Source organism: Enterobacter sp. DSM 30060, from assembly GCF_013375955.1.
In the GTDB taxonomy this organism is placed as follows: Bacteria; Pseudomonadota; Gammaproteobacteria; order Enterobacterales; family Enterobacteriaceae; genus Enterobacter; species Enterobacter intestinihominis.
In genome coordinates, this window is sequence record NZ_CP056118.1 from 456,719 (window position 1) to 514,389 (window position 57,671).

A 57,671-nucleotide genomic window follows, 5' to 3' on the forward strand; every position below is an offset into this window, starting at 1 on the left:
TCGCCAACCGCAATACTGCCCGCGTCTTTACCCAGCAGATAACCGCCGCCCGGGCCACGAACGCTGGACACCAGTCCATTTTTACGCAGTCTGGAGAACAGCTGTTCCAGATAAGAGAGGGAGATCCCCTGTCGTTCAGAAATATCAGCCAACGGAACCGGGCCCGCTTCGGAGTTGAGCGCAACGTCCAGCATCGCGGTCACGGCATAACGCCCTTTAGATGTCAGTCTCATGTCTTACTTAACCTCAAACTCGCCCCTGCCCGGGGTTTTTTATTGTAAAATGGGGGTATTGCATAGCAGGGCCAAGTCTGACATTCCTGACTAAATTGGTCAACTATTTACTTGACTGTTTTAGTCAGGTATTTAACCTTCTGTGCCGTATTTTTTGCCCGGCGGCGCTGCGCTTGCACGGGCCTACGGGCTTTGTAGGCCGGGTAAGCGAAGCGCCACCCGGCGAACACACGGCACTACTCTTTATTCTTCTGCTCAATCGACGCCAGGATCCCGCGCAGGATGTTCAGCTCCTGGCTTTCCGGGCGCGCCCGGGTGAACATACGGCGCAGCTTGTTCATCACCTGCCCTGGATGGCCTTCACGGATAAAGCCGGTCGAGAGCAGCGTCTGCTCCAGGTGGCCGTAGAAGCGCTCAAGATCGTCCACCAGCGGGTAGGCCGTCTCTTCTTTAGGTTCGACCGGTTTCTCCTGCGTCGCCAGCCATGCCATGCGCACTTCGTAGGCAATCACCTGCACCGCCATCGCCAGGTTCAGCGAGCTGTATTCCGGGTTTGCGGCAATCGCCACGTGGTAGTGACACTTCTGTAGTTCCTCGTTGGTCAGGCCAACGCGTTCACGACCAAACACCAGCGCAACCGGCGCCTGTTCCGCTTCTGAGATACTTTTCAGGCCGCATTCGCGCGGGTCCAGCATCGGCCAGGGCAGCGTACGGGAGCGCGCGCTGGTCCCCACCACCAGACTGCAACCGGCCAGGGCTTCGTCCAGGGTGTCCACAATCTGTGCATTCCCGATCACGTCGCTGGCGCCGGCCGCCAGCGCAATAGCCTGAGAGTCTGGTTTCACCAGCGGATTAACCAGCCACAGGTTCGTTAAGCCCATGGTTTTCATAGCGCGGGCCACAGAGCCCATGTTGCCGGTGTGCGATGTTTCGACCAGCACGATTCGAATGTTTTGCAGCATAATTTTTAGATGTCTGGATTCAGTGTCTGAAGAATATTCGGGCATATTATCATAAACGAGAGACATAATCCGATCCCGCTGCTATACTCTGCGCCGATTTTCCTGTTCTTTAACATCCAGTGAGAGAGACCGATGCATCCGATGCTGACCATCGCCGTGCGCGCAGCGCGCAAGGCGGGTAATGTAATTGCCAAACACTACGAAACCCCAGACTCCGTAGAAACCAGCCAGAAAGGCAGCAATGATTTCGTGACTAACGTCGATAAAGCCGCCGAAGCGATTATTATCGAAACGATCCGCAAATCTTACCCGCAGCACACCATCATCACCGAAGAAAGCGGTGAACATGAAGGTACCGATCAGGATGTTCAATGGGTTATCGATCCACTGGATGGCACCACCAACTTCGTTAAGCGCCTGCCACACTTCTCTGTGTCTATCGCAGTACGCATCAAAGGCCGTACTGAAGTCGCCGTTGTTTACGATCCAATGCGTAACGAACTGTTCACCGCGACCCGCGGTCAGGGCGCGCAGCTGAACGGCTACCGTCTGCGCTGCAGCAATGCACGCGATCTGGACGGCACGATTCTGGCGACCGGCTTCCCGTTCAAGGCGAAGCAGCACGCAACCACTTATATGAATATCCTCGGCAAACTGTTCACCGAATGCGCGGACTTCCGTCGCACCGGCTCTGCTGCACTGGATCTGGCCTACGTGGCGACCGGCCGCGTTGACGGTTACTTTGAGCTGTCACTGAAGCCGTGGGACTTCGCGGCGGGCGAGCTGATCGCACGTGAAGCTGGCGCGATTGTTTGTGACTTCACCGGCGGCCATAACTATATGTCTACCGGCAACATCGTTGCAGGTAACCCGCGCGTTGTTAAAGCCATGCTGGCAAACATGCGTGAAGAACTGAGCGATGCGCTGAAGCGTTAATCCAGTCTGTTAAGCCCGGTGGCGCTACGCTTACCGGGCCTACAAACCCCTCAGGTATGGCTAAAAAGGCCGCAACCCCCTTCCCACCGGCACCGCACTTATCCACATCGTGACCGCAGCCACCAGCAGAATCACCCCGCCCGCCAGCGCAAGCGTCGTCCAGCCAACCTGTCGCCACAATGCCGGCGTTTTATTGCCGCTGAGTTTTACCGCCAGCTGACGGAAGCTGTGCACCAGCAAGGCTAACGAAGAGATAGTCAGAGATGTTCCCGCCGCCATCGCCAGCGCCGAGATCATGCCCCAGCCAAATACACCTATCACTTTGCTGAACAACAGCACCATGATTGCGCCCGAGCACGGACGCATCCCCATTGAGAGAACAATCATCAGGCGCGCACGCCAGTCGTCACCATTCTGTAATTGTTCCTGCGTCGGGAGATGCTGATGCCCGCACCCGCAGTTTTCATGGTGAAGGTGATGCGGCGCAAAGATTTTGAATTTTGGTTTTTGCAGCAACGCGCGCAATTTTTTCAGCGCCCGCCAGCAGAGAATCAGCCCCAGCACGCCTACCAGCGCGTAACTTCCCTTCTCCAGCCAGAAGCTGCTCATATGCAGCTGGCGGGCCGGGAGCTGTAGCAGCGAAAGGACGACCACGACCAGCGCAATTGCCACACCGCCCTGAAGTAACGAGGAAGCCAGCGTCAGGCCGATACTCGATTTCAGCTTCGACGGATGGGTGGCAAGCCAGGTCGTGATGACGATTTTGCCGTGCCCCGGCCCCAGGGCATGCAGCACGCCATAGATAAAGCTGAACGCCAGAAGAGAGCCGCCCGCTTTGGACGGATTTTCCGCCACGGCTTTCAGCAGCCCGCTCATCTGCTGATTAACTTCCCGCTGCCAGAGGATACTTTTCATCATCACCTGCGGCCATGCCTGCCACAGCCAGAGCGCGCCGCCAGACGCTAACAGCAAAAAGAGCGCCAGAGGCCAGAGGTGCAGCCAGCGACGCGGCTTACTGACGGGAGAGGAGATCACTGACATTGCAACGTCACCTCCTGCGCAAACTGTTTTCCTAATTCCATGTCTTCTGGGGGCGCATCTTCTTTATCAAGGGAAACGGCAAAGTTCAGCGTCTCTTCACTGGGCGTCGGCGTGTGCACGGCAATTTTGCAGCTTTTTTGCAATATTTCTGGCAACTGTACGTCGCTGTCCTGGGCGTAATGCATATCGACATAGTAGGTTGGGTCAAACGTGGAAAACCTGTACTTCTGCCCGGCCAGCGGCTGAGGGTGCGCCAGCGGAAGGATAAACGTCAGCACCGCCTGATGGCCGTCGCGGGTCATACCGTACTCCGTGGGACGGTTAAGAAATTTCACCTTTTGTCCGTTGTGCCAGAACTCGGTGAAGTAGTGCTGACCCAGCACGTTGGCCATGACTTCCGCCGCCAGCTTTTTCCAGATCTCGTCGCCGGGCTTTGCGTTTCCGGCATCGTACAGCAGGTCGGCGGAGGTGATTTCATCCATCGTCCAGCGCATCTTCAGGCCGCTGAGCTGTGTGCCGTCCGTCACCAGTTCGGTTTTCAGGCTGATAAAGCTGTGAGGATGTGCGCTGGCGGCGGAGGTGATAACCGCCAAAAATAACGCTGTCACGCTTTGTTTAACTGTTTGCATCAATTCCTCACGTCAAAAATTCTGTGATGTTCGCCAGCAATCCTGAATGAAAGGCCTGCCGGCGCGCTTTTCAGCGCCCATCCTTTAGCTATTCTTATCAAACATTCACACTGGATACCCGACAGATGATGACGACGCTTGAAATTCCATCTGTGCTTTCCAGTTCGCAGCGCCGTTGCCAGGTGCTTTTGATGCTTTACCTGCCCGATGCTGCCGTCACCGCACAGAGCATAATCGCTGCCAACGGCGTGGACGACGTCCTGGCACGGCAAGATATAGCCGAGACGCGCGATGAAATCCAGCGCTATCATCGGCTTGATATCGTCACGCACCATGACGGTTGTTACCGAATTGAGGGCTCCGCCCTGAATCAGCGTTTGTGCCTGCTGCACTGGCTGCGCAGGGCGCTTCGGCTGTGTCCACATTTTGTCGCCCAACAGTTTACCCCTGCCTTAAAAACCGCGCTCAAACAGCACGGCATTGCCCGCCCGCTTTATGACGATGCGAACCTTCGGGCGCTTATCAACTTTTGCGCGCGCAAGCTTCAGCGCCAGTTTGAGTCCCGCGACGTACAGTTTTTACAGCTTTATCTGCAATATTGTCTTATTCAGCATCATCTGGGCAATACGCCGGAGTTTTCACCCGTTCAGCGCAGCTGGACGCAATCGAGAGGGGAATACTTTACGGCGCAGGAAATTGTCCGTCACTGGAAACGGCGCGTCCCGCAGGGAACGCACAGTGATGAACAGCTGTTCCTGGCGCTGCTGTTTATGATGCTCCGCACACCCGACCCGGTACTGGATAAACACCAGCAGGATCAGCGCCTGCGTCGGGCCATCGTGCGTATGATTGCCCGTTTCCGGGCGCAAACCGGGATGAACTTCAGCGATGAGCAAGGGCTGACCGATCAGCTGTATATTCATCTGGCTCAGGCGCTGGACCGCTCCTTATTTGACATCGGCATCGACAACAGTCTGCCGGAAGAGATCCACCGTCTATACCCCCGGCTGCTGCGCACCACTAAAGAGGCGCTGTTTGAGCTGGAAGCCGAATTTGGCCTGCGATTCTCCGGTGAAGAGATGGCTCTGGTGGCGGTGATTTTTGGTGCCTGGCTGATGCAGGAAACCGATCTTCATGAAAAACAGGTGGTCCTGTTAACGGGGGAAGATAAAGCCTGCGAGGAGTTAATTGAGCAGCAGCTTCGCGAGCTAACGCTGCTGCCGCTCAATATTCGTTATCTTAGCCTGGAAGCGTTTAAGAAGGAGGGCGCCCCCCGCGAGGCGGCGCTGGTTATTACGCCTTATCCAACCGCCCTGCCGCTGTTCTCGCCGCCGCTCATTCATGCCGTTGAGACCCTGAACACGCAGCAGCAGGAACATATTCGCGTTATGCTCGAATCTTAGTTACGTGCGAGCAGCGACTTTAGGGCGGATGACAATGGCCGGTAAAGCGACCAGCGCCATCACCCAGAACACACCGTGGCCCAGGTGCTGATAGAGGAAACCGGCAAATACGGTCATCACCGCAATACTGCCGCCCATCGCCACCGCTGAATAGACTGCCTGAAGACGAATAACGTCACCACCCTCTCGCGCCGCGATATAGCGCATCGCCGCCAGATGGCAGACGGTGAAGGTTCCGCAGTGCAGAATTTGCGCCACAATCAGCCACGGCAGCTCCGTCGTCCAGCCCATGATGCCCCAGCGCGCTACGCCGCAAACGGCGGAAAGCAGCAGCAGGTCACGCGCCCCGAAACGACGGAACAGTTTTTGGCTCAGCGCGAAGATAATGACCTCCGCTACCACGCCGAGCGACCACAGGTAGCCTACCGCAGAAGCCGAGTAGCCCGCCCCCTGCCAGTAGATGGCGCTGAAGCCGTAATAGGCCGCATGCGCCCCCTGAAGCAGACAGACGCAGGCCAGGAAACGCCAGCTTTGCGCCACCAGCGAGCGCCAGGCGGGCCAGCCAGCGCTCTCCTGATGGCGGCTTTCGCCCTGCGGCATCACCGACGGACGCAGCAACATACCGAGCAGCATCGAGGCGATGCCGAGCGTTAACAGGGCCAGAATGGCGCGATAGTCATAGAGGCTGACCAGTTTCCCGACCAGCGCAGAGCCAATCACGAAGGCAATCGATCCCCACAGGCGCACGCGTCCATAGTCCATGGTGATCTGCTTTTGCCAGGTGTTCGCCAGGGCATCCGTCAGCGGCACCAGCGGGGAGAAGAACAGATTAAAGCCAACCATCACCACCATCAGCCAGGCAAACTGGTGGCTGACCCAGAAGCAGGCCGCAAAGACCAGCGTCAGGAGGGCCAGAATTCGCACCGCTTTAATCAAAAGAGAGGGATCGCTGACGCGGGGTGCTATCAGCAGGCTACCCAGGAAACGTGCCACCAGCCCCGTGCCCAGCAGGATGCCGATGGTCTCAGGCGTCAGACCAATTCCCTTGAGCCAGACGCTCCAGAAAGGTAAAAAAATACCGTAACTAAAGAAATAGGTGAAATAGCTGAGCGCCAGCCAGCGCGTGGAATGCAAGACCATGAATCCCTCCCGAAATGGAGGCGATAGTCTGGCGTTAATCCCTGACTTTAGCAAGTCGTTAGCGCGCTATAAATTAACTAAAAATTAACATCATCACCAGCCGTACAGCGTATGGCGAGAGCGGTAAAACTGTATTACGTTTATAAGACATCGCCTGAAGAGGTCGTTTGCCATGAACAGCTTACGTTATTTCGATTTCGGATCCTCTCGTTCTCTCCTGCTTTTAATTGCCCGCATTGCTATCGTGGTCCTGTTTATTATTTTCGGTTATCCCAAGCTAACAGGGTTTAGCGGCACCGTTCAGTACATGACGTCGCTCGGCGCCCCCATGCCCATGCTGGCCGCGATTATTGCGGTGGTAATGGAAATCCCCGCCGCGATTCTGATCGTTCTGGGCTTTTTTACCCGCCCCCTCGCGGTGATCTTTGTCTTCTATACGCTGGGAACGGCGGTGATTGGACACCACTACTGGGAAATGACGGGCGATGCGGTCCTGCCAAATATGATTAACTTCTATAAAAATGTGAGTATCGCTGGCGCCTTTATTTTGCTGGCGATAACCGGGCCGGGGGCCATCTCCCTCGACCGACGTTAGCCCATAAAAAAAGGCCGCATGAGCGGCCTTTTTCAGTTCTGAAACGCAGAGAATTATGCGTACACCGGGAAGCGTGCGCAGATGTCCAGAACTTTACCTTTAACTCGCTCGATAACCGCGTCGTCATTGATGTTGTCCAGAACGTCACACATCCAGCCCGCCAGCTCTTTCACTTCCGCTTCTTTAAAGCCACGGCGAGTTACGGCCGGAGAACCGATACGGATACCGGAAGTCACGAACGGGCTCTTCGGATCGTTTGGCACGCTGTTTTTGTTCACGGTGATGTTGGCGCGGCCGAGGGCTGCGTCAGCTTCTTTACCGGTCAGGTTCTTGTCGACAAGATCCAGCAGGAACAGGTGGTTTTCAGTCCCGCCGGACACCACTTTGTAACCACGGTTCAGGAACACTTCCACCATCGCTTTGGCGTTTTTAGCAACCTGCTGCTGATAAACCTTGAACTCTGGCTCCATCGCTTCTTTCAGCGCGACGGCTTTCGCGGCGATAACGTGCATCAGCGGGCCGCCCTGGGCGCTTGGGAACACGGCGGAGTTCAGCTTTTTGTACAGCTCTTCGTCACCGCCTTTCGCCAGGATCAGGCCACCGCGTGGACCCGCCAGGGTTTTGTGGGTGGTGGTGGTCACAACGTGCGCATGTGGAACCGGGTTCGGGTAAACGCCAGCGGCAATCAGACCGGCAACGTGCGCCATGTCGACGAACAGGTACGCGCCGATGCTGTCAGCGATTTCACGCATTTTTGCCCAGTCAACGATGCCGGAGTAAGCAGAGAAGCCACCGATGATCATCTTCGGCTTGTGCTCTTTGGCCTGCTTCGCCATGTCTTCGTAGTCAATTTTACCGGACTCATCAATACCGTAAGGGATGATGTTGTACAGTTTGCCAGAGAAGTTAACCGGAGAGCCGTGAGTCAGGTGGCCGCCCTGCGCCAGGTTCATACCCAGAACGGTATCGCCCGGCTGCAACAGCGCGGTGTAAACAGCGAAGTTAGCCTGAGAGCCAGAGTGCGGCTGGACGTTCGCATAGTCAGCGCCAAAGAGTTCTTTCGCACGGTCAATCGCCAGCTGCTCAACGATATCAACGTATTCGCAACCGCCGTAGTAGCGCTTGCCCGGGTAACCTTCAGCATATTTGTTGGTCAGCTGAGAACCCTGCGCCTGCATCACGCGCGGGCTGGTGTAGTTTTCGGAGGCGATCAGTTCGATGTGCTCTTCCTGACGTACTTTTTCCTGCTCCATAGCCTGCCACAGTTCGGCATCATAATCGGCAATGTTCATTTCACGCTTTAACATCCGCATCTCCTGACTCAGCTAACAAGTAAATTTTTGGCCTGAAAAGGCAGTCCTGTTGGACGACGGGCAACAGTATAACTGAATAGTTCTGCGATAACAGGTCTTGACAAACGATTTTACGCAAACGTTTACCTCCACGCCACGCAAGGGTTTGAGCAATAAAGCTCTCGCCATTTTCAACGGATTTCTTTTCAGCTTTGTGATGCATATTTTTCACGATGCAAAGAACCATTTACATTGCAGGGGTATTTTTATAAGATGCATATAAAATACATCATTAAAGTAACATCAGAAGGAAGCTGCTATGCTCGACGCCCAAACCATCGCTACCGTGAAGGCCACAATCCCCCTGCTGGTTGAAACGGGTCCTAAACTGACCGCTCATTTCTACGATCGCATGTTCGCGCATAACCCGGAGCTCAAAGAGATTTTCAACATGAGCAACCAGCGTAACGGCGATCAGCGCGAAGCGCTGTTTAACGCTATTGCCGCCTATGCCAGCAACATCGAAAACCTGCCGGCTCTGCTGCCTGCGGTGGAAAAAATCGCGCAGAAGCACACCAGCTTCCAGATCAAACCTGAGCAGTACAACATCGTGGGCAGTCACCTGCTGGCAACCCTGGACGAAATGTTCAGCCCGGGCCAGGAAGTGCTGGATGCCTGGGGTAAGGCATACGGCGTGCTGGCAAACGTGTTCATCAACCGTGAAGCGCAGATCTACAGCGAAAACGCCAGCAAGAATGGCGGCTGGGAAGGCACGCGTGCTTTCCGCATCGTTGAGAAAACCCCGCGCAGCGCACTGATCACCAGCTTTGAGTTTGAGCCGGTAGACGGCCAGCCAGTTGCCGATTACCAGCCGGGGCAGTATCTGGGCGTCTGGCTGAAGCCTGAAGGCTTCCCGCACCAGGAGATTCGCCAGTACTCCCTGACCCGCAAGCCAGACGGCAAAGGCTATCGCATTGCGGTTAAACGTGAGGAAGGCGGTCAGGTATCCAGCTGGCTGCATAACGTCGCCAGCGTGGGTGATATCGTTCATCTGGCCGCGCCAGCGGGTGATTTCTTTATGGCGGTGGAATCGGGTACCCCGGTGACGCTGATTTCCGCAGGTGTTGGTCAAACGCCAATGCTGGCGATGCTGGATACGCTGGCAAAATCAAACCACAGCGCGCAGGTTAACTGGTTCCACGCGGCCGAAAACGGTGATGTGCACGCCTTTGCAGATGAAGTGAAAGCGCTCGGAGCGGGTCTGCCACACTTTACCGCGCATACCTGGTATCGTTTACCCACGGAAGCTGACCGCGCAGCGGCACGTTTTGACAGCGAAGGCCTGATGAATTTAGGGCAGCACGAAGGGGCGTTTAGCGCACCGGGGATGCAGTTCTACGTGTGTGGGCCGGTAGCGTTTATGCAGTATGCCGCGAAGCAGCTGGTAGACCTGGGCGTGAACAAAGACAACATTCATTACGAATGTTTCGGCCCGCATAAAGTGCTGTAATCGCCCGGCGGCGCTGCGCTTGCACGGACCTGCGAAGGGTTCTGTAGGCCGGGTAAGCGCAGCGCCACCCGGCAAGAATGTTAAATCGCCGCGTCGTCTTCTTCGCCGGTACGGATACGGATCACGCGCGCCACGTCAAAGACGAAGATTTTTCCGTCGCCAATTTTACCGGTCTGCGCCGTGCGGATGATGGTATCCACACAGGTATCGACGATATCATCGCTCACCACGATCTCGATTTTCACTTTCGGCAGAAAGTCCACCATGTACTCTGCGCCACGGTATAGCTCGGTGTGGCCCTTCTGACGACCAAAACCTTTCACTTCAGTTACGGTCATCCCGGTGATGCCTACTTCTGCCAGCGCTTCACGTACATCATCCAGTTTGAAAGGTTTAATAATCGCATCAATTTTTTTCATGGTGGGTCCTTAAACTCTTGCCAGTAAGCAGCCTCGTAATCGGTTGCTCACAGTATCATATTCAGGCGAATTTTGCGGTATTACTCTTTAAAATCGTTCGCTTCCAGCTCGTGGCGTGAGAGCAATTTATAGAACTCGGTACGGTTACGCCCGGCCATGCGCGCCGCGTGGGTCACGTTGCCTTTGGTGATTTGCAGCAGCTTGCGCAGATAGTTCAGCTCGAACTGATTTCGCGCTTCCGCAAACGTCGGTAAGGCCGTGTTTTCCCCCTCGAGCGCCTGCTCCACCAGCGCATCGCTGATCACCGGCGATGACGTCAGCGCCACGCACTGCTCAATCACGTTCACCAGCTGGCGTACGTTACCCGGCCAGCTTGCGGTCATCAGGCGTTTCATCGCATCGGTGGAGAACGCGCGCACAAACGGTTTGTGGCGGTCAGCGGCCTGGCGCAAAAGGTGATTTGCCAGCAGCGGGATATCTTCCGCACGCTCGGCCAGCGCCGGGATTTTCAGGTTGACGACATTCAGTCGATAGTAGAGATCTTCGCGGAACTCGTTGCGCGCCATCACCTTGGGTAAATCACGGTGGGTGGCGGAAATAATACGCACGTTGATATCGATATCGCGGTTGCTGCCGAGCGGACGTACTTTCCGCTCCTGCAACACGCGCAGCAATTTGACCTGCAGCGGCGCGGGCATATCGCCAATTTCATCAAGGAACAGCGTGCCCCCCTCAGCCGCCTGGAACAGCCCTTCACGGCTGCTCACCGCGCCGGTAAAGGCGCCGCGGGCATGGCCGAAGAGCTCTGATTCGAGCAGCTGTTCCGGCAACGCGCCACAGTTAATGGCAATAAAAGCATTTTTACTGCGCGGGCTGGCGTTGTGGATCGCCTGGGCGAGGATCTCTTTCCCGGTCCCGCTCTGACCGTTGATCAGCACGCTAACGTCGGATTGCGCCACCATCCGCGCCTGTTCCAGCAGGCGCAGCATCACAGGGCTACGCGTCACGATGGATTCACGCCAGGCGTCGTCGCCGGATGGCGCTGCGTGCTCAAGGGCGCTGTCGATCGCTTTATAGAGGGCGTCTTTATCCACCGGTTTGGTGAGGAAGCTGAATACCCCCTGCTGCGTCGCGGCCACCGCATCAGGAATAGATCCGTGAGCGGTGAGGATAATAACCGGCATCCCGGGCTGCTGCTTCTGGATCTCCGTGAACAGTTGCAGGCCATCCATTTCATCCATGCGCAAATCGCTGATCACCAGATCGATTTTCTCACGGCTGAGCACCTTCAGCCCCTCCTGCCCGCTTTCAGCGGTGACCACGCTGTAGCCTTCGCTGACCAGACGCATCCCCAGCAGCTTTAACAGCCCGGGATCGTCATCCACCAGTAACAGATGGGCAGGTTTACGGCTTGTCATGGCTTCACATCCTCTTGTTTCGGCGTCTCACTGTCTGGCGTCGTGGCAGAGTTGCCTTTCGACCCATCAGGCAGATAGCTGCCTGCCGGCTTACGCGTCGAGAGCTGTCTTTCGATATCGGTCAGATTTTCGAGCTTGCGGGTGGTGGTTTCCAGCTGCTCGCGCAGCGACTCCTGCTGCTGGCGAAGCGCATCAAGCTCGCTGTCGCTTGACTGCTGCAATTTGCTGTAGCGGAAACGCTCTTCAGACAGCTGTAATTGCAGGGTTTGTCCGTCCCGCCAGAGCTGATAGACCGGGCGCACCTGCGGGGGAATATTGATCACGTAAGTATCCAGCCGCGTCACGTTGGCGCGGCGTTCGACAGGCGTGATTCTGGCATCCGCCATCACGATCCCGCGTTTAAATGCGTCCTGCCAGGTATCGTCCACCAGCATCGCCGCCTGGGCACGGGCCTCGGCGGGCGCCAGCCGCTGGGCGCAGTCTATTCCGCGCAGCCAGAACAGCGGATTGGATTCAACATCACGCCCCGACAGGCTCCAGATATCATCGCAACGTGTCGAAAGGAAATCAGCCAGCTGTTTTTGCGGCCATTTATCTTCCTGTTTGTGGCTAATTGCACTTTTCGGTGCATGGGTTACACAGCCTGCCAGCAGTAAGCAGGGCAGGCTGAGGCGCACATTTTTGCTGGAAAACACCGCGCGCAGTGCGCGGTAAAAGACGTGTGACATACTCACCAGGTTGTTATTCATTTCATTGATTTTTCCGGCTCAAGAGGCAGTTCGATACGAAAACAGACATCGGCGCGTTCATCACTCACGATGTTAAGCTCACCCTGCATGCGTCGTATGCAGTCGCGGGCAATACTCAGCCCCAGACCACTTCCTTTTACCGCACCTTTTCGCTGATGACTCCCCTGGAAGAAGGGTTCAAAGATCATCGTTTTTTCATCATCCGGAATCGGGCTTCCGGTATTCGCTACGTCAATAAATACCCGCGAACCGTTGTTATTGCTTCTGATATAAATGGTACCGGATTCAGTACCATAGTGCACCGCATTGGAATAAAGATTATCCAGTACGCTCATTAACAGCATCGGTTCTGCAAGACAGGCTGGCGCGTTGAGTTCCACCTGGGTATGCATCATTTTAGCTCTTGCTGGCAGGCTATGGGCGGAGATCACCATGTCCACCAGCGGTTCAATCTCAACGCTTTCAAGCACCACAGCACCATCCGCCAGCTTGCGGTTATAGTCCAGCAGTTGTTCAATAAGCTTTTGTAAATTGCGGCTGCTGGCATCCAGAATCGCCACGATCTCTTTTTGCTCAGGGGTTAACGGCCCCGCCACTTCGTCGGCCAGCAGTTCCGTACCTTCACGCATGCTGGCCAGCGGCGTTTTGAGTTCGTGTGAGATATGGCGCAGGAACTGGTGGCGCTGCGATTCCAGCCACGCCAGGCGCTCTGAAAGCCAGATGATGCGTTGACCGACCGAGCGCAGCTCGCGCGGGCCTTTAAAAACGACCGTATCCCCGAGAGATTTACCCTCCCCCAGGCGGTTAATCATCCGCTGGATCCCCTTCACGGGGCCGATGATCATGCGGGTAAAGAGCAGCACCAGCCCCAGGCTGACGAGGAACAGCACCAGCGCCTGCCAGCCGAAGAACTGGCCGCGCTCGGCAATCTCCTGCTGGAGCTGCTGACCACGGGAAAAGATAACCGTACGGGTGGACTGAACCATCTCCGTATTGGCGTTCGCGAAGGCTTCAAGTCGGGCGGCGGCGGCGGCATCAGGACCGCTGTTTTTGCACTGGAGCTGCGCCAGATCGTTCAGATCCTGACGCAGCGCCTGATAGAGTTTGTCATCTGGCAGCACCCCGGCGTGGGCGTCCAGCATTTCGCTGTAGCGTTTACGCTGGTTCTGATAGACCCTCTCCAGCGTGCGATCGTCAAGCACGCAGTACTGGCGATAGCTACGCTCCATCTCAAGCGCGGCGTTGGTCATCGCCTCGCTACGGCGAGCATCAATAAGCGTGGTGCGGTTAGTCAGGGCCGCCTGTGCACTTAACGCGTTCAGGCTTTGCCAGGCCTGCCAGGCCAGAACCAGCAAAGGTAGCAGGATCAGCAGGAAGGCCATCATAACGAGCTGTCGCAGGGAGCGAGGGAAAGCGGGCCAGCGTTTCAACACATTACTCTCTTCATCCGGGTTTGAGGAGAGCGTAACTGAGTCTGCCCTTCAGATACAACAAAGCCGGGTAAAAACCCGGCTTTGTCATGGAATAAGGCGGTGCCTAACTCGACGTTTCGCCCTGGCCTGATAAAGCATTGCAATAATCAGTAGTTGGACGGCAGGCACCTTTTTGTGCGTCATTCGAAGTTTATGTAGCACGTCCCGAAGGGGCTGACATAAGAAGGTGAATGAGCCACTGGTTACTATTATGCAACACGCGTGCCAGATTGCAAAAATTAACGCTATCCTTATGATTAGTAATATTTTTATTATCAAAACGTATTGATTGTTACGTGAATGATTTTCAGGCTAAGTGTCGCTATTAAGCAACACCTTAACGGGAACCTGTCCTGCCGCATATAAATCAACAGGTTAAATGTCTCCTTTTGGAGACACTCAGACCAGAGAATTGTCGCGTTTTTGCGACAGAGACAAAAAAGCCCGGTGGCGCTCGCGCTTACCGGGCCTACAGTCAGGGCGTAGAAACTTAACCTAGTTGTTTACGTGCGTTGCGGAAAATGCGCATCCACGGGCTGTCCTCGCCCCAGTTTTCCGGGTGCCAGGAGTTGCTCACGGTACGGAAGACACGCTCCGGGTGCGGCATCATAATCGTCACCCGACCACTTTCGCTGGTGACCGCGGTAATGCCATTTGCCGAACCGTTCGGGTTAGCCGGATAGGTTTCGGTGACCTTGCCAAAGTTATCAACAAAGCGCAGCGCCACCAGTCCTTTGCTTTCAAGCTGAGCCAGGTGCGCCGCATCACGGACTTCAACCTGACCTTCACCGTGCGAAACCGCGATTGGCATCTGCGAACCGACCATCCCCTGCAACAGCAGAGACGGGCTTTGGGTTACTTCTACCAGGCTGAAGCGCGCTTCAAAGCGGTCAGACTGGTTACGCACAAAGCGCGGCCAGGCTTCGCTGCCCGGGATCAGCTCGCGCAGGTTAGACATCATCTGACAGCCGTTACACACGCCCAGCGCCAGCGTCTGCGGACGATGGAAGAAGGTTTCGAACTCGTCACGCACGCGGCTGTTGAACAGGATGGACTTCGCCCAGCCCTCGCCCGCACCCAGCACGTCACCGTAGGAGAACCCCCCGCAGGCAACCAGCGCCTGGAAATCATCCAGCCCGGTACGCCCGGCCAGCAGGTCGCTCATGTGGACGTCGATGGCGTCAAAGCCCGCGCGGTGGAAGGCGGCCGCCATCTCAACGTGGGAGTTAACGCCCTGCTCGCGCAGCACGGCCACTTTTGGACGCGCACCGGTCGCAATGTACGGCGCGGCGATGTCTTCGTTGATGTCGAAGGAGAGCTTCACGTTCAGGCCAGGATCGTTGTCGTTCGCCTTCGCGTTGTGTTCCTGATCGGCGCATTCCGGATTGTCACGCAGGCGCTGCATCTGCCAGGTGGTTTCCGCCCACCACATACGCAGCGTGGTGCGGCTTTCGCTGAACACCGCGTGGCCGTCGGCTTCAATCACGAAACGGTCGCCCTGCACCGCTTTACCGAGATAGTGTACGCAGTCTGCCAGACCGTGCTGCGCCAGAATCGCTTCCACCGCGTCGCGATCTGCGGCGCGTACCTGAATGACGGCACCCAGCTCTTCGTTAAACAGCGCCGCCAGGCGGTCTTCGCCAAGCGTTGCAATGTTTGCTTCAACGCCGCAGTGACCGGTGAAGGCCATCTCTGCCAGCGTCACCAGCAGGCCGCCATCGGAACGATCATGGTAGGCAAGCAGCTTACGCTGCGCCACCAGCGCCTGAATTGCGTCGTAGAAGCCTTTCAACTGTGCGACGTCCCGCACGTCGGCTGGCTTTTCGCCGAGCTGGCGGTAAACCTGCGCCAGCGCGGTGGCGCCGAGCGCATTGTGGCCTTTGCCGAGGTCAATCAGCAGCAGGGCGTTATCTTCGGTCGCCAGCTGCGGCGTAACGGTATGACGCACGTCTTCCACGCGCGCAAACGCGGTGATCACCAGCGACAGCGGAGAGGTCATCTCGCGCTGCTCGTTACCTTCCTGCCAGCGGGTTTTCATCGACATGGAGTCTTTACCCACCGGAATGGTCAGGCCGAGCGCAGGACACAGCTCTTCACCCACCGCTTTCACCGCTTCGTACAGGCCGGCATCTTCGCCAGGGTGACCGGCAGCAGCCATCCAGTTCGCGGAAAGTTTGATACGTTTGATATCGCCAATCTGCGTCGCGGCGATGTTGGTCAGCGCTTCACCGACCGCCAGACGGGCAGAAGCGGCGAAGTCCAGCAGAGCCACCGGGGTGCGTTCACCCAGCGCCATCGCTTCGCCGTAGTAGCTGTCGAGGCTCGCGGTGGTCACGGCGCAGTTAGCGACCGGGATCTGCCACGGGCCGACCATCTGATCGCGTGACACCATACCGGTCACGGTACGGTCGCCGATGGTGACCAGGAAGGTTTTCTCCGCCACCGCAGGCAGGTGCAGCACGCGGTTAACCGCTTCCGCCACAATAATGCCCTGACGATCCAGCGCTTTACCCGCCGCTTTGCGGGTTGTAACGTCGCGGGTCATCTTCGGCGTTTTGCCGAGAAGCACGTCGAGCGGCAGATCGATCGGCTGGTTGTCGAAATGGGTATCACTGAGAGTCAGGTGCTGCTCTTCGGTAGCTTCACCGATGACGGCATACGGCGCGCGCTCGCGGCGGCACAGCTCGTCAAACAGCGGCAGCTGATCGGCAGCAACCGCCAGCACGTAGCGCTCCTGGGATTCGTTACACCAGATTTCCAGCGGGCTCATGCCTGGCTCATCGCTCAGGATATCGCGCAGGTTGAAGCGCCCGCCGCGACCGCCGTCGCTCACCAGCTCAGGCATGGCGTTAGAGAGCCCACCCGCGCCCACGTCGTGGATGAACAGAATCGGGTTAGCATCGCCCAGCTGCCAGCAGCGGTCGATCACTTCCTGGCAGCGACGCTCCATCTCAGGGTTGTCACGCTGCACGGAGGCGAAATCGAGATCCGCATCAGACTGGCCGGAGGCCATAGAAGAGGCCGCACCGCCGCCCAGACCGATGTTCATCGCCGGGCCGCCGAGCACGATCAGCTTCGCGCCGACGACGATCTCGCCTTTCTGCACGTGATCGGCACGGATGTTGCCGATCCCGCCCGCCAGCATGATCGGTTTGTGGTAGCCGCGCAGCTCTTCGCCGTTGTGGCTGTCCACTTTCTCTTCATAGGTACGGAAGTAACCGTTCAGCGCCGGACGACCAAATTCGTTGTTAAACGCCGCGCCGCCCAGCGGGCCTTCGGTCATGATATCCAGCGCGGTCACGATGCGCTCTGGCTTGCCGAAATCTTCTTCCCACGGCTGTTCAAAGCCCGGGATACGCAGGTTGGAGACGGAGAAACCGACCAGACCCGCTTTTGGTTTCGCGCCGCGACCGGTCGCACCTTCGTCACGGATTTCACCGCCGGAGCCGGTCGCCGCACCCGGCCACGGAGAGATGGCCGTCGGGTGGTTGTGGGTTTCCACTTTCATCAGGATATGCGCAGGCTCCTGGTGGAAGTCATAGCGCCCTGCTTCGCGGTCGGCGAAGAAGCGGCCCACCTCGGAACCTTCCATCACCGCGGCGTTGTCTTTATAGGCAGACAGCACGTGGTCAGGGGTTTGCTCCATGGTGTTTTTGATCATTTTGAACAGCGACTTCGGCTGCTGTTCGCCGTCGATAATCCAGTCGGCGTTGAAAATTTTGTGGCGGCAGTGCTCGGAGTTGGCCTGCGCGAACATATACAGTTCGATGTCGTTCGGGTTGCGATTCAGCTTAACGAATGCATCCTGAAGGTAGTCGATTTCATCATCTGCGAGTGCCAGACCAAGACGCAGGTTTGCGTCGATCAGCGCCTGACGCCCCTGCCCCAGCAGATCCACGCTCTGTACCGGCGCAGGCTGATGGTGGGAGAACAGTTTCTGCGCATCATCCAGAGAGTCAAACACGCTCTCCATCATGCGGTCGTGCAGCTCCGCTGTGACGGCCTGCCACTGCGCGTCGCTCAGGGTTGACGCTTCCACATAGTACGCCACGCCGCGCTCCAGACGGTTAATCTGGCTCAGGCCGCAGTTGTGAGCGATGTCGGTGGCTTTGGAAGACCAGGGGGAGATGGTGCCAGGACGTGGCGTGGCGAGGATTAATTTGCCGGTCGGCGTATGGCTGCTCAGGCTTGGGCCATATTTAAGCAGACGTTCCAGCTGTACGCGCTCCTCTGCATTCAGGGGGGCATTCAGGTCAGCAAAATGGACATACTCAGCGTAAATATTGCTTACCGGAAGGTCGGCCGCCTGAAAACGTGCCAGCAGTTTATTAATACGGAAGGCAGACAGTGCAGGCGAACCACGCAGAATTTCCATCATAAGTCTCTCGTCTTCGAAGCGCCGGGGCGCTTACAGTGTGCGCAAGGGGGGAAAACGGGCGTCATTATAGAGAATCCTGAGCGCCGACGAAACCGTTTGCGTCGAAATAAAATCATCCTTTTTGTTTAACAATAGATGTGACCTGTCTCTCTAATTGGTTGCCAACTGGCGCTACTTTGCGCAAAATGCCGCTCAATCAATGGCAAACTCTACTCTTAACATGACTACAGCACACTGAGGCAACCGGCGTCGCAGAGAATTAACTAATTGAAAAAATTAAAGATTAATTATCTGCTCATCGGCATTGTTACGTTGCTGCTGGCAGTGGCCCTCTGGCCGTCTATCCCCTGGTTCGGCAAAGCCGAAAACCGTATCGCCGCCATTCAGGAGCGGGGGGAGTTGCGCGTCAGTACCCTCTCCTCTCCGCTTATATACGACGATATCAACGGTAAAACCATTGGTCTTGATTACGAACTGGCACAGCTGTTTGCGGACTATCTGGGCGTGAAGCTGAAAGTCACCGTGCGGCAGAACATCAACCAGCTGTTTGATGATTTAGACCATGACCGTGCCGATATTCTCGCCGCAGGTCTGGTGTACAACAGCGAACGCAGCAAAAATTATCAGCCGGGCCCGACCTATTACTCTGTGTCGCAGCAGGTGGTTTATCGTGTGGGTAGCTTGCGCCCGCGCTCACTGGCCGACATTACCGACCAGCAATTGACCATTGCGCCGGGCCATGTGGTGATTGACGATCTGCGGGCGTTGAAAGAGAAAAAATACCCGAACCTCAGCTGGACGGTCGATCCTAAACTCGGCACTACCGAATTGCTGGAGCAGGTAAAAGATAAAAAGCTGGCCTATACCATTGCTGATTCGGTGGCGATCAGCCTTTTCCAGCGCGTTCATCCTGAAATCGCCGTGGCGCTGGATGTGACCGATGAACAGCCGGTAACCTGGTTTACCCAGTTAGACGACGATCAAACCGTCTCTGCGGCTATGCTCGATTTCTTTAATTCCATCAATGAAGACGGCACCCTGGCGCGTCTGGAAGAGAAATATCTCGGTCACGGTGACGATTTTGATTACGTTGACACCCGCTCCTTCCTGCGCGCGGTGGATAGCGTGCTGCCGGACCTGCAACCGCTGTTCGAGAAGTACGCTCAGGAGATTGACTGGAAGTTACTGGCGGCAATTTCCTACCAGGAATCGCACTGGGATGCTCAGGCCACCTCCCCCACGGGCGTGCGCGGGTTGATGATGCTGACCAAAAATACCGCGCAGAGCCTCGGCATTAGCGATCGAACCGATGCGGAACAGAGCATCAGCGGCGGCGCGCAATATTTACAGGATATGATGGCGAAAGTGCCGGAGACGGTCCCTGAAGGGGAGCGGATCTGGTTTGCGCTGGCCGCCTATAACATGGGTTATGCCCATATGCTCGACGCGCGGACGCTGACGGCAAAAACCAAAGGTAACCCGGACAGCTGGTCAGATGTAAAACAGCGCCTGCCGCTGCTTAGCCAGAAACAGTGGTACCAGAAGCTGACGTACGGCTATGCGCGCGGGCATGAAGCGTATGCCTACGTGGAAAATATTCGTAAGTATCAGATAAGCCTGGTGGGATATCTGCTGGAGAAAGAAAAAGAGGCGGCCGAGGCGCAACAGCTGGCTGAAAGCTATCCGGTGGTCGCACCGGACGAGCTTAATCACCCTGCGGTTTCAATTCTGCCTTTTGTTGCTTTTTCTGCAGCCGACGCATTCGAAAAAAGTCACTTAACAGACCCGAACATTCTGGTGCAAGTACCCCACCGATAGTTTTCACCTGGTGGTTCATCCCCGGATGCCCAAGCACGTCCATCAGTGAACCAGCAGCGCCCGTTTTTTCATCCCGCGCGCCAAACACCAGCGTACCGATTCGGCTATGCACCATCGCCCCGGAGCACATCACGCACGGTTCAAGGGTGACGTACAGGGTGGTATCAAGCAGACGATAGTTTTGCAGCACCAGCCCGCCCTGACGCAGCGCCATAATTTCAGCATGCGCGGTAGGATCGTGACGGCCAATCGGACGGTTCCACCCTTCACCAATTACCTGATTGTTATGGACCAGCACCGCGCCCACGGGAACTTCGCCCTCTTCCCAGGCGCGCTGAGCCAGCGCCAGCGCGTGGCGCATCCAGTATTCATGATTGTGTTCAGGGTTGGACAAGGGCTGATACTCCAGTCGAAAAGCGGGCGGCATTATACACAGCCGGTACAGATAAGACTATTCGAGTTGCTGAAGTTCGCCCAGAGGCGTGACGCGCCAGCGGTGCTGGCAAAAATAGAGCAGCGGGTTGTCCTGCTTGCTGTCGCTGTAGCCGCTGTACAGACGCAGCGGCGTACCGATGCGTTTCTCCAGCTGCACCACTTTTTCATGTCCGAGGCAACGCAGGGTAAGCACCCAGCCGCCGTAGCCGCGCGCGATCTGCGTGGCGATAAGGTTTACGCGCGGCAGCCAGGGCGTATCAAAATAGACCTGCTCCACCAGCGTCTGCGGGGAGCCGGTAATCAGCCAGATATCGGCATCATTGGCGTCGAGATAGCTGGTCAGGCGCGCCTGGACCACGGGAAACGCGGCGACGTGCCCGCGAAACCAGTGGGCAAAATCCTGCTCAAGCTGCTTAAGACGCGCTTCGCTATGACCAAACGTGCATCCCCAGAGCAGCAGGCTCATCGGCCAGCGCGCTGAACGGCCTTTCACCATTAGCGCGATGCCAATAACGGGTAACAGGGGCAATACCAGCAACGCGTTAAGGGGCTGGCGCCGCAGCAGATAGCGCATAAAGGTGCCGAACATATCCTGCTGATGCAGCGTTCCATCCAGATCAAAAAAGACAACGCGACGCTCGTGATTTGCCAAACCTTACTCCTCTGGGTCGTTGAATCCTAATAGCCAGGTAAACAGGAACCCGGCGATCACCGCTACCAGATAGCCTAACAGATAGAGCATCACTTTTCCGGTCACGATGGTTAATGCCAGCGGTAAACCGGAAATCCCGAAGGTGATAACGGTCGCCACTTTCCAGTAGCTAATCAACGCCCCGCCCACCGCGCCACCGAGACAGGCGGCCAGGAACGGCTTGCCCAGCGGCAGCGTAACGCCGAAAATCAGCGGCTCGCCGATACCGAGCAACCCGACCGGCAACGCCCCTTTAATGACCTTTTTCAGACGCGCGTTGCGGGTTTTCATCAGCACCGCGATGGCCGCGCCGACCTGCCCAACGCCCGCCATCGACAGAATCGGCAGCAGGGCGTTATAGCCGTGCGCCTGTACCAGTTCGACGTGAATCGGCACTAGCCCCTGATGCAGACCGGTCAGCACTAACGGCAGGAAGGTTCCGGACAGCACAGCCCCCACCAATAACCCACCGCGATCGATAGCCAGAGACGCGCCGTGGGCGATGGCTTCAGAGATGGCCCCGCCTAACGGTTGCAGCGCCACAATCGCCACGCTCCCGGTAATCAATGTGGTCAGCAGCGGGTTGAGGATCAGCTCAATCGAGCCTGGCAGCACCGCGCGCAGCTTTTTCTCGATCCAGCACATCAGAATGACCACCAGCAGCACGGCAATCACCCCGCCGCGGCCAGGCTGAAGCGCCTCGCCAAACAGCGTAATCTGCGCCAGCTGCGGGCTGGAGAGGATACCCGCCATAACGCCGCCCATCGCCAGCGAGCCGCCAAACACTTTGGCCGTGTTCACCCCCACCAGAATGTTCATGATGGCAAACACCGCGCTGCCGAAAATCGCCAGAATACCCAGCAGGTTCGGATACTGCGTGGCAAAATCCCCGACAATATCCGGACGCTTAAGAATATTGATAATCCCGGTGATCAGCCCCGACGCGATAAACGCCGGGATCAGCGGAATAAAGACGTTAGCCAGTTGGCGCAGCGCATCGCTCATAGGGGCTTTGTATTTGGCTTTCGCCTGCGCTTTAGTGCGTTCCGCATCGTCAAAGGCGGGAGCCGTTTCACCGCCCGTCATCAGGGCGCGCATGGCATCTACCACCTGCGCCGCTTTGCCCGGACCGACAATCAACTGGTGCTGTTGCCCCTGCTTAACGTACCCGCTCACGCCGGGAAGCTGCTTAAGGCGCGTCAAATCAAGCTGTTCGTCGTTATGCACCTCGACGCGAACACGCGTCATACAGTTCTCAAGACGCTGAATATTTTTTTCCCCACCGATCCCGAGCAGGATGTCGTTGGCGAGCGCTGCTGTTTTGTCCATACACGCCTCTTATTGGTGTTCTAATGCCGCCCGTAAAAACCCGTGATGGGCTTCGAGTCTGGCTCTGGCCGCGGCTGCATCCAGCCCGGTTAATATCATCAGAATGGCGGGTTTTACATCGTGATCGGTCTGCTGAAGCACCTTTTCCGCCTCTTCACGACTGGCACCTGTCGCTTCCATCACCATGCGACACGCTCTGTCCACCAGCTTGATGTTAGTGGCCTGCATATCCACCATCAGGTTTTGGTAGACCTTGCCAAATTTCACCATCGCGCCGGTGGAGATCATATTGAGCACCAGCTTCTGCGCGGTACCCGACTTCAGCCGTGTGGAGCCGGTGAGCGCTTCCGGCCCGACGACCGGAGAGATGGCAATGGCGGCCACCTGCGCAATCGGCGAGCCCGGGTTACAGGAGATGGCCACTGTGGTGCACCCGGTCTGTCTGGCATATTCCAGTCCACCAATGACGTACGGCGTACGACCAGAAGCCGCCAGCCCGACCACCAGATCCTGCGCGGTCAGGTTTAGCGCCCTGAGATCATCTTCCCCAAGCTGTTTATTGTCTTCTGCCCCTTCTACCGCTTTCAGCAGCGCGCCGGGGCCACCGGCAATCAGGCCAACGACCAGCCCGTGCGGAACGCCAAAAGTCGGCGGACATTCTGAGGCATCCAGCACCCCGAGGCGCCCGCTGGTTCCCGCTCCCATATAAATAATGCGTCCTCCTGCTTTGAGAGCGTCGGCAGCGGCGTCTACGGCTTTTGCTACCTCAGGCAATGTCTCTTTGACTGCCAGCGCGACGAGGGTATCCTGTTGATTAAAGCGGTTTACCAGCTCCAGCGTGGACAGTGCATCAAGATCCATGGTTTGCGGGTTACGCGTTTCAGAAACAAGAGAGCCAAGATTCATGTTATTTACCTCTGGAATTTTTAATTCATAATAAACGCACTATAATGGAATATAAAATTCATTCAGGCGAGCAAAATTCGTATTTGCGCGGGTAATCACATTTTCGCCAGGAGACCGTATGAACTGTTTAATTCGTATTCGTCAGCGCTACGCAGGGTTTGCCCAGAGTGATAAAAAGCTGGCGGATTTTTTACTTTCTCAGCCCGATCGCGCGCGACACCTCAGCTCCCAGCAGCTGGCAGGCGAAGCCGGGGTGAGCCAGTCGAGCGTGGTGAAATTCGCCCAGAAAATAGGCTATAAGGGCTTTCCGGCGCTAAAGCTGGCGATCAGTGAAGCACTGGTGAGCAACCCGAATCCGCAGTCAATGCCGGTGCATAACCAGATCCGTGGCGACGATCCGATGCGTCTGGTGGGCGAAAAGCTGATCAAGGAGAACGTGGCGGCAATGCATGCCACGCTGGATGTGAACACAGAAGAGAAACTGCTGGAAAGCGTAGCCATGCTTCGCGACGCGCGGCGTATTGTGTTGACCGGGATCGGCGCCTCCGGACTGGTTGCGCGTAACTTTGGCTGGAAGCTGACAAAAATCGGCTATAACGCCATCGTTGAACAGGATATGCACGCGCTGCTGGCGACCGTGCAGGCCATGGATCCTGACGATTTACTGCTGGCCATCTCCTATTCTGGCGAGCGACGTGAAATTAATATGGCCACTGACGAAGCCCTGCGCGTAGGGGGAAAAATTCTGGCGATTACCGGATTTAGCCCGAATGCGCTCCAGCAACGGGCAACCCGCTGCCTGTATACCATTGCCGAGGAACAGGCCACTCGCAGCGCGGCGATTTCGTCGACGAGTGCGCAGATGATGCTGACGGACCTGCTGTTTATGGCGCTGGTTCAGCAGGATCTGGAGCGTGCGCCAGAACGTATTCGGCACAGCGAAGAGCTGGTAAAAAAACTGGTTTGAACAACGAATGAGCGTATAATGCCCGCCCTGTTTGTGATGTTTCTGAGAATTTCCTGATGGCGCTGTTAATCACCAAAAAATGCATCAACTGCGATATGTGCGAACCCGAATGCCCGAACCAGGCGATTTCGATGGGCGACAGCATTTATGAGATTAACAGCGACCGCTGCACCGAATGCATCGGCCACTATGAAACGCCGACCTGCCAGAAGGTGTGCCCAATTCCCAATACGATCTTAAAAGATCCGGCACACGTCGAGAATGAAGAACAGTTGTGGGATAAGTTTGTCCTGATGCACCATGCGGACAAAATTTAACTCTCAATAATCACCGTCGCACAGGCATAGTGGCGTTCATCTGCAAGCGTTACGTGCATGTGCGCCACGCCCAGCTTTTCCGCCAGCTTAAGCGCCTCGCCCCATAAACGCAGACGTGGCTTACCCAGCTCATCGTTAAACACTTCAAACTGGTTGAACGCCAGGCCGTTACGAATGCCCGTGCCGAACGCTTTCGCCGCCGCCTCTTTTACCGCGAAGCGCTTTGCCAGAAAGCGCACCGGCTGTTGATGCGCCTCCCAGATAGCCCATTCGTTATCGCTCAGCACGCGTCTTGCGAGGCGATCGCCGCTGCGGGCGATCACCGCTTCAATGCGGGCTATTTCGACGATGTCGGTGCCTAAGCCCAGAATAGCCATTACTGACGCGCTTCCAGCATCAGGCGCTTCATCTCGGACACCGCCTCTTTCAGGCCACTCATCACCGCACGACCAATAATGGCGTGGCCAATGTTCAGCTCATGCATTTCCGGCAGGGCAGCAATGGCTTTTACGTTGTGATAGGTCAGGCCGTGTCCGGCGTTCACCTTCAGTCCCAGGCTCGCGGCGTAGGTTGCCGCTTTGGCGATTCGCTCCAGCTCTTTCGCCTGCGCTGCGTCGTTTTCGGCATCGGCATAGCAGCCGGTGTGAATTTCAATATACGGCGCACCCACGTCGGCAGCGGCTTTAATCTGGGTGAAATCGGCGTCGATAAATAAAGATACCAGGATACCGGCATCCGCCAGGCGTTTGCAGGCATCGCGCATTTTGTCGAGCTGCCCGGCCACATCGAGACCGCCTTCGGTGGTCACTTCCTGACGCTTTTCCGGCACCAGGCAGCAGAAATGCGGTTTAGTCTCGCAGGCAATCGCCAGCATCTCTTCTGTCACCGCCATCTCCAGGTTCATGCGGGTATCCAGCGTCTGACGCAGGATGCGCACATCGCGGTCAGTGATGTGGCGACGATCTTCACGCAGGTGGACGGTAATGCCGTCGGCGCCAGCCTGCTCAGCGATAAATGCCGCCTGAACCGGATCGGGATACGCGGTACCGCGTGCATTACGTAACGTGGCGATGTGATCGATATTGACGCCTAACAGTAATTCAGCCATGACAATCCTCGGTATTTTTGGTCATTTACCTTCTCCCTCTCCCTCCGGGAGAGGGCTGGGGTGAGGGGTAAAACATTAGCGTTTCGGCATAAACTGCCTGAATAATTCGCGGCTCTTTAAAGGTTTGCCCCCAAGATACGGCTTGAGCGCGATTCGGGTAAAGCGTTTTGCCGCACGCAGGGTGTCGGCGTCCGGGAACTCGCGTTCATACAGTGCCCGGAGCTGGCGCCCGGTAAAAGTGCTGTTATCGACGACGACACTGGCAATAAAGCCCTTTTCCTCACGATAGCGATAGGTCATGGTGTCTTCTACCTCGTCTCCGCTTCCCGCACAGTGCAGAAAATCAACGCCGTAACCAAGGTGCCCCAGCAGCGCCAGTTCGAAACGACGCAGCACAGGCTCAGGGGTGCCGGTTGCGCCAGCAAGTGCCTGAATACAGTGCAGGTAATCAAAGAAAAGTTCAGAGAAGCGGGTCTCATGTTCAAGAACCCGTGAAATGAGTTCGTTGACATACAAACCGCTGTAGAGCGTGATACCAGAAAGAGGAAGCGCCAGGGAGACGGCTTCAGCACTGCGCAGGGTTTTGACTTCCCCTCGCCCGCCAAAGCGGACCAGCAGCGGGGTGAAAGGCTGCAAGGCACCTTTCAGATTAGAACGTCTGGAACGTGCGCCTTTGGCAACAAGGCGCACGCGACCGGACTCTTCCGTGAAGACGTCCAGCATCAGGCTGGTTTCGCTCCAGGGACGACTATGCAGGACAAAGGCGCGCTGCCATCCATCCATATGCTCGTCGTCTTAGGTTACTGATCTTCGCCGTAACCGAGGCTGCGCAGCGCACGCTCATCATCGGCCCAGCCAGATTTCACTTTCACCCACAGTTCCAGGTGAACCGGTGCTTCAAACATGTCCATCATGTCTTTACGGGCTTCGATTCCGATAGTTTTGATCTTGGCACCTTTATTGCCGATCACCATCTTCTTCTGACCTTCACGCTCAACGAGGATCAGACCGTTAATATCGTAGCCGCCACGCTCGTTGCTCTGGAAACGCTCGATCTCCACCGTTACAGAGTACGGCAGTTCAGCGCCCAGGAAACGCATCAGCTTCTCACGGATGATTTCAGACGCCATAAAACGCTGAGAGCGATCGGTGATGTAGTCTTCCGGGAAGTGATGAGTCGCTTCCGGCAGATGTTTACGCACGATGCCCGCGATGGTATCGACGTTCAGACCCGTTTCCGCAGACAGCGGGACGATGTCCAGGAAGTTCATCTGGCTGCCCAGCCATTGCAGATGCGGCAGCAGATCGGCTTTTTCCTGCACGTTGTCCACTTTATTGACCGCGAGGATCACCGGCGTTTTGCCGTCACGCAGCTTGTTCAGGACCATTTCGTCGTCCGGCGTCCAGCGGGTGCCTTCCACAACGAAAATCACCAGCTCTACGTCGCCAATGGAGCTGCTCGCCGCCTTGTTCATCAGACGGTTGATGGCACGCTTCTCTTCCATGTGCAGGCCCGGGGTATCGACGTAGATCGCCTGATACGCGCCTTCAGTATGGATACCGACGATGCGGTGACGCGTGGTCTGCGCCTTACGCGAGGTAATGGAAATCTTCTGTCCAAGCAGATTATTCAACAGGGTGGATTTACCAACGTTCGGACGTCCGACGATGGCAATAAATCCGCAATACGTTTTTTCTTCGCTCATTCCAGCTCCAGCATTTTTAACGCCTGTTCGGCGGCAGCCTGTTCAGCCTTACGACGGCTTGAACCCGTGCCGACCACCGGTTCACTCAGGCCACTGACCTGGCAATGGATGGTAAATTCCTGATCGTGCGCTTCGCCACGTACCTGCACCACCAGATAGGATGGCAGCGGGAGGTGACGACCCTGCAAATATTCTTGCAGACGCGTTTTCGGATCTTTTTGTTTATCGCCCGGACTGATTTCGTCCAGACGGGTCTGATACCAGTTCAGGATCATCTTTTCTACGGTCTGGATATCGCTGTCCAGGAACACGCCACCGATTAATGCCTCGACCGTATCGGCAAGAATGGATTCACGACGGAACCCACCACTTTTCAGCTCACCCGGCCCCAGACGCAGACACTCACCCAGCTCGAACTCGCGTGCGATTTCAGCGAGCGTGTTGCCGCGCACCAGCGTGGCACGCATGCGGCTCATATCACCTTCGTCCACACGCGGAAAACGATGATAAAGCGCATTTGCAATCACGAAACTTAAAATAGAGTCGCCTAAAAACTCGAGACGCTCATTATGTTTGCTGCTGGCACTGCGATGGGTTAATGCCTGTTGCAACAACTCCTGATGATGAAAAGTGTAGCCCAGCTTCCGTTGAAGCCGATTAATTACGATGGGGTTCATGCGATACCAATAAATGAATGCGTCAAAAATGCAGCACACGAAACCGACCTGAGAAAACCAACGCGGTTTCGTGTGCCGTGGCACCCTTGCAGGGCCAACCTTAAACTTCGGGGGAATATTCTATACGCAACGACAGGGGATGTCGTTAGTTCAAAGAGATTTATCGCTGAAATAATTCACGTAGCGGCGAATAAAAGCCGCTACGTGTTATTTTTGACGAAAATTAATGAATTCCGCCAATACGATTCAGGCGAACGCCGGTCGGCCACTCGCCTTCCTGCTTCTCGAAACTCATCCAGATAGCGGTTGCTTTACCGACCAGATTCGCTTCCGGCACAAAGCCCCAGTAACGGCTGTCCGCAGAGTTATCGCGGTTGTCACCCATCATGAAGTAGTGTCCCGGCGGCACAATCCAGGTCGCCAGCTGCTGGCCTGGCTGCTGGTAGTACATTGCCAGCTGGTCCTGTGCGATTGGCACGGTCAGAATGCGGTGAGTGACATCGCCCAGCGTCTCTTTGCGTTCAACCAGACGAATACCGTTCTCTTTGGTTTCACCTTTTGGCACCTGGAAGAATCCGCTGGTCGCTTCACCGCCATTACGGCGGGCGAAGGTCTGCACAAAATCACCTGGCTCAACGTTGGAGTAAGTGACTGGCAGCGCATTTTCACATGCAGTTCCAGAGCTACAGCCTGGCTGAATCCTCACTTCCTTCGCTATCGGATCGTAGGTTACTTTATCGCCCGGCAGACCTACCGCGCGTTTAATATAATCCAGCCGTGGATCTTCCGGATATTTAAACACCACGATGTCGCCACGTTTCGGATGACCCGTTTCGATCAGCGTTTTCTGGTAGATCGGATCTTTGATGCCATAGGCAAACTTCTCAACCAGAATGAAATCACCGATCAGCAGCGTTGGCATCATCGATCCTGACGGGATCTGGAACGGTTCATAGATAAATGAACGCACCACCAGCACAATCACCAGCACCGGGAAGACCGATGCCCCTGTTTCCAGCCAGCCCGGTTTTGGGCCGACTTTTTTCAAGGTTTTCGCGTCCAGCGTATCGCCCGTGGCTGCCTGCGCGGCAGCCTGACGTTCACGGCGTTTTGGGGCGAAGATAAACTTATCCAGGCACCATAACAGACCTGTTACCAGGGTAGCGATGACCAGGATCAGGGCAAACATGTTCGCCATGCCAACTCCTTAAGGTTATTTACCGTTTCCGTCTTTACCAACATGAAGGATGGCAAGGAATGCTTCCTGCGGCAGCTCAACGTTACCGACCTGCTTCATACGCTTCTTACCTTCTTTCTGCTTCTGCAACAGCTTTTTCTTACGGCTGACGTCGCCGCCGTAGCACTTAGCCAGAACGTTTTTACGCAGCTGCTTCACGGTTGAACGGGCAATGATGTGGTTACCAATGGCCGCCTGAATCGCAATGTCAAACTGCTGACGCGGGATCAGCTCTTTCATCTTCTCAACCAGCTCACGACCACGGTACGGTGCGTTATCGTTGTGGGTGATCAGCGCCAGGGCATCAACTCGCTCGCCGTTGATCAGCACGTCCACGCGAACCATGTTCGAGGCCTGGAAGCGTTTGAAGTTGTAGTCCAGTGACGCATAGCCACGGGAGGTAGACTTCAGACGGTCGAAGAAGTCGAGCACCACTTCCGCCATCGGAATTTCATAGGTCAGCGCCACCTGGTTACCGTGGTACACCATGTTGGTCTGCACGCCACGCTTCTCAATACACAGGGTGATCACGTTGCCGAGGAACTCCTGCGGCAGCAGCATGTGACACTCTGCGATAGGCTCGCGCAGTTCCTGAATATTATTCAGCGGCGGGAGCTTGGAAGGGCTGTCGACGTAGATCACCTCTTTCGACGTGGTTTCTACTTCGTAGACAACCGTCGGGGCGGTGGTGATCAGATCCAGATCGTATTCACGCTCCAGACGTTCCTGAATGATCTCCATGTGCAGCAGACCGAGGAAGCCACAGCGGAAGCCGAAGCCCAGCGCCGTTGAGCTTTCTGGCTCATAGAACAGGGAAGCATCGTTGAGGCTCAGCTTTCCGAGCGCATCGCGGAAGTTTTCGTAATCGTCGGAGCTGACCGGGAACAGACCCGCATAAACCTGCGGTTTCACCTTTTTGAAGCCTGGCAGCGCTTTATCTGCCGGGTTACGTGCGCCGGTCAGGGTATCGCCCACTGGCGCGCCGAGGATGTCTTTAATTGCACAGACCAGCCAACCCACTTCGCCGCATTTCAGTTCGGTACGGTCAACCTGTTTTGGCGTGAAGATGCCGAGGCGGTCAGCGTTGTAGACCTGCCCGGTGCTCATGACCTTGATTTTGTCGCCTTTACGCATGGTGCCGTTTTTAATACGCACCAGCGAGACAACGCCCAGGTAGTTATCAAACCAGGAGTCGATGATCAGGGCCTGGAGCGGCGCATCCGGGTCACCTTCCGGCGGCGGAATGTCACGCACCAGACGTTCCAGTACATCCGGAACACCTACGCCGGTTTTTGCCGAGCAGCGCACTGCATCGGTCGCATCGATACCGACGATGTCTTCAATTTCTTCCGCTACGCGCTCAGGATCGGCGGCTGGCAGGTCGATTTTATTCAGAACCGGCACCACTTCGAGATCCATTTCCATGGCGGTATAGCAGTTTGCCAGCGTCTGGGCCTCTACGCCCTGCCCGGCATCCACCACCAGCAGCGCGCCTTCGCAGGCCGCCAGCGAGCGTGACACTTCATAAGAGAAGTCAACGTGCCCTGGGGTGTCGATAAAGTTCAGCTGGTAGGTTTCACCATCGGAAGCCTTATAGTCGAGCGTCACGCTCTGGGCTTTAATGGTAATACCGCGTTCGCGTTCCAGGTCCATGGAGTCCAGAACCTGGGCTGCCATTTCACGATCAGACAGGCCACCGCAAATCTGGATAATACGGTCAGACAGCGTCGACTTACCGTGGTCAATGTGAGCAATGATCGAAAAGTTACGTATGTTCTTCATATAGTTAAATAATTATGCCTTACGAATTCCTGGAGGCCGCTGTTCTTAGCCTGACGTTTTTCAGTGCGAAAACGCAGCATTCTACACTACAACCTCGTCTGCTGGAAATGCACTTAGAGTCAGGTATAGCGCGAAGAGACGGCGTTTACTTTATTGCGATGTAAATAATAATAAAGCCCGGCAGATCACCGGGCCTCAGGAGAGAGCGTCTCAACACGAAGTTGGTCGGGTGCCAGTGCAACGCTGAGAATGACGGGCTGCCAGGCTTCCCGGGCGGTAAGCCTTGGGGAAACGCCTTTAGCAAGCCAGAACCCGCCCACACCGCCCAAGGCGGCACCGCACATGGCGGCCAAATCTGTGCCGAACAGCATCTGGAAAACCCCGCCCATCACAAACAGTCCGGCGAGCGGAGAGAGGTAAACCAGTATGGCGGAAGTGAGCAGGCTGACTTCAGCGATGCCGAGCTCCACTTTTTGCCCTGCCACCAGCGGCTGATCGCTCGACACAGCAATAGTGTGCGACGTTTGCGGCCCCAGCTTATTCAATACGCGGCTGCCGCAACCGGCTCGCGAAGCGCAGCTGCTGCATGATGCTTTAACGTCACAGCTGACAAGCGCTACGCCATCCTGCCAGGATACGACCGTCGCCCACTCTTTAATCATTGCGCAGCCCTGAATTTAATGCTGTCTGAAATACGTTTTGCTGTTGGCGGCGGTAATTCACCAACAATGGTAATTTCCGCATTATCGCGTACCGTCGTGCTAACCGTCCGGCGACCGGTACGGAGCATCTGTTCGGAACTGTTCGCCGTAGCGCGATTGATATTCACCGAGAAGCTAAATAGCCCATCGGAATAGAGGCGCGATTCAACCGGTGTTTCGATAGTCGGCAGCTGGCGACGGCTGCTGGATACTTCGCTGAATCCTTGCGGGATCCAGGAAGGTACCCAGTTGAAATTGACAGAATCGCCGGCAGGTACGGAAAGCAAAGGCGGCAGGCTGGCTTTGGCCAGATTCTGCATACTGTTGCCAACCTGACCGTTCACGTCGAAGGAGATCACGCGGAACTGCTCCAGCGTTTCACCGTCGCGATCGAGCAGATCAACGCGCATCGGCAGCTTCGTCTCTGCGTCAATCCAGACGATATAGCTGTAACGTGTCCCATCCCGCGCGACTACGCGGATCACTTCGCACAACCTGTCGGCAATACGCGTTCGCCCCACCGAGATAAAATCATAGTAGGGGGCGAGACGTTTAAAATCGGTGTAAATGAGCGATGGCAGGGAATCAACGATGTAGTCACCATTGAGCGTAAACGGCTCAAGGCCTGGCTCGAAATAGCTGATTTCGTTCCCACGCTGGACCACTTCCCGACGCGGGCCATCCATCTGTAAAAGCTGGGCGAGCGGCTGATTATCAAGGCGGGCGTGGCGATAGCGTAACGATTCGACACCCTGCTTATTGATGCTAATAAATGCCAACTCGTAATTGAGTGACTGGCTGGCCAGATTCATTTGCTGCAACAACGCCCCGGATGAAACATCAGCCGAGGCGTTAGCAGAGAAGAACAGGCTACCCGCCATCAAAGACATGGCGAACCAAAGTTGCTTCATTACTGCGATTGCGTTCCTAAAGTTTGGTTTCCTGGCACCTGCACAGCAGCCTGCTGGGTTTGGGCCTGCTCAAACTGAAGCTGCTCGGAGTGCAGACGACGCTGCAACTCGTAATCCTGCAACATCGCATTAATGCGACGACGCTGCTCCTGTACCTGCTGTTGCTGTCCGCCGCTTGCGGAGGCATCTGCCGGTACGCCCAGGCTAACCGGACTGGCTTTACCCATCATCGGCAGCGTATTGAACACTGGCGCTTCAGGCTGCTGACTGGCTTCAGACTGGGTATTATAGTGCTGGACCCCAACGATAACTGCAAGCGATACACACGCAGCGACTCCCATCTGGGTGAGCTGGCTGGCCCATGGACGCACCTTGTGCCAGAACGGCATTTTCTGCCACTGGTGAGGTGCAGGCTGCGCTTCAGGAATAAGCGGCGTGGTCTGATGAACAGGTTCGTTCTCAATGGCCGCCATAACGCGTGCTGAGATATCGAAATGGAGAACATCGCTGGTATCACCCCGCAGAGTGTCGCGGATAAGATGATAGTTCTCCCAGGTCTGTTGCATTTCGGGAGAATGAGACAACTCATCGAGCAGCTCACTATCCAGCATTTCACCATCCATTAAAGCGGAAAGTTTTTCTTTCTGCATGCCTAATACCTTTTCCAGTATCCCGCTATCGTCAACGCCTGATAAGCGGTTGAACTTTATTATCAATGGCTTCTCGCGCACGGAAAATTCGTGAACGAACCGTGCCGACCGGACAATCCATGATGGCGGCTATCTCTTCATAGCTTAGGCCATCCAGCTCCCGTAACGTAATTGCCATGCGTAAATCTTCCGGGAGCGACTCGATCGTGCGAAAAACGATTTGTCTCAGTTCTTCTGACAACATTAAGTTCTCAGGGTTCGAAATTTCTTTCAGCGCGCCGCCACTTTCGAAGTTTTCTGCATCGATAGCGTCAACATCACTTGAAGGCGGACGACGCCCCTGAGCAACCAAATAATTCTTAGCCGTATTGACTGCAATACGATACAGCCAGGTATAAAAAGCACTATCCCCCCGGAATGAATCCAGCGCGCGATAGGCCTTAATAAAAGACTCTTGTACCACATCAGGAACATCGCCTGACGGTACATAGCGGGAAACCAGACTCGCTACCTTATGCTGGTAGCGCACCACCAGTAGGTTAAAAGCTTTCTGATCTCCCTTCTGGACCCGTTCAACCAGGACCTGGTCCGTTAACTGCTCGCTCATCCGAGGTAATGTCTCCCCAAACCAAATTCCACGCGTTATCGAAACGCCACTCTAACAACATTGCACTTTGAGCAAGCACCGAATTAGAGCGTCTGTTCTTCAATAAGTTCCGTAACGCCTTTGTTTTTGTTCATCGCGCCGCAGACCGTTCATTTTCTCTCATTATAAGTCTGTTCACGATACGCACCCGCTTTCTGACAAGAATCATTAACTTTATCGTCAGAAGAGTAACGCAACACAGGCTTTATTTCACCACAAAATCTGAAGCTAACGATCTGCTTCGCAAAATAATTCCAGTCATTTAGCGATGATTTAACTTCCGGCCATCCGTTTAGTCATTGCAACACGCTTCAAAAAAAACGTGCGATAACTCGCATCACAATGCTATTCTGCCCAGACCATGTTTAGTAAATTAAACAAACATCATGAATACAACGCCTGAACTCCATTGTGATGTACTGATTATCGGCAGCGGTGCTGCTGGCCTCTCCCTCGCGCTGCGCCTGGCGGAACATCAGAACGTAATCGTGCTGAGTAAAGGGCCGATGAGCGAAGGTTCCACCTTCTATGCACAAGGCGGTATTGCCGCCGTGTTTGATGAAACGGACAGCATTGCCTCACACGTAGAAGACACTCTGATTGCCGGTGCCGGGATCGTGGATGAGCATGCCGCAGAGTTTGTCGCCAGCAATGCCCGCCACTGCGTGCAATGGCTTATCGACCAGGGCGTGCTGTTTGATACGCAGGTTCAGCCTAATGGTGAAGAGAGCTATCATCTGACCCGTGAAGGCGGGCACAGCCATCGCCGTATTCTGCACGCTGCTGATGCAACAGGAAAAGCGGTTGAAACCACATTGGTCAGCAAAGCCCTCAGCCATCCCAATATTCGGGTGCTGGAGCGCAGTAACGCCGTCGACCTGATTATTTCCGATAAAATTGGCCTGCCCGGCACGCGCCGTGTTGTCGGCGCATGGGTGTGGAATCGGAATAAAGAGAAGGTGGAAACCTGCCAGGCTAAAGCCGTTGTGCTGGCGACCGGCGGCGCCTCCAAGGTTTACCAGTACACGACTAACCCGGATATCGCCTCCGGAGACGGTATCGCCATGGCCTGGCGCGCAGGCTGCCGCGTAGCGAATATGGAGTTTAATCAGTTCCATCCTACCGCCCTGTTCCACCCGCAGGCACGTAACTTCCTGTTAACTGAAGCGTTGCGCGGCGAAGGCGCGTATCTCAAGCGACCGGACGGTTCCAGGTTTATGCCGGACTTCGACCCCCGAGGTGAACTTGCCCCGCGGGATATCGTGGCCCGCGCCATTGACCACGAGATGAAGCGGCTTGGCGTGGACTGTATGTATCTGGACATTAGCCATAAACCGGCAGACTTTATTCGCCAGCACTTCCCGATGATTTATGAAAAGCTGCTGAGTCTGGGTATCGATTTAACCCGCGATCCGGTGCCGATTGTGCCTGCCGCCCACTATACCTGTGGCGGGGTGATGGTTGACGATCATGGTCGTACCGACGTGGATGGTTTGTATGCGATCGGCGAGGTCAGTTACACCGGCCTGCATGGTGCGAATCGCATGGCATCAAACTCATTGCTGGAGTGTCTGGTGTATGGATGGTCGGCTGCGGAAGATATAACCAAACGCATGCCCTATGCACGTCCAACAACGCACCTGCCAGCATGGGATGAAAGTCGAGTAGAGAACCCGGACGAACTGGTGGTTATCCAGCATAACTGGCACGAGCTGCGGCTTCTCATGTGGGATTATGTCGGGATTGTACGCACAACGAAGCGTCTGGAACGCGCGTTACGCCGCATCATGATGTTGCAGCAGGAAATTGATGAATATTACGCCAACTTCCGCGTTTCCAATAATCTGCTGGAGCTGCGCAACCTTGTGCAGGTTGCCGAGCTGATTGTACGCTGTGCGATGATGCGCAAAGAGAGTCGTGGCCTGCATTATACGCTGGACTATCCCGACCCGCTGGAAACGTCCGGCCCGTCGGTGTTGACGCCGCAGGTTCACATAAACAGATAAAAGGCCTGGGTCAGGGCAGTGTAATCTTCGGAATAACGCTGGTCTGGCCCGCGAATAACCATCCTGTCGGTAAAGCACTCCCCCTCTTTCGGCGAGAGCGCCAGCAACACACGGTGCGGTAAGCGACCTTCCGTATCCGAAATATCGGTACGAAGACGCAAACTCCAGCCGATATCCCGAGCGATCTCAATGAAGGTGTTACCCGTGCTTTCGGGCAAGACCACGCAGAAAAATCCCTCTTCCGAGATGAGTTCCGCCGCGCTGGTCAGTAGCGCCTTGTGATCGAGCGAGCCGGTGTAACGTGCCTGCTCGCGTTCCGGCGTTCCACACTCCACACCTGGCGTGAAATACGGCGGATTGCTGACGATCAAATCGTAACGCGCAGTCTGCTCCGGTGCCCAGGTCAGGACATCGGCGCATTCCACCCTGATCCGTTCTGCCCACGGAGAATCGGCAGCGTTTTCGCTTGCCTGCTGGGCCGCCTGAGGATCAAGCTCAACGGCGTCGATAGTGACGTGTTCTTCTGTACGCTGCGCCAGCATCAGCGCCTGAAGTCCGCTGCCCGTACCAATATCCAGAATGCGTTTTACACCTGCGACAGGGGCCCATGCACCCAGTAAAATACCGTCTGTACCGACTTTCATTGCACAACGATCGTGCGCCACAAAAAAATGTTTAAACGTAAAACCATCGCGGCGCAACTGCGCTTTGAGTTGAGACATGTCAGGGCAACCTTCTGTGTGAAACTGGAGTAGCATAGGGGAAAGCGAAGTGGTCGAAAAGCGATATCCATACAAACAGATGAAGATTACAGCCGTAACGTCTATAATCAGCGCCCCACACAGAGGTAGAACATGACTGTAACGACTTTTTCCGAACTTGAACTCGATGAAAGCCTGCTCAATGCTCTTGAGAGTAAAGGCTTTACACGCCCGACCGCCATTCAGGCCGCGGCCATTCCGCCTGCGCTTGAGGGCCGCGATGTGCTCGGTTCTGCGCCAACCGGCACGGGGAAGACAGCAGCCTACTTGCTGCCTGTGTTGCAGCATTTGCTCGATTTTCCGCGTAAAAAATCAGGGCCGCCGCGCATTTTGATCCTGACCCCGACCCGTGAACTGGCGATGCAGGTTGCCGAACACGCGCGTGAGCTGGCGGCGAACACCCATCTGGATATCGCGACCATCACCGGCGGCGTAGCGTATATGAACCACGCCGAAGTGTTCAGCGAAAACCAGGATATCGTTGTCGCGACGACAGGCCGTCTGCTGCAATACATAAAAGAAGAGAACTTCGACTGCCGGGCGGTGGAAACGCTGATTCTCGATGAAGCTGACCGCATGCTGGACATGGGCTTTGCCCAGGATATCGAACACATCGCGGGTGAAACGCGCTGGCGTAACCAGACAATGCTGTTCTCGGCAACTCTTGAAGGGGATGCCATTAAAGATTTCGCCGAACGTCTGCTGGAAGATCCGGTGGAAGTGTCCGCTACGCCATCGACGCGTGAGCGTAAGAAGATCCACCAGTGGTACTACCGCGCAGATAACCTTGAGCATAAAGTTGAGTTGCTGAAACATCTGCTGAAGCAGGAAGAAGCAACCCGTACCATCGTCTTCGTACGTAAACGCGAGCGCGTGCATGAGCTGGCAGAAATGCTCCGCAACGCTGGCATCAACAACTGCTATCTCGAAGGTGAAATGGCACAGGTTAAGCGTACCGAAGGGATTAAGCGCCTGACCGATGGTCGCGTGAATGTGCTGGTTGCAACCGACGTTGCCGCGCGCGGGATCGACATCCCGGACGTGAGCCATGTGATCAACTTTGATATGCCGCGCAGCGGTGATACTTACCTGCACCGTATTGGTCGTACCGGCCGTGCGGGCCGCAAAGGGATTGCTATTTCTCTGGTAGAAGCGCACGACCATCTGCTGCTCCAAAAAATTGGCCGCTACGTTGATGAGCCGCTAAAAGCTCGTGTGATTGACGAACTTCGTCCGACGACACGTGCGCCGAGTGAAAAAATGACGGGTAAACCGTCCAAGAAAGCGCTCGCGAAACGTGCTGAGAGAAAAGAGAAAGAAAAAGAGAAGCCGCGCGTGAAGCAGCGCCACCGCGATACCAAAAATATTGGTAAGCGCCGTAAGCCAAGTTCTGCTGCGCCAGAGACAAAAACTGAAGAGTAAAAAAAAGCCGGGACATTCCCGGCTTTTTATTCCACCCCCGAAGCTGAAACCTTACAGGCTTTCAGTAAAGGTACGGGCGATAACGTCGCGCTGCTGTTCCGGAGTCAGAGAGTTGAAACGCACCGCATAGCCAGACACACGGATGGTCAGCTGCGGGTATTTTTCTGGGTTCTCAACAGCATCCATCAGCGTTTCACGACGCAGGACGTTAACGTTCAGGTGCTGACCACCTTCCACGCGCACTTCTGGTTGCACTTGCATTGGAATTTCACGGTATTCAATTTCGCCCAGTTTGCTCACCGGAACGATTTCGTCTTCCGCAAAACCTGCTTTCGCTACTACACAGCGCGCTTCGTTTTTCTCGCTGTCCAGCAGCCAGAAAGAGTTCAGCAGATCGTCATTTGCAGCTTTAGTAATCTGGATACCTGTAATCATGTGTTGCCTCCCTTAGGCTACATTAACTGATGCTGGCCTTTTGCGGCCAATTGGTAAAACCATTGTTTGTTGTGTGTATATATAACATTCAGACCCGGGTGATTTATTGATTTAAATCAACAAAATCACTAACCACATAAAGAGTGTGGTCTGAATTTTTTGTTTTAGATCAATTTTAATGATTTACCAATTCAACTTACCCTGCCTGGTTTTCAACATAAATTGAGACACTTAGCCGCTTTTCCGCGGGTAATTTTGCTCACCAGCCATTAGCAGGTAAGCTAGGCAAAGAATGAAATTCGCAGGAGAGCGAGATGACAACACCTTTAACCTGGCATGACGTGCTGGCAGAAGAGAAGCAGCAGCCCTATTTTATTAATACCCTCAGTACCGTTGCGGCTGAACGGCAGGCCGGCCAGACAATTTATCCACCGCAGAAAGATGTATTTAACGCCTTTCGCTACACCGAACTGAGCGACGTGAAGGTGGTTATACTGGGGCAGGATCCGTACCATGGTCCCGGGCAGGCTCACGGACTGGCATTTTCCGTGCGTCCGGGCGTGGCCATTCCCCCTTCTCTGCTGAATATGTATAAAGAGCTGGAAGGAACGATTCCGGGTTTCACCCGCCCTAATCACGGTTATCTGGAAAGCTGGGCGCGCCAGGGCGTGCTGTTGCTGAATACCGTATTAACCGTCCGGGCGGGTCAGGCACACTCCCACGCCAGTCTGGGATGGGAAACCTTTACCGATAAGGTTATCAGCCTAATCAATGAGCATCGTGAAGGCGTCGTGTTTTTACTCTGGGGTTCACATGCCCAAAAGAAAGGGGCGATTATCGATCGTCAGCGCCATCACGTACTGAAAGCACCGCACCCGTCGCCGCTGTCTGCGCATCGCGGTTTCTTTGGCAGTAACCATTTTGTTCTGACGAATGAGTGGCTGGAAAAGCGTGGCGAAAAGCCGATTGACTGGATGCCTGTGTTACCGGCAGAGAGTGAGTAGGGTTTGAATGTGCCGGGTCAGGCCCGGCACATAAAAGGCTTATGCTTTGTTCTGACGCCACCATTCGGCCAGCAGCACGCCGGTCGCAACGGATACGTTCAGGCTTTCAACGTTGCCAGTGCCGTCGATAGAAACGCTCATGTCAGCGCTGGAGAGTGCCGCATCAGACAGACCATCGCGCTCCTGACCTAACACCAGCACCATTTTGCGCGGCAACGTCGCTTTAAACAGCGGCGTAGCGGCACGGCTTGAGGTGGTGACAATGGTGTAGCCCGCGTTACGGAATTGCTCAAGGGCCTCCAGCACGCTGTCGCCGGTGATCGGCTGAACATGCTCAGCACCGCCTTCCGCGGTACGGATTGCCGCACCGGATTCCAGCAGCGCGGCATCCTGCAACAGAACGCCTTTCACGCCAAAGTGCGCGCAGCTACGCATCATAGCGCCCAGGTTATGCGGGTTACCCACATCTTCCAGCGCCAGCACACAGTCATCGGCATCCGCCTGGCTGACCCACTGCTGCACGGTGGTGCCGTTACGTTTTTTGATCAGGAAGCAGACGCCGCCGTGGTGTTCAGTCCCGGACGCTTTTGTCAGCTCGGCATCGTCAACCACGTGGTAGGCTTTACGGTTCGCCGCCATCCAGCGCAGCGCTTCTTTAAAGCGCGGGGTCACGCTCTGGATAAACCATGCGCGAACGATACACTCCGGGCGGCTCTGGAACAGGGCCTGACAGGCGTTCTCGCCATATACACGGGTTTCTTCCGCACGCTGACGACGCAGCACTTCCGGATCGATAAAGCTTTTTCCGCTGATACCGCCGTGATCGGCTTTTTCGGTCGCCTCTTCACCGGGCGCGCGCGAAACGGTACGCCATGGCGATCCACCGTCGCGGACAAAATCATCGCGTTTGCGATCGTCACGCTTACGGTCATCACGTTTGCGGTCATCGCCGCGGTTATTTCTGTCATCGCGGGCGGGGCGACGGCCACCGTCTGCACGAGAAGACGCCGGACGCCCGCCACCTTTTCCGGTACGCGGATTTTGGGTGCGTTTATCAGAGTCATCATCACTGCGGACATACATCACTTTGACCTTGCCGCTTTTGTTTTTCATTTCGTCGTTCATGCTTTTCTCCACCAGCGCTGCGCGAAGCGCGCAGATTACCCGATGTGCAAGCTCATAGCCATAATTTCGTACAAAAGCCTGTGACTATTGTTCCCATTGAATAAAACGCGTTGTCGATTTATACAGGCTCACTGATAATATGTAACATATCAGAAACATTATCGGCGTTCTGCCGTTGTTCCACGGCTCTATCAGAGGTTAGTTATGAATACCGTATGTGCCAACTGTCAGGCTTTAAACCGCATTCCGGACGATCGGATGGATGACGGTGCGAAATGCGGGCGTTGTGGCCACGAATTATTTGATGGCGATGTCATTAACGCGACGGGTGCTACGCTGGACAAACTCCTCAAGGACGATCTGCCGGTTGTGGTCGATTTCTGGGCACCGTGGTGCGGCCCCTGCCGTAACTTTGCGCCCATCTTCGAAGACGTGGCTGAAGAGCGCAGCGGGAAAATGCGTTTTGTTAAAGTGAATACCGAAGCGGAACGTGAACTCAGCGCCCGTTTTCGCATTCGCAGCATTCCAACCATTATGATTTTCAAAAATGGGGAAGTGATCGACATGCTCAATGGTGCAGTACCGAAGGCGCCTTTCGACAGCTGGTTAAACGAATCCCTGTAACATTCACGGGGCACATCTTGTGCCCCGTTCTCTCCTCTGCGAAAATGGGGTTTTTCCTGCCTTTTCGCCCATGACTGATAACGCTGTACTTCAATTACGCGCCGAGCGCCTTGCGCGCGCAACCCGCCCTTTTCTGGCCCGAGGCAATCGTATTCGCCGCTGCCAGCGCTGCCTTTTACCGCTGAAAGTGTGTCTGTGCGAAACGCTTACACCGAGCGAGGCGAAAAGCCGCTTTTGTCTGGTCATGTTCGATACCGAACCGATGAAGCCCAGCAACACGGGGCGTTTGATCGCCGATATTCTGCCCAACACCGCAGCGTTTCAGTGGTCGCGCACTGAGCCACCTCAGGCTCTGCTTGACCTGGTGGCAAACCCGGACTATCAGCCCATGGTCGTTTTCCCGGCATCATATGCAGGCGAACAACGCCAGGTGCTTACGGCGCCACCATCCGGTAAGCCGCCGCTGTTTATTATGCTCGACGGCACCTGGACCGAAGCAAGAAAGATGTTTCGCAAAAGCCCTTATCTTGATGCGCTGCCGGTGATTTCCGTCGATCTGTCGCGCGTTTCGACCTATCGCTTACGAGAAGCGCATGCCGAGGGTCAATATTGCACCGCTGAAGTCGCCATTGCGCTACTGGACCTGGCGGGCGATACCCAGGCGGCCAGCGCATTAAGCTCCCACTTCTCCTGCTTCCGCGAACGTTATCTGGCAGGAAAAACCGTTCATAAGGGTAGCGTCACAGCAACAGAGACAGAAAGCGTTTAAAATCATCAGGTCGCTTGCATTCACAGGAGGCCTGCATGAGCCAGAGAGGGTTAGAAGCGCTACTCCGTCCGAAATCCATTGCCGTTATTGGCGCCTCGATGAAACCGGACCGCGCAGGGTATCTGATGATGCGTAACCTGCTGGCTGGCGGGTTTAACGGCCCGGTCATGCCCGTTACGCCCGCTTATAAAGCGGTACAGGGGGTGCTGGCGTGGCCGGACGTGCAAAGTTTACCGTTTGTTCCCGACCTCGCCGTGCTCTGTACGCATGCGAAACGAAACCTCGAATTGCTTGAGTCGCTCGGTCAGAAAGGCTGTAAAACCTGCATTATTCTTTCCTCGCCTCCTGAACAGCAGCCCGAACTGCTGGCCTGCGCCAGCCGCTACCAGATGCGCATTCTTGGTCCAAATAGCCTCGGTCTGCTTGCGCCCTGGCAAGGGCTGAATGCCAGTTTTTCCCCGGTTCCGATCCGTAAAGGCAAACTGGCCTTTATTTCACAGTCGGCAGCGGTATCCAATACCATCCTCGACTGGGCGCAGCAGCGTGAGATGGGCTTTTCCTATTTCATCGCCCTCGGCGACAGCCTGGACATTGACGTTGATGAGCTGCTGGATTTCCTGGCGCGTGACAGCAAAACCAGCGCTATCCTGCTCTACCTTGAACACCTGAGTGACGCCCGTCGTTTTGTGTCGGCATCGCGTAGCGCATCGCGTAATAAACCGATTCTGGTCATCAAAAGCGGGCGCAGCCCCGCGGCTCAGCGCCTGCTGCAATCCCATTCCGGGATGGATCCCGCATGGGATGCAGCGATCCAGCGCGCCGGTTTACTGCGGGTACAGGATACGCACGAGCTTTTTTCCGCCGTCGAAACGTTGAGCCACATGCGTCCCCTGCGCGGTGAAAAGCTGATGATTGTCAGCAACGGAGCCGCTCCCGCCGCCCTGGCGCTGGACGAGCTCTGGCTACGCAACGGCAAGCTGGCCACGCTGGGTGAAGAGACGCTCCAGCGCCTGCGGGACGCGTTACCGGGAAGCGTTGTTCCCGATAATCCCCTCGATTTGCGCGATGATGCCAGCAGCGATCGTTACATTAAGGCGATCACGATTTTGCTGGATAGCCAGGACTTTGATGCGCTGATGATTATCCATTCGCCCAGCGCGGTTGCGCCAGGCAGCGAAAGTGCACGAACGCTGATTGAGGCTGTCCGAAACCATCCGCGCGGCAAATACGTCACCCTGCTGACCAACTGGTGCGGCGAGTTCTCCTCGCAGGAAGCGCGACGTCTGTTTAGTGAAGCCGGGTTGCCAACCTACCGTACGCCAGAGGGCACCATAACCGCGTTTATGCATATGGTTGAGTACCGCCGCAACCAGAAGCAGCTGCGTGAAACGCCTGCCCTACCGGGCAACCTCACAGCAAATTCGGTGGACGTACACAGTTTATTGCAACAGGCCATCGAAGAGGGCGCCACTTCGCTTGATACGCATGAAGTGCAACCCATTCTTGGCAGCTATGGGATGCAAACACTGCCGACCTGGATTGCCGGTGACAGCGCTGAGGCGGTACATATCGCTGAGCAGATTGGCTATCCGGTCGCGCTGAAGCTGCGCTCCCCCGATATTCCGCACAAATCGGATGTTCAGGGCGTCATGCTGTATCTGCGCACCGCGACAGAAGTACAACAGGCCGCGGATGCCATTATCGATCGCGTTAAAATGACGTGGCCACAGGCCCGGATCCACGGCCTGCTGGTGCAGAGCATGGCTAACCGAGCAGGTGCGCAGGAGCTGCGCGTGGTCGTCGAACACGATCCGGTTTTTGGTCCACTCATTATGCTGGGTGAAGGCGGCGTTGAATGGCGGCCAGAAGAACAAGCGGCTGTCGCGCTTCCACCTCTAAACATGAACCTGGCGCGTTATTTGGTTATTCAGGCCATCAAAAGTAAAAAAATCCGCGGCAGAAGCGCTCTGAGGCCGCTTGATATCGCCGGGTTAAGCCAGTTTCTGGTGAAGGTCTCCAACCTCATTGTTGACTGTGCGGAGATCCAGCGCCTGGACATCCACCCGCTCCTCGCTTCCGGAAATGAATTCACTGCCCTCGACGTGACGCTGGAAATTGCGCCATTTGTCGGTGACCGGGAAAGCCGTCTCGCCATTCGTCCTTATCCTCTCCATCTGGAAGAGTGGGTGGAGATGAAAAATGGAGAGCGGGCACTGTTTCGCCCTATCCTGCCGGAAGACGAGCCGCTGCTGCGAGCGTTCATCTCGCAGGTGACGAAAGAAGATTTGTACTATCGCTATTTCAGCGAAATTAATGAATTTACCCACGACGATTTAGCCAATATGACCCAGATCGACTACGATCGAGAAATGGCGATTGTGGCGGTCCGCCGTTCCGCAGAGGGAGAGGAGATCCTCGGCGTGACGCGTGCCATTTCCGACCCGGATAACGTGGATGCGGAGTTTGCCGTACTGGTGCGTTCCGATCTTAAAGGTTTGGGTTTGGGCAGACGGCTGCTCGAAAAACTCATTGGTTATACGCGCGATCACGGATTGTCACGGCTCAATGGCATTACTATGCCAAATAATCGGGGTATGGTGACCCTGGCGCGGAAGCTCGGTTTTGACGTTGATATCCAGCTGGATGAAGGCATTGTCTCTTTGTCCCTCAGCCTGACTTCGACGGGTAAACAAGAGTAAGCTGCTGGAAATGTTACCCACTTTTCCCGGCACTGGGGTATCATTGTCCGCTTATGTTGTTTGCCTGGTACAGACAACCCTTCAATGAACAGAGAAGAAACGCACTGTGATGTTGTCAAAATTTAAGCGTAATAAACATCAACAACACCTTGCTCAACTACCGAAGATTTCTCAGTCAGTTGATGATGTAGAGTTCTTTTATGCTCCCGCTCATTTCCGGGAGACGCTTCTTGAAAAGATTGCCAGCGCTACGCGACGTATTTGCATTGTGGCGCTCTATCTTGAACAAGATGAAGGTGGGCGTGCGATCCTGAACGCGCTCTATGAAGCGAAACGTCAGCGTCCGGAACTGGATGTTCGCGTGCTGGTTGACTGGCACCGTGCTCAGCGTGGCCGTATTGGTGCGGCTGCCTCGAATACCAATGCTGACTGGTATTGCCGCATGGCCCAGGAAAATCCGGGTATTGATATCCCGGTATATGGCGTACCGGTGAATACCCGTGAAGCGCTTGGCGTTCTTCATTTTAAAGGATTTATCATTGATGACAGCGTCCTTTATAGCGGCGCCAGTCTGAATGATGTGTATCTCCATCAGCTCGATAAATACCGTTACGATCGCTACCATCTTATCCGTAATCCGCAGATGACCGACATCATGTTCAACTGGGTTGATAAAAACCTGGTTCATGGCCGGGGTGTGCATCGTCTTGACGATCCTCATCGCCCGAAAAGCCCGGAAATCAAAAACGACGTTCGCTCCTTCCGCCAGGAGCTGCGCGATGCGGTTTATCGTTTCCAGGGTGATGCCAATAATGAAGAACTGTCCGTTACGCCTCTGGTAGGCCTGGGTAAATCCAGCCTCCTGAACAAGACTATCTTCCATTTGATGCCGTGCGCGGAGCATAAGCTCACCATCTGCACCCCGTACTTCAACCTTCCCGCCGTTCTGGTGCGTAATATCATTCAGCTGCTGCGTGATGGTAAAAAGGTGGAAATCATTGTCGGGGATAAAACGGCAAACGACTTTTTCATTCCGGAAGATCAGCCTTTCAAGATCATCGGCGCACTGCCTTATCTCTATGAGATTAACCTGCGCCGCTTTCTGAGCCGTTTACAGTACTATGTGAACACGGACCAGCTCGTCGTGCGCCTCTGGAAAGATGATGATAACAGTTATCATCTCAAAGGAATGTGGGTTGATGACGAGTGGATGCTGCTGACCGGTAATAACCTGAACCCACGCGCCTGGCGTCTGGATTTGGAAAACGCCATTCTTATTCACGATCCTCAGCATGCGTTAGCCGCGAAACGCGATCGTGAGCTGGAGCTTATACGCACGCATACCACAGTGGTTCGTCATTATCGCGATCTGCAAAGCATCGCTGATTACCCGGTGAAAGTTCGCAAGCTGATTCGCCGTCTACGTCGGATCCGTATCGATCGCCTCATCAGCCGCATTCTGTAATACACGAGCCCTGTCATCGACGGGGCTTTTTTATGGAGCCTGTTAATGCGTACGCCTTGCCTGATAATCCCTCTTTTGCTGACAGGTTGCAGCCATATGGCTAATGATAACTGGTCGGGTCAGGATAAAGCTCAGCACTTTCTGGCGTCTGCAATGATGTCCGCTGCGGGTAATGAGTATGCGCTGCACCAGGGTTATAGCAGGGATCGAAGTGCCACAATAGGCCTGATGTTCTCCATCAGCCTGGGGGCATCAAAAGAACTTTGGGATAGCCGCCCCTCGGGAAGTGGCTGGAGCTGGAAAGATTTTGCCTGGGACGTAGCCGGGGCAACAACCGGCTACGCCGTCTGGCAGATGGCGCATTATTAAAGGCGGATACCTTTTCCTTTGCGATGCAGCATCAGCGAGACAATAAACGCCAGCGCCCCCATAACGGTGACATACCAGAAGAAGGTCGTTTCACTGCCCCATGACTTAAGGGATAACGCGACATACTCTGCCGAACCGCCGAACAGGGCATTCGCGACCGCATAAGACAGGCCTACACCCAGCGCCCTCACCTGTGCGGGAAACATTTCCGCTTTCAAAATGCCACTGATTGCCGTGTAAAAACTGATAATAATGAGCGCCACCATGATTAAAGCGAAAGCGGTATACGGAGAGGTTGTATGCTGTAGCGCCGTCAAAAGCGGAACGGTACCCAGGGTTAGCATGCCGCCAAAGATCAGCATGGAGGTACGGCGACCAATTTTGTCCGACAGCGCGCCGACAATCGGCTGGATGAGCATAAAGACGAGTAACGCCACCGTCATGACGACACTCGCAACGTTTGCATGCATGCCCGTGGTGTTAACCAGATATTTTTGCATGTAGGTGGTGAAGGTATAGAAACTTAGCGAGCCCGCGGCGGTAAAACCTAACACCATCAAAAATGCTTTGCGGTTTCGCCAGAGCCCCTTCATCGAGCCCGCCTCTTTCAGCGCCCTGACCTCCTGTTGAGAGGTTTCATCAAGCTGACGGCGTAGCCACAGGGCGACAACCGCCAGGGCAGCGCCCATAGCAAACGGGATGCGCCAGCCCCAGGCGCGCAAATCTTCATCGCTAAGGATTTGTTGCAGGATCACCACAACCAGTAACGCCAGTAGCTGTCCGCCAATGAGGGTTACATACTGGAATGATGCATAGAAACCTTTGCGCCCTTCAACCGCCACTTCGCTCATGTATGTCGCACTGGTGCCATATTCGCCACCGACCGATAGCCCCTGGAACAGACGTGCCAGCAACAACAACGCCGGTGCCCATGTTCCGATAGTCTCATAACCGGGCAGGCAGGCAATCACCAGCGAGCCGACGCACATCATGCATACAGAGATGAGCATGGATGTCTTGCGCCCTTTCCTGTCCGCGATCCTGCCGAATAGCCATCCACCGATAGGGCGCATCAGGAACCCGGCGGCAAAAACGCCTGCGGTTTGCAAAAGCTGAGTTGTGGTGTTCCCTGACGGGAAAAAGATATGCGCAAAGTAGAGTGAACAAAATGAATAGACGTAAAAGTCAAACCACTCTACAAGGTTTCCTGATGAGGCCCCAACGATTGCCCAAACCCGACGGCGAGTATCCTTACCTGTCAAATTGGTGTTATCCGTATCTGCACTGGCTACGGTTTCTGTCATTTTAATATCCCCTGTCTCACATTGCGGGCCTTTGCCCACAAACAGTAAAACCGGATTTAAAACGAATCGTTAGGTAAATAAAATGTTTCCAATATGTTTCATTGCGTTTTGTGAACTCGATCAGCTATCTAATTATTAGCGGACGCAGTAATTATCCCCAGGACTGCTGGTGGGCCTTTTTTCGCTGCAAGTAATCTTCGTCTGCACGAATTTTATCCCACCACTTTTTGAAGACTGCGGCTGCTTCTGCTTTCACTGGATCGTGATCGAGGGGTTTGACTTGTCGTTCCGCATCATACTTTTTACCGCCCTTATGATTCGCGTATCGCCGGGCGCGGGTATAGCCCATTTGTATGAATTTACGCGCCATATCCATACCTACAAAATCGTTTTTACTGCGGTACTCTTCAAAGAGAGCGTATATCTCTTGTGCCGAACGCGCTGCGACTTCAGAATTTTTAAAACGCCAGTGTGGAAGGATTTCGCTTTTATAAGGCTCGACCATCAATACGCCCTGCTCACCCCGGCCAACCTGATACCGTTCGGGATGTTCGCGAAAATTTATATTTGCAAAATCTTGTTGGTAATCAAAAGGACGAGTCAAAGCGGCACCATTGTTAAAAACGTTTTAACAATTGTAGGCCGGATAAGGGGAAGCCGCCATCCGGCATGTTTTTCCGCGCACAAAGCAAAAAACCCCGCACCTTCCGGTACGGGGTTCTTCCTGATTGATGCCTGGCAGTTCCCTACTCTCACATGGGGAGACCCCACACTACCATCGGCGCTACGGCGTTTCACTTCTGAGTTCGGCATGGGGTCAGGTGGGACCACCGCGCTAAAGCCGCCAGGCAAATTCTGTTAATCTGTATCAGGCTGAAAATCGTGTCTGTCTCTCTTCGCCAAAACAGCTTCGGCGTTGTAAGGTTAAGCCTCACGGTTCATTAGTATCGGTTAGCTCAACGCATCGCTGCGCTTACACACCCGACCTATCAACGTCGTCGTCTTCAACGTTCCTTCAGGAGACTCAAGGTCTCAGGGAGAACTCATCTCGGGGCAAGTTTCGTGCTTAGATGCTTTCAGCACTTATCTTTTCCGCATTTAGCTACCGGGCAGTGCCATTGGCATGACAACCCGAACACCAGTGATGCGTCCACTCCGGTCCTCTCGTACTAGGAGCAGCCCCCCTCAATTCTCCAGCGCCCACGGCAGATAGGGACCGAACTGTCTCACGACGTTCTAAACCCAGCTCGCGTACCACTTTAAATGGCGAACAGCCATACCCTTGGGACCTACTTCAGCCCCAGGATGTGATGAGCCGACATCGAGGTGCCAAACACCGCCGTCGATATGAACTCTTGGGCGGTATCAGCCTGTTATCCCCGGAGTACCTTTTATCCGTTGAGCGATGGCCCTTCCATTCAGAACCACCGGATCACTATGACCTGCTTTCGCACCTGCTCGCGCCGTCACGCTCGCAGTCAAGCTGGCTTATGCCATTGCACTAACCTCCTGATGTCCGACCAGGATTAGCCAACCTTCGTGCTCCTCCGTTACTCTTTGGGAGGAGACCGCCCCAGTCAAACTACCCACCAGACACTGTCCGCAACCCGGATTACGGGTCTACGTTAGAACACCAGCCATTAAAGGGTGGTATTTCAAGGTTGGCTCCACGCAGACTGGCGTCCACGCTTCAAAGCCTCCCACCTATCCTACACATCAAGGACCAGTGTTCAGTGTCAAGCTATAGTAAAGGTTCACGGGGTCTTTCCGTCTTGCCGCGGGTACACTGCATCTTCACAGCGAGTTCAATTTCACTGAGTCTCGGGTGGAGACAGCCTGGCCATCATTACGCCATTCGTGCAGGTCGGAACTTACCCGACAAGGAATTTCGCTACCTTAGGACCGTTATAGTTACGGCCGCCGTTTACCGGGGCTTCGATCAAGAGCTTCGCGTTGCCGCTAACCCCATCAATTAACCTTCCGGCACCGGGCAGGCGTCACACCGTATACGTCCACTTTCGTGTTTGCACAGTGCTGTGTTTTTAATAAACAGTTGCAGCCAGCTGGTATCTTCGACTGATTTCAGCTCCGTCCGCAGGGACTTCACCTACATATCAGCGTGCCTTCTCCCGAAGTTACGGCACCATTTTGCCTAGTTCCTTCACCCGAGTTCTCTCAAGCGCCTTGGTATTCTCTACCTGACCACCTGTGTCGGTTTGGGGTACGATTTCGTGTTACCTGATGCTTAGAGGCTTTTCCTGGAAGCAGGGCATTTATCACTTCAGCACCGTAGTGCCTCGTCATCACACCTCAGCGTTAATAAGGTACCGGATTTACCTGGAACCTCCGCCTACATGCTTAAACCGGGACAACCGTCGCCCGGCTGACATAGCCTTCTCCGTCCCCCCTTCGCAGTAACACCAAGTACAGGAATATTAACCTGTTTCCCATCGACTACGCCTTTCGGCCTCGCCTTAGGGGTCGACTCACCCTGCCCCGATTAACGTTGGACAGGAACCCTTGGTCTTCCGGCGAGCGGGCTTTTCACCCGCTTTATCGTTACTTATGTCAGCATTCGCACTTCTGATACCTCCAGCACCCCTCACAGGACACCTTCAACGGCTTACAGAACGCTCCCCTACCCAACAACGCATAAGCGTCGCTGCCGCAGCTTCGGTGCATGGTTTAGCCCCGTTACATCTTCCGCGCAGGCCGACTCGACCAGTGAGCTATTACGCTTTCTTTAAATGATGGCTGCTTCTAAGCCAACATCCTGGCTGTCTGTGCCTTCCCACATCGTTTCCCACTTAACCATGACTTTGGGACCTTAGCTGGCGGTCTGGGTTGTTTCCCTCTTCACGACGGACGTTAGCACCCGCCGTGTGTCTCCCGTGATAACATTCTTCGGTATTCGTAGTTTGCATCGGGTTGGTAAGCCGGGATGGCCCCCTAGCCGAAACAGTGCTCTACCCCCGAAGATGAGTTCACGAGGCGCTACCTAAATAGCTTTCGGGGAGAACCAGCTATCTCCCGGTTTGATTGGCCTTTCACCCCCAGCCACAGGTCATCCGCTAATTTTTCAACATTAGTCGGTTCGGTCCTCCAGTTAGTGTTACCCAACCTTCAACCTGCCCATGGCTAGATCACCGGGTTTCGGGTCTATACCCTGCAACTTAACGCCCAGTTAAGACTCGGTTTCCCTTCGGCTCCCCTATACGGTTAACCTTGCTACAGAATATAAGTCGCTGACCCATTATACAAAAGGTACGCAGTCACCCCATAAAGAGGCTCCCACTGCTTGTACGTACACGGTTTCAGGTTCTTTTTCACTCCCCTCGCCGGGGTTCTTTTCGCCTTTCCCTCACGGTACTGGTTCACTATCGGTCAGTCAGGAGTATTTAGCCTTGGAGGATGGTCCCCCCATATTCAGACAGGATACCACGTGTCCCGCCCTACTCTTCGAGTTCACAGCATGTGTGCTTTCGTGTACGGGACTATCACCCTGTACCGTCGGACTTTCCAGACCGTTCCACTAACACACAAGCTGATTCAGACTCCGGGCTGCTCCCCGTTCGCTCGCCGCTACTGGGGGAATCTCGGTTGATTTCTTTTCCTCGGGGTACTTAGATGTTTCAGTTCCCCCGGTTCGCCTCGTTAACCTATGTATTCAGTTAACGATAGTGCAACGGATTGCACTGGGTTTCCCCATTCGGACATCGCCGGGTCAAAGGTTCATATCACCTCGCCGGCGCTTTTCGCAGATTAGCACGTCCTTCATCGCCTCTGACTGCCAGGGCATCCACCGTGTACGCTTAGTCGCTTAACCTCACAACCCGAAGATGTTTCACTTCTGATTGCGAAAATTTGAGAGACTCGAACACACCATTAAAGATGTGTCGTTTCAATTTTCAGCTTGATCCAGATTTTTAAAGAGCAAATATCTCAAACATGACTCGCAAGTCAGTTTTGAGATATGACGGCAGGTGACTTTCACTCACGAACCAGCAAGTGGCGTCCCCTAGGGGATTCGAACCCCTGTTACCGCCGTGAAAGGGCGGTGTCCTGGGCCTCTAGACGAAGGGGACGTACAGTCTCAATCGCAAGACGCCTTGCTATTTACTTTTCATCAGACAATCTGTGTGAGCACTACAAAGGCAGGTTCTTTAAGGTAAGGAGGTGATCCAACCGCAGGTTCCCCTACGGTTACCTTGTTACGACTTCACCCCAGTCATGAATCACAAAGTGGTAAGCGCCCTCCCGAAGGTTAAGCTACCTACTTCTTTTGCAACCCACTCCCATGGTGTGACGGGCGGTGTGTACAAGGCCCGGGAACGTATTCACCGTGGCATTCTGATCCACGATTACTAGCGATTCCGACTTCATGGAGTCGAGTTGCAGACTCCAATCCGGACTACGACGCACTTTATGAGGTCCGCTTGCTCTCGCGAGGTCGCTTCTCTTTGTATGCGCCATTGTAGCACGTGTGTAGCCCTACTCGTAAGGGCCATGATGACTTGACGTCATCCCCACCTTCCTCCAGTTTATCACTGGCAGTCTCCTTTGAGTTCCCGGCCTAACCGCTGGCAACAAAGGATAAGGGTTGCGCTCGTTGCGGGACTTAACCCAACATTTCACAACACGAGCTGACGACAGCCATGCAGCACCTGTCTCAGAGTTCCCGAAGGCACCAATCCATCTCTGGAAAGTTCTCTGGATGTCAAGAGTAGGTAAGGTTCTTCGCGTTGCATCGAATTAAACCACATGCTCCACCGCTTGTGCGGGCCCCCGTCAATTCATTTGAGTTTTAACCTTGCGGCCGTACTCCCCAGGCGGTCGACTTAACGCGTTAGCTCCGGAAGCCACGCCTCAAGGGCACAACCTCCAAGTCGACATCGTTTACGGCGTGGACTACCAGGGTATCTAATCCTGTTTGCTCCCCACGCTTTCGCACCTGAGCGTCAGTCTTTGTCCAGGGGGCCGCCTTCGCCACCGGTATTCCTCCAGATCTCTACGCATTTCACCGCTACACCTGGAATTCTACCCCCCTCTACAAGACTCTAGCCTGCCAGTTTCGAATGCAGTTCCCAGGTTGAGCCCGGGGATTTCACATCCGACTTGACAGACCGCCTGCGTGCGCTTTACGCCCAGTAATTCCGATTAACGCTTGCACCCTCCGTATTACCGCGGCTGCTGGCACGGAGTTAGCCGGTGCTTCTTCTGCGGGTAACGTCAATCGACAGGGTTATTAACCCTGTCGCCTTCCTCCCCGCTGAAAGTACTTTACAACCCGAAGGCCTTCTTCATACACGCGGCATGGCTGCATCAGGCTTGCGCCCATTGTGCAATATTCCCCACTGCTGCCTCCCGTAGGAGTCTGGACCGTGTCTCAGTTCCAGTGTGGCTGGTCATCCTCTCAGACCAGCTAGGGATCGTCGCCTAGGTGAGCCGTTACCCCACCTACTAGCTAATCCCATCTGGGCACATCCGATGGCAAGAGGCCCGAAGGTCCCCCTCTTTGGTCTTGCGACGTTATGCGGTATTAGCTACCGTTTCCAGTAGTTATCCCCCTCCATCAGGCAGTTTCCCAGACATTACTCACCCGTCCGCCACTCGTCAGCGAAGCAGCAAGCTGCTTCCTGTTACCGTTCGACTTGCATGTGTTAGGCCTGCCGCCAGCGTTCAATCTGAGCCATGATCAAACTCTTCAATTTAAGTTTGATGCTCGTGAATTAAACTTCGTAATGAATTACGTATGTTCACTCAGAGACTTGGTATTCATTTTTCGTCCGAGGACGTTAAGAATCCATGTCACTTTGAGTGCCCACACAGATTGTCTGATAAATTGTTAAAGAGCAGTGCCGCTACGTTTTCGCTGCGGCGCGGGGTGTGCATATTACGCTTTCCCGCTTCAGAGTCAAGCGTTTATTTTGCTTTTCTCTGCTGACCCGGCGGCTTGCGTGCCGTTGTTCCGTGTCAGTGGAGGCGCATTATAGGGAATTATTCTGAGGCTGCAAGTGCAAAGTGAAAATTATTTACTGACTGCTCACTTTCCAGGCAAAACACATCTCAGACCTTAATTCTTGCCTGGTTTTTAAACAAAAACGAGCCGCAAGCGGCCCGTTTTTGCGTTTTGTGACTTACTGCACTGCCACAATTCGGTCTTCGTTGGCTTCCAGACGGATAACTTTGCCCGGAACCAGCTCCCCGGAAAGGATTTGCTGCGCCAGCGGGTTTTCGATCTGCTGCTGGATTGCACGTTTTAACGGACGCGCGCCATAAACAGGATCGTAACCATTCTCGCTCAGCAGTTTCAGCGCATCATCCGAGATGTGGATTTCATACCCACGCTCTTCCAGACGCTTGTACAGACGCTGCAACTGGATCTGCGCAATCGACGCAATGTGTTTCTCACCCAGCGGATGGAACACGACTACTTCATCAATACGGTTGATGAACTCCGGACGGAAGTTTTGGCTGACCACACCCAGCACCAGATCTTTCATATGGCTGTAATCCAGCTCACCGAAGCGTTCCTGAATCAAATCGGAACCCAGGTTCGAGGTCATGATCACCACCGTGTTACGGAAATCGACCGTTCTTCCCTGCCCGTCCGTCAGGCGTCCATCATCCAGCACCTGCAACAGAATGTTAAACACGTCAGGATGAGCCTTTTCCACTTCATCCAGCAGGATGACGGAATAAGGACGACGACGAACCGCTTCCGTCAGGTAACCGCCCTCTTCATAACCGACATATCCCGGAGGCGCACCGACCAGACGCGAGACAGAGTGTTTCTCCATAAACTCGGACATATCGATACGCACCATCGCGTCATCGCTGTCGAACATAAAGTTAGCCAGCGCTTTACACAGTTCGGTTTTACCGACACCGGTTGGCCCCAGGAACAGGAACGAGCCGATGGGTCGATTCGGATCGGACAGCCCCGCACGGCTACGACGAATGGCGTTAGATACTGCTTCGACCGCTTCGTTCTGGCCAATGACGCGCTGATGCAGATCCTGCTCCATACGCAGCAGTTTTTCGCGTTCACTTTCCATCATGCGAGCTACAGGAATCCCCGTCCAGCGCGCCAGCACTTCGGCAATCTCGGCGTCCGTCACTTTATTACGCAACAGACGCATGGTTTTGCCTTCCGACTGCGTGGCGATCTCAAGCTGTTTTTCCAGCTCAGGGATCTTGCCGTACTGTAGCTCGGACATCCGCGCCAGGTCCCCTACGCGACGCGCCTGCTCAATGGCAATTTTCGCCTGCTCCAGCTCCGCCTTGATTGTCTGGGTGCCAGAGAGGGAGGCTTTCTCTGCTTTCCACTCTTCTTCCAGCTCAGAATACTGACGCTCTTTCTCATCCAGCTCTTCGTTGAGCATATCGAGGCGTTTCTTACTCGCTTCATCAGACTCTTTGTTCAATGCCTGCTGTTCCAGCTTGAGCTGAATAATGCGGCGATCGAGTCGGTCCAGCTCTTCCGGTTTCGAGTCAATCTGCATACGGATGCTGGACGCCGCTTCATCGATAAGGTCGATGGCTTTATCCGGCAACTGACGGTCGGCAATGTAACGATGCGAAAGCGTCGCCGCCGCAACGATGGCCGGGTCAGTGATCTGCACATGATGGTGCAGCTCATAACGCTCTTTCAGACCACGCAAAATCGCGATGGTATCTTCAACGCTTGGTTCTGCGACAAACACCTTCTGGAAGCGTCGCTCCAGCGCGGCATCTTTTTCAATGTACTGACGATACTCGTCCAGCGTAGTGGCACCGACGCAGTGAAGTTCACCACGTGCCAGCGCAGGTTTCAGCATGTTCCCTGCATCCATTGCGCCGTCAGCTTTACCTGCCCCCACCATAGTGTGCAGTTCGTCAATAAACAGGATGACGTTGCCTTCCTGTTTCGCCAGATCGTTCAGCACGCCTTTCAGACGCTCTTCAAATTCACCGCGGTATTTCGCCCCGGCCACCAGCGCGCCCATATCCAGCGCCAGTACGCGACGGCCTTTCAGCCCTTCGGGCACTTCGCCATTAACGATACGCTGCGCCAGCCCTTCAACGATGGCGGTTTTACCGACGCCAGGCTCACCAATCAGCACCGGGTTGTTTTTGGTACGGCGTTGCAGTACCTGAATAGTCCGGCGAATTTCTTCGTCGCGACCGATTACCGGGTCAAGTTTGCCCTGCTCGGCACGTTCGGTCAGATCGACCGTAAATTTTTTCAAAGCCTGACGTTGGTCTTCGGCTCCCTGGTCGTTCACGCTTTCACCTCCGCGCATTTTCTCAATCGCCTGGGTCACATTAGCGGTGGTTGCACCGGCGGATTTCAGCAGGTCGGTTAAGGTACCGCGTGATTCAAGCGCCGCCAGAACAAACAGCTCTGACGAAATAAAGTTGTCCCCACGTTTTTGCGCCAGCTTGTCGCAAAGGTTCAGTACACGCACCAGATCCTGTGACGGCTGTACGTCGCCACCGGTACCTTCTACCTGCGGTAAACGACTCAGCGCCTGATCGATGGCGGTGCGTAACTGGCCGGCATTAATGCCAGCGGACGTTAACAAAGGACGTACCGATCCCCCTTCCTGATTCAGCAAGGCGCTCATTAAATGAAGAGGTTCGATAAATTGGTTGTCGTGCCCCAGTGCGAGGGACTGGGCATCGGCGAGAGCAAGCTGGAATTTATTAGTAAGACGATCCAGACGCATAACTCCTCCCATAACAGGTCAAATTTGCTACTGGAGATTAAATGAGGTCATCCCTCAATTATTCAAGGTTAATAACCTGAATTATGTGAAAAGAAAACGGCGCGTACCGGATCGTCTTGATTCTTTAGGTTATATCAGCCAAATGAAACTTGCCATACGGCCTGTCGTCTTGTCACGGCGCCAGGAGAAAAAATCACCCTTTTCGGTGAATGTACAGCGATCGCCGCCGAAGATCTGGGTCACGCCGACATTATTAAGGCGCTGGCGGGCAAGCTGATAAATATCGGCCAGATATTTATCGCCGGATGCCACAAACGCATTAACCGCCTGAGGATCTTTTTCCATAAAAGCTTGCCGAACCTCAGGCCCCACTTCAAATGCCTGCGGGCCAATCGCCGGGCCAAGCCAGGCGATGAGATTTGCAGAATCGTCCTGGAAGCAGGCAACGGTCTCTTCCAGCACGCCTTCACACAGGCCACGCCAGCCCGCATGCGCTGCTGCAATCTCCGTACCGGCACGGTTACAAAACAACACCGGCAGGCAATCAGCGGTCATCACCGCGCAAACCGTTCCCGGCGTATTGCTGTACGAAGCATCGGCGCGTTTAGACGCATAGGGCTCACCCGTAAGCTTCAGCACCGCTTTACCGTGCACCTGCTCAAGCCAGACCGGTTTTGAAGGAAGGTTTCCCGCAGCAAAGAGGCGTTTACGGTTCTCTTCGACGTGCTCCAGGTTATCGCCACAGTGCGCACCGAGGTTCAAAGACGCCCACGCACCCTGGCTCACGCCACCGATACGGGTCGAGCTACAGGCGGCCACGCCTTCAGGCAGCGGCCACTCCGGGACAATCAGTTTGGTCATAACCAGTCCACGTGATCCTTATGTTCTTCGAAATCTGCGCGCATCGTGTCGATAAGTT

49 protein-coding genes, 1 tRNA gene and 3 rRNA genes (2 of these 53 running past the window's edge) are annotated in these 57,671 nt (G+C 55.0%); 15 read left to right on the top strand and 38 right to left on the bottom strand.

Annotated elements, in window-relative coordinates:
- Together iscR and trmJ are read right to left on the bottom strand one after the other, a co-directional pair.
- Window positions 1-233, bottom strand: partial view of a Fe-S cluster assembly transcriptional regulator IscR gene (iscR, locus tag HWQ15_RS02135; RefSeq protein ID WP_022649018.1) — the start only. It extends 259 nt beyond the left edge of the window; 233 of the gene's 492 nt are visible here — the first part of the coding sequence; the start codon lies at window positions 231-233; its stop codon lies off the left edge, out of view.
- 236 nt (window positions 234-469) lie between these two features.
- Complete coding sequence (trmJ, locus tag HWQ15_RS02140; RefSeq protein WP_015572157.1) at window positions 470-1,195, bottom strand: tRNA (cytosine(32)/uridine(32)-2'-O)-methyltransferase TrmJ; 726 nt, start codon at window positions 1,193-1,195, stop codon at window positions 470-472.
- Between the two features lie 132 nt (window positions 1,196-1,327).
- Here trmJ and suhB point away from each other — a divergent pair, with 132 nt between their 5' ends.
- Complete coding sequence (gene suhB / locus HWQ15_RS02145; RefSeq protein WP_022649020.1) at window positions 1,328-2,131, top strand: inositol-1-monophosphatase; 804 nt, start codon at window positions 1,328-1,330, stop codon at window positions 2,129-2,131.
- 60 nt (window positions 2,132-2,191) lie between these two features.
- Here suhB and HWQ15_RS02150 read toward each other — a convergent pair whose 3' ends face one another.
- Both HWQ15_RS02150 and HWQ15_RS02155 read right to left on the bottom strand, forming a co-directional pair.
- Complete coding sequence (locus tag HWQ15_RS02150; protein WP_063149211.1) at window positions 2,192-3,172, bottom strand: nickel/cobalt transporter; 981 nt, start codon at window positions 3,170-3,172, stop codon at window positions 2,192-2,194.
- The gene (locus HWQ15_RS02155; protein WP_022649022.1) at window positions 3,163-3,801 is read right to left on the bottom strand and encodes a DUF1007 family protein; all 639 of its coding nucleotides are present in this window, start codon (window positions 3,799-3,801) and stop codon (window positions 3,163-3,165) included. The genes HWQ15_RS02150 and HWQ15_RS02155 overlap by 10 nt, the downstream gene beginning before the upstream one ends.
- Before the next feature lie 125 nt (window positions 3,802-3,926).
- Between HWQ15_RS02155 and csiE the strand changes: the two genes are divergently transcribed.
- Window positions 3,927-5,204, top strand: a complete 1,278-nt coding sequence (gene csiE / locus HWQ15_RS02160) for a stationary phase inducible protein CsiE (RefSeq protein ID WP_032623757.1) — start codon at window positions 3,927-3,929, stop codon at window positions 5,202-5,204.
- Here the strand turns inward: csiE and HWQ15_RS02165 are convergent, their stop codons facing one another.
- Window positions 5,205-6,344 (bottom strand): 3-phenylpropionate MFS transporter, encoded by a 1,140-nt coding sequence (locus HWQ15_RS02165; protein ID WP_063149210.1) that lies wholly within the window; start codon window positions 6,342-6,344, stop codon window positions 5,205-5,207.
- Between the two features lie 172 nt (window positions 6,345-6,516).
- Between HWQ15_RS02165 and HWQ15_RS02170 the strand changes: the two genes are divergently transcribed.
- Window positions 6,517-6,939, top strand: coding sequence for a DoxX family protein (locus HWQ15_RS02170; protein WP_022649025.1), 423 nt, complete (start codon window positions 6,517-6,519; stop codon window positions 6,937-6,939).
- Window positions 6,940-6,992: 53 nt separating this feature from the next.
- Here the strand turns inward: HWQ15_RS02170 and glyA are convergent, their stop codons facing one another.
- Window positions 6,993-8,246, bottom strand: coding sequence for a serine hydroxymethyltransferase (gene glyA, locus HWQ15_RS02175; RefSeq protein WP_003860678.1), 1,254 nt, complete (start codon window positions 8,244-8,246; stop codon window positions 6,993-6,995).
- Window positions 8,247-8,550: 304 nt separating this feature from the next.
- Here glyA and hmpA point away from each other — a divergent pair, with 304 nt between their 5' ends.
- Complete coding sequence (hmpA, locus tag HWQ15_RS02180) at window positions 8,551-9,741, top strand: NO-inducible flavohemoprotein (RefSeq protein WP_032623756.1); 1,191 nt, start codon at window positions 8,551-8,553, stop codon at window positions 9,739-9,741.
- An 80-nt stretch (window positions 9,742-9,821) separates the two neighbouring features.
- Here the strand turns inward: hmpA and glnB are convergent, their stop codons facing one another.
- The 5 genes from glnB to purL all read right to left on the bottom strand — a co-directional run bounded on the left by glnB (window position 9,822) and on the right by purL (window position 18,177).
- Window positions 9,822-10,160, bottom strand: coding sequence for a nitrogen regulatory protein P-II (gene glnB, locus HWQ15_RS02185; protein ID WP_003860685.1), 339 nt, complete (start codon window positions 10,158-10,160; stop codon window positions 9,822-9,824).
- 80 nt (window positions 10,161-10,240) lie between these two features.
- Window positions 10,241-11,578, bottom strand: a complete 1,338-nt coding sequence (glrR, locus tag HWQ15_RS02190) for a two-component system response regulator GlrR (protein ID WP_015572150.1) — start codon at window positions 11,576-11,578, stop codon at window positions 10,241-10,243.
- A complete protein-coding gene (gene qseG / locus HWQ15_RS02195) occupies window positions 11,575-12,327 on the bottom strand; it encodes a two-component system QseEF-associated lipoprotein QseG (protein WP_032623754.1) in 753 nt (250 codons plus the stop codon). Before qseG ends, glrR begins: the two co-directional genes overlap by 4 nt.
- Window positions 12,324-13,757 carry a two component system sensor histidine kinase QseE/GlrK gene (qseE, locus tag HWQ15_RS02200; RefSeq protein ID WP_032622390.1) on the bottom strand — a complete coding sequence of 478 codons (1,434 nt, stop codon included), beginning with the start codon at window positions 13,755-13,757 and terminating at the stop codon, window positions 12,324-12,326. Before qseE ends, qseG begins: the two co-directional genes overlap by 4 nt.
- 532 nt (window positions 13,758-14,289) lie before the next feature.
- Window positions 14,290-18,177, bottom strand: a complete 3,888-nt coding sequence (gene purL / locus HWQ15_RS02205; protein WP_063149209.1) for a phosphoribosylformylglycinamidine synthase — start codon at window positions 18,175-18,177, stop codon at window positions 14,290-14,292.
- Between the two features lie 267 nt (window positions 18,178-18,444).
- Here purL and mltF point away from each other — a divergent pair, with 267 nt between their 5' ends.
- Entirely contained in the window at window positions 18,445-19,995 is a 1,551-nt protein-coding gene (mltF, locus tag HWQ15_RS02210; protein WP_023300728.1) for a membrane-bound lytic murein transglycosylase MltF, read from the top strand.
- Here mltF and tadA read toward each other — a convergent pair.
- The 4 genes from tadA to murQ are packed head-to-tail and all read right to left on the bottom strand — an operon-like array spanning window position 19,883 to window position 23,356.
- Complete coding sequence (tadA, locus tag HWQ15_RS02215) at window positions 19,883-20,422, bottom strand: tRNA adenosine(34) deaminase TadA (protein WP_023300729.1); 540 nt, start codon at window positions 20,420-20,422, stop codon at window positions 19,883-19,885. The two genes, mltF and tadA, sit on opposite strands and share 113 nt — an antisense overlap.
- Window positions 20,423-20,446: 24 nt before the next feature.
- Window positions 20,447-21,082 carry a phosphatidylglycerophosphatase C gene (gene yfhb / locus HWQ15_RS02220; RefSeq protein WP_045621511.1) on the bottom strand — a complete coding sequence of 212 codons (636 nt, stop codon included), beginning with the start codon at window positions 21,080-21,082 and terminating at the stop codon, window positions 20,447-20,449.
- 3 nt (window positions 21,083-21,085) lie between these two features.
- Window positions 21,086-22,450, bottom strand: a complete 1,365-nt coding sequence (locus HWQ15_RS02225; protein WP_046618955.1) for a PTS transporter subunit EIIC — start codon at window positions 22,448-22,450, stop codon at window positions 21,086-21,088.
- A 9-nt stretch (window positions 22,451-22,459) separates the two neighbouring features.
- A complete protein-coding gene (gene murQ, locus HWQ15_RS02230; protein WP_023306721.1) occupies window positions 22,460-23,356 on the bottom strand; it encodes an N-acetylmuramic acid 6-phosphate etherase in 897 nt (298 codons plus the stop codon).
- Between the two features lie 118 nt (window positions 23,357-23,474).
- On the opposite strand from murQ, the gene HWQ15_RS02235 reads away from it, so the two are divergent.
- Both HWQ15_RS02235 and HWQ15_RS02240 read left to right on the top strand, forming a co-directional pair.
- Complete coding sequence (locus tag HWQ15_RS02235) at window positions 23,475-24,323, top strand: MurR/RpiR family transcriptional regulator (protein WP_023300733.1); 849 nt, start codon at window positions 23,475-23,477, stop codon at window positions 24,321-24,323.
- A 56-nt stretch (window positions 24,324-24,379) separates the two neighbouring features.
- On the top strand, window positions 24,380-24,640 hold the full coding sequence (locus tag HWQ15_RS02240; protein WP_023300734.1) for a YfhL family 4Fe-4S dicluster ferredoxin: 261 nt from the start codon (window positions 24,380-24,382) through the stop codon (window positions 24,638-24,640).
- Here the strand turns inward: HWQ15_RS02240 and acpS are convergent.
- The 11 genes from acpS to rpoE all read right to left on the bottom strand — a co-directional run bounded on the left by acpS (window position 24,637) and on the right by rpoE (window position 34,019).
- Window positions 24,637-25,017: a holo-ACP synthase gene (gene acpS, locus HWQ15_RS02245; RefSeq protein WP_015572144.1), complete on the bottom strand. Its 381-nt coding sequence runs from the start codon at window positions 25,015-25,017 to the stop codon at window positions 24,637-24,639. The two genes, HWQ15_RS02240 and acpS, sit on opposite strands and share 4 nt — an antisense overlap.
- The gene (gene pdxJ / locus HWQ15_RS02250; protein WP_015572143.1) at window positions 25,017-25,748 is read right to left on the bottom strand and encodes a pyridoxine 5'-phosphate synthase; all 732 of its coding nucleotides are present in this window, start codon (window positions 25,746-25,748) and stop codon (window positions 25,017-25,019) included. Before pdxJ ends, acpS begins: the two co-directional genes overlap by 1 nt.
- Before the next feature lie 75 nt (window positions 25,749-25,823).
- Complete coding sequence (recO, locus tag HWQ15_RS02255; RefSeq protein WP_015572142.1) at window positions 25,824-26,531, bottom strand: DNA repair protein RecO; 708 nt, start codon at window positions 26,529-26,531, stop codon at window positions 25,824-25,826.
- A gap of 17 nt (window positions 26,532-26,548) precedes the next feature.
- Entirely contained in the window at window positions 26,549-27,454 is a 906-nt protein-coding gene (era, locus tag HWQ15_RS02260) for a GTPase Era (RefSeq protein ID WP_022649038.1), read from the bottom strand.
- Window positions 27,451-28,131, bottom strand: a complete 681-nt coding sequence (rnc, locus tag HWQ15_RS02265; protein WP_023300736.1) for a ribonuclease III — start codon at window positions 28,129-28,131, stop codon at window positions 27,451-27,453. Before rnc ends, era begins: the two co-directional genes overlap by 4 nt.
- Window positions 28,132-28,354: 223 nt before the next feature.
- A complete protein-coding gene (gene lepB, locus HWQ15_RS02270) occupies window positions 28,355-29,329 on the bottom strand; it encodes a signal peptidase I (protein ID WP_063149208.1) in 975 nt (324 codons plus the stop codon).
- 15 nt (window positions 29,330-29,344) lie between these two features.
- Window positions 29,345-31,150 carry a translation elongation factor 4 gene (lepA, locus tag HWQ15_RS02275; RefSeq protein WP_022649041.1) on the bottom strand — a complete coding sequence of 602 codons (1,806 nt, stop codon included), beginning with the start codon at window positions 31,148-31,150 and terminating at the stop codon, window positions 29,345-29,347.
- A gap of 185 nt (window positions 31,151-31,335) precedes the next feature.
- Window positions 31,336-31,812, bottom strand: coding sequence for a SoxR-reducing system protein RseC (gene rseC, locus HWQ15_RS02280; protein WP_063149207.1), 477 nt, complete (start codon window positions 31,810-31,812; stop codon window positions 31,336-31,338).
- A complete protein-coding gene (gene rseB, locus HWQ15_RS02285; protein WP_022649043.1) occupies window positions 31,809-32,762 on the bottom strand; it encodes a sigma-E factor regulatory protein RseB in 954 nt (317 codons plus the stop codon). Before rseB ends, rseC begins: the two co-directional genes overlap by 4 nt.
- Window positions 32,762-33,412, bottom strand: coding sequence for an anti-sigma-E factor RseA (gene rseA / locus HWQ15_RS02290; protein ID WP_022649044.1), 651 nt, complete (start codon window positions 33,410-33,412; stop codon window positions 32,762-32,764). Before rseA ends, rseB begins: the two co-directional genes overlap by 1 nt.
- A 31-nt stretch (window positions 33,413-33,443) precedes the next feature.
- Window positions 33,444-34,019 carry an RNA polymerase sigma factor RpoE gene (gene rpoE / locus HWQ15_RS02295; protein WP_006176728.1) on the bottom strand — a complete coding sequence of 192 codons (576 nt, stop codon included), beginning with the start codon at window positions 34,017-34,019 and terminating at the stop codon, window positions 33,444-33,446.
- A 425-nt stretch (window positions 34,020-34,444) separates the two neighbouring features.
- Here rpoE and nadB point away from each other — a divergent pair, with 425 nt between their 5' ends.
- The gene (nadB, locus tag HWQ15_RS02300) at window positions 34,445-36,064 is read left to right on the top strand and encodes an L-aspartate oxidase (protein ID WP_022649045.1); all 1,620 of its coding nucleotides are present in this window, start codon (window positions 34,445-34,447) and stop codon (window positions 36,062-36,064) included.
- On the opposite strand, the gene HWQ15_RS02305 is transcribed toward nadB, so the two are convergent.
- Window positions 36,049-36,786: a tRNA1(Val) (adenine(37)-N6)-methyltransferase gene (locus tag HWQ15_RS02305; protein WP_063149206.1), complete on the bottom strand. Its 738-nt coding sequence runs from the start codon at window positions 36,784-36,786 to the stop codon at window positions 36,049-36,051. The two genes, nadB and HWQ15_RS02305, sit on opposite strands and share 16 nt — an antisense overlap.
- A 132-nt stretch (window positions 36,787-36,918) precedes the next feature.
- Here HWQ15_RS02305 and srmB point away from each other — a divergent pair, with 132 nt between their 5' ends.
- Window positions 36,919-38,247 (top strand): ATP-dependent RNA helicase SrmB, encoded by a 1,329-nt coding sequence (srmB, locus tag HWQ15_RS02310; RefSeq protein WP_022649047.1) that lies wholly within the window; start codon window positions 36,919-36,921, stop codon window positions 38,245-38,247.
- 51 nt (window positions 38,248-38,298) lie between these two features.
- Here srmB and grcA read toward each other — a convergent pair whose 3' ends face one another.
- A complete protein-coding gene (grcA, locus tag HWQ15_RS02315) occupies window positions 38,299-38,682 on the bottom strand; it encodes an autonomous glycyl radical cofactor GrcA (RefSeq protein WP_022649048.1) in 384 nt (127 codons plus the stop codon).
- 314 nt (window positions 38,683-38,996) lie between these two features.
- Between grcA and ung the strand changes: the two genes are divergently transcribed.
- Entirely contained in the window at window positions 38,997-39,686 is a 690-nt protein-coding gene (ung, locus tag HWQ15_RS02320) for a uracil-DNA glycosylase (RefSeq protein ID WP_003860729.1), read from the top strand.
- 39 nt (window positions 39,687-39,725) lie between these two features.
- On the opposite strand, the gene HWQ15_RS02325 is transcribed toward ung, so the two are convergent.
- Complete coding sequence (locus HWQ15_RS02325) at window positions 39,726-40,811, bottom strand: tRNA/rRNA methyltransferase (RefSeq protein WP_023300740.1); 1,086 nt, start codon at window positions 40,809-40,811, stop codon at window positions 39,726-39,728.
- A 204-nt stretch (window positions 40,812-41,015) separates the two neighbouring features.
- Here HWQ15_RS02325 and trxC point away from each other — a divergent pair, with 204 nt between their 5' ends.
- The 5 genes from trxC to HWQ15_RS02350 all read left to right on the top strand — a co-directional run bounded on the left by trxC (window position 41,016) and on the right by HWQ15_RS02350 (window position 46,737).
- Window positions 41,016-41,435, top strand: coding sequence for a thioredoxin TrxC (gene trxC / locus HWQ15_RS02330; RefSeq protein WP_003860733.1), 420 nt, complete (start codon window positions 41,016-41,018; stop codon window positions 41,433-41,435).
- Between the two features lie 70 nt (window positions 41,436-41,505).
- Complete coding sequence (tapT, locus tag HWQ15_RS02335; RefSeq protein ID WP_063148276.1) at window positions 41,506-42,204, top strand: tRNA-uridine aminocarboxypropyltransferase; 699 nt, start codon at window positions 41,506-41,508, stop codon at window positions 42,202-42,204.
- Between the two features lie 35 nt (window positions 42,205-42,239).
- Complete coding sequence (gene pat / locus HWQ15_RS02340; protein WP_063149205.1) at window positions 42,240-44,903, top strand: protein lysine acetyltransferase; 2,664 nt, start codon at window positions 42,240-42,242, stop codon at window positions 44,901-44,903.
- A gap of 109 nt (window positions 44,904-45,012) precedes the next feature.
- Complete coding sequence (pssA, locus tag HWQ15_RS02345; RefSeq protein WP_063149204.1) at window positions 45,013-46,368, top strand: CDP-diacylglycerol--serine O-phosphatidyltransferase; 1,356 nt, start codon at window positions 45,013-45,015, stop codon at window positions 46,366-46,368.
- A gap of 45 nt (window positions 46,369-46,413) precedes the next feature.
- Window positions 46,414-46,737, top strand: a complete 324-nt coding sequence (locus tag HWQ15_RS02350; protein ID WP_022649053.1) for a YfiM family lipoprotein — start codon at window positions 46,414-46,416, stop codon at window positions 46,735-46,737.
- Here the strand turns inward: HWQ15_RS02350 and HWQ15_RS02355 are convergent.
- The 9 genes from HWQ15_RS02355 to rluD form a co-directional block, all read right to left on the bottom strand.
- Window positions 46,734-48,041, bottom strand: coding sequence for an MFS transporter (locus HWQ15_RS02355; RefSeq protein WP_063149203.1), 1,308 nt, complete (start codon window positions 48,039-48,041; stop codon window positions 46,734-46,736). The two genes, HWQ15_RS02350 and HWQ15_RS02355, sit on opposite strands and share 4 nt — an antisense overlap.
- Before the next feature lie 151 nt (window positions 48,042-48,192).
- Window positions 48,193-48,645: a DUF4385 domain-containing protein gene (locus HWQ15_RS02360; RefSeq protein WP_032622345.1), complete on the bottom strand. Its 453-nt coding sequence runs from the start codon at window positions 48,643-48,645 to the stop codon at window positions 48,193-48,195.
- Between the two features lie 129 nt (window positions 48,646-48,774).
- A 5S ribosomal RNA gene (rrf, locus tag HWQ15_RS02365) occupies window positions 48,775-48,890 on the bottom strand.
- A 71-nt stretch (window positions 48,891-48,961) separates the two neighbouring features.
- A 23S ribosomal RNA gene (locus HWQ15_RS02370) occupies window positions 48,962-51,867 on the bottom strand.
- Window positions 51,868-52,050: 183 nt separating this feature from the next.
- A tRNA-Glu gene (locus HWQ15_RS02375) sits at window positions 52,051-52,126 on the bottom strand.
- Between the two features lie 84 nt (window positions 52,127-52,210).
- Window positions 52,211-53,752: ribosomal RNA gene (locus HWQ15_RS02380) — 16S ribosomal RNA — on the bottom strand.
- Together the 16S, 23S and 5S rRNA genes with 1 tRNA gene alongside form the textbook arrangement of a ribosomal RNA operon.
- A gap of 426 nt (window positions 53,753-54,178) precedes the next feature.
- Window positions 54,179-56,752: an ATP-dependent chaperone ClpB gene (clpB, locus tag HWQ15_RS02385; protein WP_045308384.1), complete on the bottom strand. Its 2,574-nt coding sequence runs from the start codon at window positions 56,750-56,752 to the stop codon at window positions 54,179-54,181.
- 129 nt (window positions 56,753-56,881) lie between these two features.
- On the bottom strand, window positions 56,882-57,613 hold the full coding sequence (gene yfiH / locus HWQ15_RS02390; RefSeq protein ID WP_023298396.1) for a purine nucleoside phosphorylase YfiH: 732 nt from the start codon (window positions 57,611-57,613) through the stop codon (window positions 56,882-56,884).
- Window positions 57,610-57,671 carry the end of a 23S rRNA pseudouridine(1911/1915/1917) synthase RluD gene (rluD, locus tag HWQ15_RS02395; RefSeq protein ID WP_176587373.1) on the bottom strand. It continues 919 nt past the right edge of the window, so the window shows 62 of its 981 coding nt (coding positions 920-981); its start codon lies off the right edge, out of view; it ends in the stop codon at window positions 57,610-57,612. Before rluD ends, yfiH begins: the two co-directional genes overlap by 4 nt.

Bases quoted from the DNA above. Each gene is read 5' to 3' on its own strand.
- trmJ (WP_015572157.1), bottom strand. From the start codon at position 1,195: ATGCTGCAAAACATTCGAATCGTGCTGGTCGAAACATCGCACACCGGC.
- suhB (WP_022649020.1), top strand. From the start codon at position 1,328: ATGCATCCGATGCTGACCATCGCCGTGCGCGCAGCGCGCAAGGCGGGT.
- HWQ15_RS02150 (WP_063149211.1), bottom strand. From the start codon at position 3,172: ATGTCAGTGATCTCCTCTCCCGTCAGTAAGCCGCGTCGCTGGCTGCAC.
- HWQ15_RS02155 (WP_022649022.1), bottom strand. From the start codon at position 3,801: ATGCAAACAGTTAAACAAAGCGTGACAGCGTTATTTTTGGCGGTTATC.
- csiE (WP_032623757.1), top strand. From the start codon at position 3,927: ATGATGACGACGCTTGAAATTCCATCTGTGCTTTCCAGTTCGCAGCGC.
- HWQ15_RS02165 (WP_063149210.1), bottom strand. From the start codon at position 6,344: ATGGTCTTGCATTCCACGCGCTGGCTGGCGCTCAGCTATTTCACCTAT.
- HWQ15_RS02170 (WP_022649025.1), top strand. From the start codon at position 6,517: ATGAACAGCTTACGTTATTTCGATTTCGGATCCTCTCGTTCTCTCCTG.
- glyA (WP_003860678.1), bottom strand. From the start codon at position 8,246: ATGTTAAAGCGTGAAATGAACATTGCCGATTATGATGCCGAACTGTGG.
- hmpA (WP_032623756.1), top strand. From the start codon at position 8,551: ATGCTCGACGCCCAAACCATCGCTACCGTGAAGGCCACAATCCCCCTG.
- glnB (WP_003860685.1), bottom strand. From the start codon at position 10,160: ATGAAAAAAATTGATGCGATTATTAAACCTTTCAAACTGGATGATGTA.
- glrR (WP_015572150.1), bottom strand. From the start codon at position 11,578: ATGACAAGCCGTAAACCTGCCCATCTGTTACTGGTGGATGACGATCCC.
- qseG (WP_032623754.1), bottom strand. From the start codon at position 12,327: ATGAATAACAACCTGGTGAGTATGTCACACGTCTTTTACCGCGCACTG.
- purL (WP_063149209.1), bottom strand. From the start codon at position 18,177: ATGATGGAAATTCTGCGTGGTTCGCCTGCACTGTCTGCCTTCCGTATT.
- tadA (WP_023300729.1), bottom strand. From the start codon at position 20,422: ATGCCGCCCGCTTTTCGACTGGAGTATCAGCCCTTGTCCAACCCTGAA.
- HWQ15_RS02225 (WP_046618955.1), bottom strand. From the start codon at position 22,450: ATGGACAAAACAGCAGCGCTCGCCAACGACATCCTGCTCGGGATCGGT.
- murQ (WP_023306721.1), bottom strand. From the start codon at position 23,356: ATGAATCTTGGCTCTCTTGTTTCTGAAACGCGTAACCCGCAAACCATG.
- HWQ15_RS02235 (WP_023300733.1), top strand. From the start codon at position 23,475: ATGAACTGTTTAATTCGTATTCGTCAGCGCTACGCAGGGTTTGCCCAG.
- HWQ15_RS02240 (WP_023300734.1), top strand. From the start codon at position 24,380: ATGGCGCTGTTAATCACCAAAAAATGCATCAACTGCGATATGTGCGAA.
- acpS (WP_015572144.1), bottom strand. From the start codon at position 25,017: ATGGCTATTCTGGGCTTAGGCACCGACATCGTCGAAATAGCCCGCATT.
- pdxJ (WP_015572143.1), bottom strand. From the start codon at position 25,748: ATGGCTGAATTACTGTTAGGCGTCAATATCGATCACATCGCCACGTTA.
- recO (WP_015572142.1), bottom strand. From the start codon at position 26,531: ATGGATGGATGGCAGCGCGCCTTTGTCCTGCATAGTCGTCCCTGGAGC.
- era (WP_022649038.1), bottom strand. From the start codon at position 27,454: ATGAGCGAAGAAAAAACGTATTGCGGATTTATTGCCATCGTCGGACGT.
- rnc (WP_023300736.1), bottom strand. From the start codon at position 28,131: ATGAACCCCATCGTAATTAATCGGCTTCAACGGAAGCTGGGCTACACT.
- lepB (WP_063149208.1), bottom strand. From the start codon at position 29,329: ATGGCGAACATGTTTGCCCTGATCCTGGTCATCGCTACCCTGGTAACA.
- lepA (WP_022649041.1), bottom strand. From the start codon at position 31,150: ATGAAGAACATACGTAACTTTTCGATCATTGCTCACATTGACCACGGT.
- rseC (WP_063149207.1), bottom strand. From the start codon at position 31,812: ATGATTAAAGAGTGGGCGACGGTCGTATCCTGGCAGGATGGCGTAGCG.
- rseB (WP_022649043.1), bottom strand. From the start codon at position 32,762: ATGAAGCAACTTTGGTTCGCCATGTCTTTGATGGCGGGTAGCCTGTTC.
- rseA (WP_022649044.1), bottom strand. From the start codon at position 33,412: ATGCAGAAAGAAAAACTTTCCGCTTTAATGGATGGTGAAATGCTGGAT.
- rpoE (WP_006176728.1), bottom strand. From the start codon at position 34,019: ATGAGCGAGCAGTTAACGGACCAGGTCCTGGTTGAACGGGTCCAGAAG.
- nadB (WP_022649045.1), top strand. From the start codon at position 34,445: ATGAATACAACGCCTGAACTCCATTGTGATGTACTGATTATCGGCAGC.
- HWQ15_RS02305 (WP_063149206.1), bottom strand. From the start codon at position 36,786: ATGTCTCAACTCAAAGCGCAGTTGCGCCGCGATGGTTTTACGTTTAAA.
- srmB (WP_022649047.1), top strand. From the start codon at position 36,919: ATGACTGTAACGACTTTTTCCGAACTTGAACTCGATGAAAGCCTGCTC.
- grcA (WP_022649048.1), bottom strand. From the start codon at position 38,682: ATGATTACAGGTATCCAGATTACTAAAGCTGCAAATGACGATCTGCTG.
- ung (WP_003860729.1), top strand. From the start codon at position 38,997: ATGACAACACCTTTAACCTGGCATGACGTGCTGGCAGAAGAGAAGCAG.
- HWQ15_RS02325 (WP_023300740.1), bottom strand. From the start codon at position 40,811: ATGAACGACGAAATGAAAAACAAAAGCGGCAAGGTCAAAGTGATGTAT.
- trxC (WP_003860733.1), top strand. From the start codon at position 41,016: ATGAATACCGTATGTGCCAACTGTCAGGCTTTAAACCGCATTCCGGAC.
- tapT (WP_063148276.1), top strand. From the start codon at position 41,506: ATGACTGATAACGCTGTACTTCAATTACGCGCCGAGCGCCTTGCGCGC.
- pat (WP_063149205.1), top strand. From the start codon at position 42,240: ATGAGCCAGAGAGGGTTAGAAGCGCTACTCCGTCCGAAATCCATTGCC.
- pssA (WP_063149204.1), top strand. From the start codon at position 45,013: ATGTTGTCAAAATTTAAGCGTAATAAACATCAACAACACCTTGCTCAA.
- HWQ15_RS02350 (WP_022649053.1), top strand. From the start codon at position 46,414: ATGCGTACGCCTTGCCTGATAATCCCTCTTTTGCTGACAGGTTGCAGC.
- HWQ15_RS02355 (WP_063149203.1), bottom strand. From the start codon at position 48,041: ATGACAGAAACCGTAGCCAGTGCAGATACGGATAACACCAATTTGACA.
- clpB (WP_045308384.1), bottom strand. From the start codon at position 56,752: ATGCGTCTGGATCGTCTTACTAATAAATTCCAGCTTGCTCTCGCCGAT.
- yfiH (WP_023298396.1), bottom strand. From the start codon at position 57,613: ATGACCAAACTGATTGTCCCGGAGTGGCCGCTGCCTGAAGGCGTGGCC.